The following is a 57671-nucleotide window of genomic DNA, read 5'->3' as shown; positions in this document are numbered from 1 at the left end:
CATTGTCGAACAGGCCGGCCTTGGTGGCGGCGGCCGCCTTCTCGTGGCTGCTTGCCGAGAACTCGTCGAGCTGGGTGCGGGAGAGGTTCCACTTGGCGGCGATCAGCTCTGCGCTGATCCCTTGTGGTACAAGACCTTCGGGATAGCGTGCGGCCATGTCGAGGCCGAACGGATCGCTGCCGGGCAATACCGACGTACCCATCGGCACCCGCGACATGGACTCCACGCCCGCGGCGATGACGATGTCGTACGCACCGGCCAGCACACCCTGGGCGGCGAAGCTGACGGCCTGCTGGCTGCTGCCGCACTGGCGGTCGACGGTGGTGCCGGGCACGGTCTCGGGGAAGCCGGCGCCCAACAGCGCGTTGCGGGCGATGTTGACGGCCTGGTCGCCGACCTGGGTGACGGCGCCGGCGATCACGTCATCGACCTGGGCCGGGTCCACGCCGGTGCGGGCGATCAGTTCCCGCAGGCTGTGCGCCAGCAGGTCGGCGGGCAGCACGCCGTGCAGTGCGCCATTGGCCTTGCCCTTGCCCACCGGGGTGCGTACCGCACCGACGATGACCGCATCGCGACCTGAGTATCCGGACATTGCGCTCTCCTCACCACTGAGTATTGCTATCTATACTTAGGTGTAACAGCTGAGTATATTCACATCAACCCAGAGGTAGAGTGATCTCTATGACAGTTCTGCAGGGTGTGCTCGCCGACCGCGACTCCTGGTCCGCGGTCGGCCACTGCCCGATCGAGACATCCATGGCGCTGATCGGCACCAAATCGGCGATGTTGATCATGCGGGAGGCGTTCTACGGGACCACTCGGTTCGACGATTTCGCCCGCCGGGTCGGGATCACCAAGGCGGCAGCCTCGACGCGGCTGTCCGAGCTCGTCGAAGCCGGCCTGCTGACCAAGCAGCCCTACCGGGAACCGGGACAGCGCAGCCGGGACGAGTACGTGCTGACCGAGGCGGGTACCGACCTGATGCCCGTGGTCTGGGCGATGTTCGAGTGGGGCCGCAAGCACGTCAAGGACAGCGGGTTGCGGCTGACACATCTGGGTTGCGGTGCCCCCGCCGGCGTCGAGATCCGCTGCGCCGAAGGCCACCGGGTGCCCGCGGGGGAACTGGGGATGCGGCGCACGCCTCGGCCCTAACCGCGCTGCGCCGACCCTTGCGGTGTGGTGGGATTCCGGTCATGGGAATCAAGGTGGCGCTGGAGCATCGCACCAGTTACACGTTCGACCGGCTCGTCGAGGTTTATCCGCACGTGGTGCGGCTGCGCCCGGCCCCGCACTCCCGTACCCCGATCGAGGCCTACTCGTTGCACGTCGAGCCGGCCGACCACTTCATCAACTGGCAGCAGGACGCATTCGGCAACTTCATGGCCCGGCTGGTGTTCCCCGAACGGGCCAGCAGCCTGACCATCACCGTCGGCCTGATCGCCGATCTGAAGGTCATCAACCCGTTCGACTTCTTCATCGAGGAGTCTGCCGAGACCGTCCCGTTCGGCTACCCGCCGGCCCTGGCCGAGGACCTCAAGCCCTATCTGCGTCCCGTCGGTGAGTCGGGGGAGCTGACCGCGGCGTGGGTGAAGAACTTCTCGGTGCGGCCCGGCACCCGCACCATCGATTTCCTGGTCGCACTCAACCGCGCGGTCAACGCCGATGTCGGCTACAGCGTCCGGATGGAACCGGGCGTGCAAGCCCCTGATTTCACCCTGCGCACCGGGATCGGGTCCTGCCGCGACTCGGCATGGCTGTTGGTGTCGATCCTGCGGCAGCTGGGCTACGCCGCACGCTTCGTCTCCGGCTACCTGGTCCAGCTGACCTCCGATGTCCCGGCGCTGGACGGGCCATCCGGCCCGGTCGCCGATTTCACCGATCTGCATGCCTGGACCGAGGTCTACATTCCCGGCGCCGGCTGGATCGGGCTGGATCCCACCTCCGGGCTGTTCGCCGGCGAAGGGCACATCCCGCTGTCGGCCACCCCGCACCCGGAGTCGGCCGCGCCGATCACCGGCGCCACCGGACCGTGCGAGACCTCGCTGGAGTTCTCCAACGTCGTCACCCGGGTGCACGAGGACCCGCGCGTCACACTGCCCTACACACCGGCCGCCTGGGCGGCCATCGTCGGCCTCGGGGAGAAGGTGGACGCCCGGCTGTCGGCGGGCGACGTGCGGCTCACCGTGGGCGGCGAGCCGACCTTCGTCTCCATCGACAATCAGACCGATCCGGAATGGACCACCGACGCCGACGGGCCGCACAAACGCCAGCGGGCATCGGCACTGGCGGCCCGGTTGAAGAAGGTGTGGGCGCCGGACGGGCTGGTGCAGCGCAGTCAGGGCAAGTGGTATCCGGGTGAACCGCTGCCGCGCTGGCAGATCGGACTTTTCTGGCGCCCCGACGGCGAACCGGTGTGGAGTGACCCGACGCTGCTCGCCGACCCGTGGGCGCAGACCAAACCCGATCCCGCACCCGAGGGCGCCGACGCCGCGCTGCTCACAGCGATCGCCGACGGTTTGACGCTGCCCGCCACCCAGGTGCGTCCGGCCTACGAGGATGCGCTGAGCCGGCTGGCCGGTGCGGTCCGTAGGCCGGCCGGCGATCCGGTGCCCGCCGGCGACGATCTGGTGCCCGACGACGCGGCCGCACGCGCGGCGCTGATGGCGCGCCTCGACGAATCCGTCGTGCAGCCGAGTGCGCATGTGCTGCCACTGCACCGCCGCGAGGACGACACCGGTTGGGCCAGCGCGGACTGGACCCTGCGGCGGGGCCGTATCGTGCTGCTGGAAGGCGACTCACCGGCGGGCCTGCGGTTGCCGCTCGACGCGATCAGCTGGCGCGCGCCGCGCCGAACCTTCGAGACCGACCCGCTGACCCAGGGCGCCACCTTGCTACGGGGCCCGGCCCGGCAGGCCGAGGCGCCCGTCGAGCCGACCGAGGACGCGCCCATCACGGCGCTGGTGGCCGAGATCCGGGACGGCTTCCTCTACGTCTTCCTGCCACCGACGGATGCCCTGGACGATTTCCTCGATCTGGTATCCCGTGTCGAGGCGGCCGCGGCGTCCATCGGCACTCCGGTGGTGATCGAAGGCTACGGACCGCCGGCCGACGCCCGGCTGACGTCCACGACGGTGACACCGGACCCCGGTGTCATCGAGGTGAACGTCGCGCCGACCGACAGTTTCGCCGCCCAGCTGACGCAGCTGGAGACGCTCTACGAGGAGGCCAGGCAGGCGCGGCTGGCCACGGAGTCCTTCGAGGTGGACGGCACCCATGGCGGTACCGGCGGCGGCAACCACATCACCCTCGGCGGGGTCACCCCGGCCGACTCGCCGCTGCTGCGCAGGCCCGATCTGCTGGTGTCGCTGCTGACCTACTGGCAGCGCCACCCCGCACTGTCCTATCTTTTCGCCGGCCGTTTCATCGGCACCACCTCGCAGGCCCCCCGCGCGGACGAAGGACGCTCAGAAGCGCTGTACGAGTTGGAGATCGCGTTCGCCGAGATCGCGCGGCTGGCCCAACAAGGGGCCTCCAAACCCTGGGTCACCGACCGCGCGCTGCGGCACCTGCTCACCGATATCACCGGCAACACCCACCGGGCCGAATTCTGCATCGACAAGCTCTACAGCCCGGACAGCCCGCGCGGTCGGCTGGGCCTGCTGGAGCTGCGCGGCTTCGAGATGCCGCCGCATTACCAGATGGCGATGGTGCAGTCGCTGCTGGTGCGCGCGCTGATCGCGTGGTTCTGGGATGAGCCGTTACGCGCCCCGCTGATCCGCCATCGCGAAAACCTGCATGGCCGATACCTGTTGCCGCACTTCCTGATTCAGGACATCGCCGATGTCGCCGCGGATCTGCGGGCGCACGGGGTGGACTTCGACACCAGCTGGCTCGACCCGTTCACCGAATTCCGCTTCCCGCGCATCGGCACCGCGGTGTTCGATGGCGTGGAGATCGAGCTGCGCGGCGCCATCGAACCGTGGAACGTGCTGGGGGAGGAGTCCACCGCGGGCGGCACGGCCCGCTACGTCGACTCGTCGGTGGAACGCGTGCAGGTGCGCCTGATCGGGGCCGATCGGCACCGCTACATCGTCACCGCCAACGACCAGCCGATCCCGCTGCTGGCCACCGACAAGGCCGACGTCCAGGTCGGCGGTGTGCGGTTCCGGGCCTGGCAACCTCCCAGCGCCCTGCACCCGACCATCACCGTCGACGTCCCGCTGCGCTTCGAGCTGATCGACACCCTGGCGGGAGCATCGCGGGGCGGCTGCACCTACCACGTCGCACACCCGGGTGGCCGGGCCTACGACACGCCGCCGGTGAACGCCGTCGAGGCCGAATCGCGCCGCGGACGCCGATTCGAAGTGGCCGGTTTCACACCGGGGCGGGTTGACCTGTCCGATCTGCGGGAGAAGCAGGCGCGCCAGTCCACCGATATGGGTGCGCCGGGGATCTTGGATTTGCGCCGGGTGCGTACCGTTCTGCGGTAATGGTCCTTCGCGCGAACGGCTCACCGGAGCCGAATATCGGTGTGGCCGGCACCACCTCGGGTTCGACCGACGATGTGCTGGAGGGGTATCGCGCTGCCCGCGCACAGCAGGCCCTCTTCGACGTCCGGAACATGGCAGGCAGCGGATACGACGAGTTCGTCGACCCGGCCGGCGGCGTCCGGCCGACGTGGCGGGAACTCGCCGAATGCGTCGCCGACCGCGGCCGCGGCGGACTGGACCAACTGCGCGCGACCGTGCGCGGGTTGGTCGACGACGACGGCATCACCTATGTGCATGTCGATCCCTCCTCACCGGTGAGCAACGGTGTCGCGGTGCCCTGGCACCTGGACGCGCTGCCGCTGCTGGTGTCGGCGGCCGACTGGGACGTCCTGGAGCGGGGGCTGGTGCAGCGGTCCCGGCTGCTGGATGCCGTGCTGACCGATCTGTACGGCGAACGCCGGTCCATCACCAGCGGGGTGCTGCCGGCGCAGCTGGTCTTCGCCCATCCCGGCTATGTCCGCGCCGCCCACGGCATCGAGGTGCCCGGCAGGCATCAGCTCTTCCTGCACGGCTGCGACATCAGCCGGGCGGCCGACGGCGACTTCCGAGTGAACGCCGACTGGACCCAGGCCCCGTCGGGTGCCGGCTACGCGATGGCCGGCCGGCGCGTCATCGCGCACTCCATTCCCGACCTGTATGAGCGGATCGGGCCGCGCCCGGCCTCGCCGTGGGCACAGGCGTTGCGGCTGGCGTTGATCGACGTCGCGCCCGAGACCGCGGAGGAGCCCGTGGTGGTGGTGCTCAGCCCCGGCGCGCACTCCGAGACCGCCTTCGACCAGGCGTACCTGGCCACCGTGCTGGGCTTCCCGCTGGTCGAGAGCGCCGATCTGGTGGTGCGCGACGGCAAGCTGTGGATGCGCTCGCTGGGCACCCTCAAACGGGTCGACGTGGTGCTGCGCCGCGTCGACGCCGAGTATGTCGACCCACTCGATCTGCGCGCCGATTCCCGGCTCGGTGTGGTCGGGCTGGTCGAGGTGCTGCGCCGCGGGGCGGTGACGGTGGTCAACACCCTCGGTAGCGGCATCATGGAAAGCCCTGCGCTGCTTCGCTTTCTGCCCGAACTGGCCGAACTGCTGGTCGGCGAGACCCCCGAGCTGCACAGCGGCGGGGTGTACTGGGCCGGGTATACCAACGAGCTGTCGCACATCCGGGCCAACCTGGCCACCCTGCTGATCAAGCCGGTGGACGGCGGGCGCACCATCGTCGGCCCGACCCTGCCGCCGGCCCGGCGCGAGGAACTCGGCGACCGGATCGCCGCGACGCCCTGGCGCTGGGTGGCTCAGGAACTGCCGGAGTTCTCCTCGGCGCCCACCGATTACTACAAGGGTGGACTGTCCGCGGCCAGCGTTGGTATGCGGCTGTTCACCGTCGCCCAGCGCGGCGGTTACGCGCCCATGGTCGGTGGCCTGGGATTCCTTCCGGCCCAAGGCAGCTCGGCGTACACACTGAACACCGTCGCCGCCAAGGACATCTGGGTGCGCACCCCGGACCGGGTCAAGGCCGTACCGGCGCCGTCGGTGGAACTACCGGTCATGACGCCGAGCCCGACCCGCGCGGTCACCTCACCCCGCGTGCTGTCGGATCTGTTCTGGCTGGGCCGCTACGCCGAACGCGCCGAACACATGGCCCGGCTGCTGACGGTGACCCGCGAGCGGTATCACGAATACCGTTACCGCCAGGACATGGACGGCAGCCAGTGCGTGCCGGTGCTGCTTTCGGCGATCGGCTCGATCACCGGAACCGACGCCGGCGCCGGCAGCGACGACCACGAGATGATCGCCATCGCGCCGAGCACGCTGTGGGCCGTCACCGCCGACCGGCGCCGCCCGGGATCGCTGGCGCAGGCCGTCGAGCGGCTGGGCCTGGCGGCCCGCGGTGTGCGCGACCAGATGTCCAACGACACCTGGATGGTGCTGGCGGCAGTGGAGCGTGCCGTCGGGCACCGCGCCGCCACCCCGCCGGAGTCGCAGACCGAGGGCGACGCCTATCTGGCCGCCGCGCACAGCCAGACACTGGCCGGCATGCTGGCGCTGTCCGGGATGTCCGCCGAATCGATGGTGCAGGACGTCGGCTGGACGGTGATGGACATCGGTAAGCGGATCGAGCGCGGCCTCGGGCTGACCGCCCTACTGCGGGCCACCCTCATCGAGGTGCGTAGTCCAGACGCGGAGCAGACCGTCACCGAATCGACCCTGGTGGCCTGCGAATCGTCGGTCATCTACCGGCGCCGCATGCTGGGCAAGGTCAGCGTGGCCGCGCTGGCCGATCTGGTGCTGTTCGACGGGGAGAATCCGCGTTCGCTGGCGTATCAGTTCGAACGGCTGCGCGCGGGCCTGAAGCGGTTGCCGTCGGCCTCGGGCTCATCGCGGCCCGAACGGCTGGTCGACGAGACCGCCGCCCGGTTGCGCCGCATCGACCCGCTGGACCTGGAGCTGATTGCGGCCGACGGCACCCGCGCCGAACTGGCCGAACTGCTCGACGGGATGCACGCGAGCCTGCGTGACCTGTCCGGTCTGATCACCGCGTCGCACCTGTCCCTGCCCGGTGGCATGCAACCGTTGTGGGGGCCCGACGAAAGGCGCGAACTCCCGTGAGCGAAGCCTGCGAGGTGGCCGCGTGAGTACCAGGGGCTACGAGATCACCCACCGGACGACCTACCGGTACTCCGATGTGGTCACCAGCTCCTACGGCCGGGGGTTCCTGCACCCGCGCACGTCGTCGCGGCAGCGCTGCCTGGCCCATGAACTCCTGGTGGACCCCGAGCCCGCGGACAGTTCCACCAGCGCCGACGGCTACGGCAACATCAGCTCCTATTTCCACGTCACCGAGCGCCATCAGAGGCTGACGGTGACCAGCCGTTCGGTCGTCGAGGTCGATGCCCCGCTGCCGGGTCACTACGACAGCGCCGGACTGCGCACGCCGTGGGAGGACACGCGACCCACCGGACTGGCCGGCGAATTCAGCCTCGACCTGGTGCCTCCGGAGATCACCGATGCGGTGATCGATTATGCGGCACCCACTTTCACGCCCGGTCGGCCGCTTATCGAGGTTGTCCGCGAGCTCGGCTCGCGGATATTCACCGACTTCACCTATCGCTCCGGCTCCACCACGGTGTCGACAGGTGTGGCCGAGGTGCTCGCCGCCCGTGAGGGCGTCTGCCAGGATTTCGCCCGGCTGGCCATCGCCTGCCTGCGCGCGAACGGTTTGGCGGCCAGCTACGTGTCGGGTTACCTGGCCACCGACCCGCCGCCGGGCAAGGAACGCATGGTCGGCGTCGACGCCACCCACGCCTGGGCGTCGGTGTGGACGCCGGGGGACCACTGGTTGGCCTTCGACCCCACCAACGACCAGCTGATCGACGAGCGGTACGTGGTGGTCGGCTACGGCCGTGATTACGCGGACGTGCCCCCGTTGCGCGGCATCATCTACACCGACTCGAAGAGTAGCGTGATAGACGTCGCGGTCGACGTCGCGCCCTACTGAGGAGTCTTGATGCGCGATTTCACCTGCCCCAATTGCGGGCAGCGGCTGGCGTTCGAGAATTCGCGGTGTTTGTCCTGCGGGGCGGCCCTTGGCTTTTCGCTGGAGAATATGGCGTTGCTGGTGATCACCGCCGGTGACAAGAGCGGGCACGCCGGTGCTGTCGATAACACCGAATACCAGCTGTGCGCCAATCTTCATCTGGCCGAATGCAATTGGCTGGTGCGCACCGCAGATCAGCGACAGCGGTGCGTATCGTGCGCACTGACCCGCATCCGGCCCCGTGATGATGACGCAAAGGCGATGGCGGCGTTCGCGATTGCCGAGAAGGCTAAACGCCGGCTCGTCGCCGAGCTGTACGCACTGCACCTGCCGATCGTCGGGCGCGACCAGGACGGCCGATACGGGCTGGCCTTCGACCTGCTGTCCAGCCGGCTGCACTCGGTGCACACCGGGCACGTCGACGGAGTCATCACCCTGGATCTGGCCGAGGGGGACGACGTGCACCGCGAACGGCTTCGGGTCGCGATGTCCGAGCCGTACCGCACCCTGCTCGGACATTTCCGGCACGAGATCGGCCATTACTACCACTACCGGCTGGTCGGCCCGTCTCCGGAGTATCGGGCGCGGTTCGAGTCGGTATTCTGCGCTCCCGACGCGGGCCACCGCGGCGCCGTGGATCCGGTCGAGGATTGGGCCGCGACCTTCGCCCACTACCTGCACATCCGCGACACCATGGACACCTCGGCGGCCTTCGGGTTCGCCCCGGCCGGGGCGACATTGGACCGTAAAGCGCTCGGTCCCAGCGGATTCGACACCATCATCGAGATGTGGCTGCCATTGGCGTGGGCGCTGAACATGGAGAACCGGTCGATGGGCAAGCAAGACCTGTACCCGTTCGTGCTGCCGCCCGCGGTGTTGGAGAAGCTGCGCTTCATCCACACCGTCGTCGACGAGGTGGCCAACACGCCGGACCGGCTGGCCGGGGTCTGAGGCCGCCGAGCTTCTAGGATCGACCGGTGACTGATCGCTACGGTTCCGACATCCTGGCCCGAAACCCGCACACCCCCAAGCGGGTTCGTTCGGTCGAGCATCCCGCGGACAAGGGCCTGGTGGTCGAGGAGCCGACCAGCGGATTCGTCGGTGCGGTGGTGCGGACCGGGAACGGCCGGGTGGAGCTGGAAGACCGAAACGGCCGGATCCGGTCCTTCCCGCTCGGGCCGGGCTTTCTGGTCGAGGGCAAACCCGTCATCCTCACGGTGCCGAAGGTGGTCAAGGCTGCCGCGCGCACCGCGTCGGGCTCGGTGGCGGTGGCCGGCGCGAAAGCCAAAGTGGCGCTGGCCAGCCGGATCTACGTCGAGGGCCGCCACGATGCCGAACTGGTCGAGCAGGTCTGGGGCGCGGATCTGCGTATCGAGGGCGTGGTGGTCGAATACCTGGGCGGTGTGGACGATCTGACCGGCATCGTGGCGGAGTTCCGGCCCGGCCCCGGTCGCAAGCTGGGCATGCTGGTCGACCACCTGGTGGCCGGCTCCAAAGAATCCAAGATCGCCGAGGCGGTGCGGCGCGGACCGGGCGGACAGCACACCCTGGTCGTCGGGCATCCGTTCATCGACATCTGGCAGGCGGTCAAGCCCGAACGACTCGGGATGAAGCAGTGGCCGGTGATCCCGCGCGGGACGGACTGGAAACACGGTATCTGCGAGGCACTGGGCTGGCCGCACGCCGGCCAGGCCGACATCGCCGGGGCGTGGCAGCGCATCCGTGGCCGGGTGCGGGACTGGAACGACCTGGAACCGGCCTTGATCGGCCGGGTGGAGGAACTGATCGACTTCGTCACCGACCCCGCCTGACCCTGTCACCGCTGCGTGGTAAGCAGAGTGGATGTCTGACAGCCTGTTCGACGTGCCCGGCGGGGAGCAGTCGTCCGCCGCCCGCATCGACCCGCCGTCGGCTTCCAGCCCGCTCGCGGTCCGAATGCGGCCGGCCACCCTCGACGATGTCGTCGGCCAGCGGCACCTGCTCAAACCCGGCTCACCGCTGCGCCGCCTGGTGGAGGGCTCGGGGGCGGCCTCGGTCATCCTGTACGGGCCGCCGGGCACCGGGAAGACCACGCTGGCCTCGCTGATCTCCGGGGCCACCGGCCGGCGCTTCGAGGCGCTCTCGGCGCTGTCGGCCGGGGTGAAAGAGGTTCGCGCCGTCATCGAGAAAGCCCGGCACGGAGCCATTCGGGGCGAGCAGACCGTGCTGTTCATCGATGAGGTGCACCGGTTCTCCAAGACCCAGCAGGACGCGTTGTTGGCCGCCGTCGAGAACCGGGTGGTGCTGCTGGTCGCGGCCACCACCGAGAACCCGTCGTTCTCCGTGGTGGCGCCGCTGCTGAGCCGGTCGCTGATCCTGCAGCTGCAACCCCTGGGCGCCGACGACATCCGCACCGTGATCCGCCGTGCCGTGACCGACCCGCGGGGGCTCGGCGACACGGTCGGGATCGACGACGACGCCGTGGAACTGTTGGTCAAGCTGTCCGCGGGCGACGCGCGCCGGGCGTTGACGGCGCTGGAGGTCGCCGCCGAGATCGGCGAACGGATCACCGTCGAGGTGGTGGAGCAGTCGCTGGACCAGGCGGCCGTGCGCTACGACCGCGACGGCGACCAGCACTACGACGTGGTCAGCGCGTTCATCAAGTCGGTGCGCGGCTCCGATGTGGATGCCGCGCTGCACTACCTGGCCCGGATGCTGACGGCGGGAGAGGATCCGCGCTTCATCGCCCGCCGGTTGATGATCCTGGCCAGCGAGGACATCGGGATGGCCGATCCGACCGCGTTGCCGACGGCCGTGGCCGCCGCGCAGACGGTGGCGCTGATCGGGTTGCCGGAGGCGCAGCTGACGCTGGCGCACGCCACCGTGCACCTGGCCACCGCGCCGAAATCGAACGCGGTCACCACCGCGCTGGGGCAGGCGATGGCCGATATCCGGGCAGGCAAGGCGGGCCTGGTGCCTGCGCATCTGCGCGACGGGCACTACTCCGGCGCCGCCAAACTGGGTAACGCGATCGGTTACAAGTACGCCCACGATGCCCCGGGAGGCGTTGCGGCCCAACAGTATCCACCGGACGAGTTGGTGGGCACCGACTACTACCGGCCCACCACGCACGGGGCCGAACGGGAGATCACCACGCGACTGGACAAGCTGCGGGCCATCGTCCGGCGCAAGAGGTGAGCCGGGGCGCCGACGACCCCGGCCGAGGAGGGGGTGCCTCGGCCGGGGGCATCGAGCCCGGGGGGCCATCTCGGCGATACCCGTGGCCGACCTCTAATAAACGTAAGCGTCAATTCTGGGCGCCGTAGGCTGGTCGGGATGAAATCCGAAGTGCTGGAACTCGACACGTCGCACCGCCGGATCGTCGATCTGACCGCGGCGATCCGGGAGTTCTGTGGTCATCAGCACGCGGACGGTCTGGTCAACGTCTTCGTCCCGCACGCCACCGCGGGCATCGCGGTCATCGAGACGGGCGCCGGTTCCGATGACGACCTGGTCGACGCGCTCGAGCGGCTGCTGCCCCGTGACGACCGCTACCGCCATGCGCACGGCTCACCCGGGCACGGCGCCGACCATGTGTTGCCCGGACTGGTGTCCCCGTCGGTGACCGTGCCCGTCAGCGCCGGCGAACCCCTGCTGGGAACCTGGCAGAGCGTCGTCCTGGTGGACCTCAACAAGGACAACCCGCGGCGCACCGTGCGGCTGAGCTTCTTGGCGGGCTAGACCAGGTCCGGCACCCGCAGGTGCGCGACGGCCAGCTCGAACTCGGCCTCATCGACCTCGGAAGCCCCGGCCGCGCGCATCGATGCGACCTTCAGCGCGGTGGCCTGGTCACGATTGTCCACCATGGCGTCACGGCTGCTGAACGACACCGACGCCACCCCGCGACCGGTGGCCCGGTCGACCATCAGGCTGGCACTGCAAAACCCGGGCAGGTGCTCGACCTGGGGGAGCACCGCCCCGCGGAAATAGTCGATACCGGCGTCGATCAGATCCGGCGGCACCGAGATCCAGGTCGCGCGCACACACGCCCGCAGATCGGAGCTGTGCTCCCGGTGCAGCACCGCGATCTCCCAGTTCTCCGCCCACGCGGTGCCGCCGAACTCGTGCGCCACCCGGTTCCGCAACTGCGCGGTCTCCTCGAAGCTCGAACTCATGGCCTCCTCGGATTCCCACGCGGTGGCGACAATGCACCGGCCGGAGTCGCGGTCGACCATCAGGGATAACCCGACCCAGCCGGGCAGTTCCGGCAACGCCGTCATCACCTCGTCGCGGACGTGGGCGATGCCGGCGTCGATCTTGTCCGGGCGCGCCATCACCGTGGTAGAACGTGCGAACACGGTCCACTCCCTTCGCTGTCGCAGCGCCCCGGTGGCGCCGCCGGTCACCTACAACTGTCCTCCCGCGCCGCGCCCCACACAATGGTCAATGGTGTGCTGCGCACAGGGGTCCGGCGGCCGGCCCGGTACTGTTATGCGGTCGACCACCGGACCAGCGAATTAAGGACAGCAGCACGTGCAGACACACGAGATCAGGAAACGCTTCCTCGATCATTTCGTGAAGGCGGGACACACCGAGGTGCCCAGCGCTTCGGTCATCCTCGACGACCCGAACCTGCTGTTCGTCAACGCCGGCATGGTGCAGTTCGTGCCCTTCTTCCTCGGCGCCCGCACCCCGCCCTACGACACCGCCGTCAGCGTGCAGAAGTGCATCCGCACCCCCGACATCGAAGAAGTCGGGATCACCACCCGGCACAACACCTTCTTCCAGATGGCCGGCAACTTCAGCTTCGGCGACTACTTCAAGAAGCGCGCCATCGAGCTGGCCTGGACCCTGCTGACCAACCCGCAGGACCAGGGTGGCTACGGCTTCGATCCGGAAAAGCTCTGGGCCACCGTCTATCTCGATGACGACGAGGCGATCGCGCTGTGGCAGGAGGTGGCCGGACTGCCGACCGACCGCATCCAGCGCCGCGGGATGGCCGACAACTACTGGTCGATGGGGATCCCCGGACCGTGCGGACCGTGCTCGGAGATCTACTACGACCGCGGCCCGGAATACGGCATCGATGGCGGCCCGGAAGCCAACGAGGACCGCTACATCGAGATCTGGAATCTCGTCTTCATGCAGAACGAGCGCGGTGAGGGCACCTCGAAGAACGATTTCGAGATCCTCGGCCCGCTGCCGCGCAAGAACATCGACACCGGCATGGGTGTCGAACGCATCGCCTGTCTGCTGCAGGGCGTGGACAACGTGTACGAGACCGATCTGGTGCGTCCGGTCATCGACGTCGTCGCCGGGATCGCACCGCGCGGGTACGGCCAGGGCAACCACGACGACGATGTGCGGTACCGGATCATCGGCGACCACAGCCGCACCGCGGCCATCATCATCGGCGACGGCGTCACCCCCGGTAACGAGGGTCGTGGCTATGTGCTGCGCCGGCTGCTGCGCCGGATCATCCGGGCGGCCAAGCTGCTCGGCGTGGATCGGCCCATCATGGCCGAGCTGATGGCGACCGTGCGCGACGAGATGGGCCCGTCCTACCCGGAGCTGGTGACCGATTTCGACCGGATCAACCGCATCGCGGTGGCCGAGGAGACGGCCTTCAACCGCACCCTGGCGGCCGGTTCGCGGCTGTTCGAGGACGCCGCATCGGCGACCCGCGCGGCCGGCCGGTCGACGCTGTCCGGGGACGACGCCTTCACCCTGCACGACACCTACGGATTCCCGATCGACCTCACCCTCGAGATGGCGGCCGAAGCCGGCCTGACCGTCGACGAAGCGGGCTTTCGCGGCCTGATGGCCGAGCAGCGCCAGCGCGCCAAGGCCGACGCCGCCGCCCGCAAGCAGGCTCACGCCGACTTGTCCGCTTACCGCGACCTGGTCGACGCCGGCCCCACCGAGTTCACCGGATTCGATGAATTGTCCTCGCAGGCAACAATTCTCGGTATCTTTGTGGACGGCAAACGAGTCCCGGTGGTGGACCACGAGAGTGCCGCGGGGCAGCGGGTCGAGCTGATCCTGGACCGCACACCGTTCTACGCCGAATCCGGTGGGCAGATCGCCGACGAGGGCGCCATTACCGGCACCGGCTCGTCGTCCACCGCCAAGGCGGCCGTCGCCGATGTCCAGAAGATCGCCAAAACGCTGTGGGCACACCGGGTCACCGTGGAATCCGGCGAATTCGTCGAGGGCGACGCGGTCACCGCGGAGGTTGACCCCGGCTGGCGGCACGGCGCCACCCAGGGCCACTCGGGTACCCACATGGTGCACGCCGCACTGCGACAGATCCTGGGGCCCAACGCCGTTCAGGCCGGCTCGCTGAACCGGCCGGGTTACCTGCGGTTCGACTTCAACTGGCAGGGCGCGCTCACCGAAGAGCAGCGCACCGAGATCGAAACCGTCGCCAATGAGGCCGTGCAGGCCGACTACGCCGTCAACACCTTCAACACCGAGCTGGAGAAGGCCAAGTCCATGGGCGCCATGGCGCTGTTCGGCGAGAACTATCCCGACGAGGTGCGGGTGGTGGAGATCGGCGGTCCGTTCTCCCTGGAGCTGTGCGGCGGCACCCATGTGCGCAGCTCGGCTCAGATCGGTCCGGTCACCCTGCTCGGCGAATCCTCCGTCGGCTCGGGTGTGCGCCGCGTCGAGGCCTACGTCGGACTGGAATCGTTCCGGCATCTGTCCAAGGAGCGTGCCCTGATGGCGGGGCTGGCGTCCTCGCTGAAGGTGCCGTCCGACGAGGTGCCGGCCCGGGTGGCCAACCTGGTGGACCGGCTCAAGGTCGCCGAGAAGGAACTCGACCGCATCCGGCTGGCCAACGCCCGCGCCGCCGCGGCCAACGCCGCCGCCGGTGCCGAGACCGTCGGCAAGGTGCGGCTGGTGGCGCAGCGGATGGCCGGTGGCATCTCGGCCGGCGACCTGCGCAGCCTGGTCGGCGATATCCGCGGCAAGCTGGGCGCCGAGCCCGGTGTGGTCGCGCTCATCGCCGAGGGCGAGGACGACTCGGTGCCGTTCGTGGTGGCGGTCAACCCGGCAGCACAGGACTTGGGTTTGAGCGCGAACGACCTGGTGAAGCAGTTGAGTGCACCGGTCAACGGCCGTGGGGGCGGCAAGGCCGATCTGGCACAGGGTTCCGGCAAGGGGGCGGCGGGTATCGACGCGGCATTGGCCGCGCTGCGCGCAGAGATCGCCCGGAGCTGACTGCGTGCCGGACACCGAACGTCTGCCGGACAGGCCGGGCGCAGACGATCCCGGGCGGGGCCGTCGGCTCGGTGTCGACGTCGGCACGGTACGGATCGGTGTGGCCGTCTGCGACCCCGACGGCATCCTGGCCACGCCGCTGGAGACGGTCCGGCGGGAACGCGGTGGGCGTCATCTGCGCCGGCTGATCACCCTGGCCGGCGAGCATGAGGTCGTCGAGGTGGTGGTCGGCCTACCGCGCACCCTCGCCGACAGGGCCGGCTCGTCGGCGCAGGACGCCGTCGAAATCGCCGACGCCCTGGCCGCACGGATCGCGCCGACACCGGTGCGGCTCGTCGACGAGCGGCTGACTACCGTTAGCGCACAACGTTCACTGCGGGATGCAGGTGTTCGAGCCAAGAACCAGCGGACCATGGTCGACCAGGTTGCCGCAGTAGCGATTCTGCAGACCTGGCTGGACCAGCGCCGGTCCGCGCTAGGGGTTGCCGATGAGTGAGCACTGGAGCACCAAGCGCAATGAACCCGTGGCGGTCGGACCGCCACGGCGACGGATGAGCCGGGCCTCGCGGGCCCGCGCCCGCCGGATGCAGCGCCGCAGGCGCCTGTTCAGCGGTCTGGCGGTGGCGGCGCTGGTGGTGGTGATCGTCGGTGCGGTGTTCCTGGGCTCGCGGATGTGGCACGGCGTGTTCGGGTCCGGCGGCGACTTCGCGGGCGACGGCACCGCCGACGTGGTCGTCGAGGTGCACAGCGGGGACTCGACCACCGCGATCGGCCAGACCCTGCAGCAGCAGAACGTGGTGTCCTCGGCCAAGGCATTCGTCGAGGCGGCGGCGGGCAACCAGGCGATCGCGGCCATCCAGCCCGGTTTCTACAAGCTGCGCACCGAGATACCCGCGTCGGGCGCGGTCACCCGGCTCACGGACGCCAAGAATCGGGTGGGTGAGCTGGTGATCCCCGAGGGCCGCCAGCTCGACGACGTCGCCGATGTGAAGACCAATGCGGTGACCGACGGGATCTTCACGCTGATCTCGAAGGCCTCCTGCGTGGACATCAACGGCGACCACCGCTGTGTGCCCGCCGACGACCTCAAGAAGATCGCAGGCAGCGCAGACCTGACCGCGCTGGCGGTACCGAACTGGGCGACCGCGGCCGTCACCGCGATGGGCGCCGACCACCGCAGACTGGAGGGGTTGATCGCCCCGGGCAGCTGGAACGTCAATCCGTCCGGGTCGCCCCAGGAGATCTTGAACAGCCTGGTCAAGGCCAGCACGGCGCAGTACGAAGCCAATGGGTTGCTCGACGCCGCGGCATCGACGCACCTGACGCCCTATCAGATCCTGGTGGTCGCCTCGCTGGTACAGCGGGAAGCCAAACCGCAGGATTTCGCCAAGGTGGCCAGAGTGATCTACAACCGGCTGGCCGAACACCGCAAGCTGGAGTTCGACTCGACGGTGAACTACTCGCTGGACCGCCAGGAAGTCGCCACCACCGACGCCGACCGGGCCCGGGTGACGCCGTGGAACACCTATGCCTCCGAAGGACTTCCGGCCACCCCGATCTGTTCGCCGGGCGGGCCCGCGCTGGCCGCCGCGGAGAACCCGGCACCGGGGGACTGGCTGTACTTCGTGACCATCGACCTGCAGGGCACCACGTTGTTCACCCGGGACTACGAGCAGCACCTGGCCAATATCGAGCTGGCCAAGCACAACGGGGTCCTGGACAGTGCCCGCTAGGCGGGCTGCCGTACTCGGCTCGCCGATCACCCACTCCCGCTCGCCCGATCTACACCTGGCGGCCTACCGTGCGCTCGGGCTGACCGACTGGACCTACGAGCGCATCGAGTGCACGGCCGACGAACTGCCGACCCTGGTGGCGGGTCTGGGTCCGGAGTGGGTGGGCCTCTCGGTCACCATGCCGGGCAAATTCGCCGCGCTGCGATCGGCCACCGAGCGCACCCCACGTGCCGAGCTGGTGGGCTCGGCCAACACCCTGGTGCGCACCGATACCGGCTGGCGCGCCGACAACACCGACATCGACGGGGTGATCGGCGCCCTCGGGGACCATCGGGGTGCACGCGCGGCGGTGCTGGGATCCGGCGGCACCGCCCCGGCGGCGGTGGTGGGGCTGGCCACCCTGGGGGTCCGGGACATCGCCGTGGTGGCCCGCGACCGCGTCAAGGCGGCGCCACTGGTGGCGTTGTCCGAACCGCTCGGCGTGACCGTCCGATGGGTCGAACTCGGCACCAGGGTCGACGTCGACACGGTGGTGAACACCTTGCCCGCCGACGTCGCCGCCGGCCACACCGCGACCGTCGCCGGGGTGCCGGTGCTGCTGGACGCGATCTACGATCCGTGGCCGACTCCGCTGGCCGCTGCGGTCGCGGCCGCCGGCGGCCGGGTGATCAGCGGTCTGCACATGCTGCTGCACCAAGCCTTCGCGCAGGTGGAGCAGTTCACTGGGCTGCCAGCCCCCAAAGAGGTGATGAGGCAGGCGCTTCGGCCGCTCTAACCTCGATTGATGGGGGCGGGGCTGGTCGGCGCGTGGCTGGTGGCGCTGTGTGTGTGTACGACGTGCGGCAGCACCGGTTGCCCAACACGCTGACCCTGCCCGGTGCGGCGGTGATCGTCGCCGGTGCCGCGCTGGCCGGGCACGGCGCGGGCGCGCTCGCCGGGGCGGGCGCGCTGGCCGGTGTGTACCTGGCGGTGCATCTGGTCGATCCGGCGTCGATGGGTGCGGGCGACGTGAAGCTCGCGCTGGGCCTGGGCGGGCTCACCGGCGCGTTCGGCCTGCCGGTGTGGGTGCTCGCGGCGCTGGCGGCACCCCTGTTCACCGGGCTGCTCGGGCTGGCCGCGATGTGGCGGGGCACCGGAACCGCCGTGCCGCACGGGCCGTCGATGTGCGTGGCCACCGCCGCATCGGTCGCCCTGGTGTTCGTGTAGCCCTACCGTGAGAGACCATGTCCGTCCGCGCCGCGTCCACCGCCGACCTGCCTGAGATCGCCGAGATCTACGCCCATTACGTCACCACCAGCGTCGCGACCTTCGAGCTCGAGGCGCCCGATGTGGCCGAGTGGCGCACTCGGTTCGCGGCGATCGTGGCGGCCGGCCTGCCGTTTCTGGTGACCGAGCGCAACGGCGCGGTGGCCGGCTACGCCTATTGCGCGCCGTGGAAGACGCGCCCGGCCTATCGGGCCACCGCGGAGGACTCGATCTACGTGGCGCCGTGGGCCGTCGGCAGTGGCTGCGGCGCCGAACTGCTGCCCGCGTTGCTGAATCTCAGCCGCGCCGCCGGGGTGCGGGAGGTGATCGCCGTGATCGCGGACGTCGGCGGCGAGCCGGCACCCGATACCGGCGATTCGGCATCGATGCGGCTGCACCGGCGGTTCGGATTCCGCGACGCGGGCCGGTTGACGCGGGTCGGCCACAAACACGACCGCTGGATGGACACGGTGCTGCTGCAATGGAGCGCAGGTTGACAGATTCGGTCACGCGGATGTCCGCGTGGGAGAATGTCACCCGTGTTGCGATGGACTACCGCTGGTGAATCCCATGGCCGTGCCCTGGTGGCGATGGTCGAAGGCATGGTGGCGGGGCTGTCCGTGACCTCCGACGACATCGCTGCCCAGTTGCAGCGGCGCCGCCTCGGCTATGGCCGGGGCGCCCGGATGAAGTTCGAGAAGGACCAGGTGACCGTGCTCACCGGGGTCCGGCACGGGCTGACCCTCGGCGGGCCCATCGCCATCGAGATCGGCAACACCGAGTGGCCGAAGTGGGAGACCGTGATGGCCGCCGACCCGGTCGACGCGACCCAGCTGGCAAGCGACGCGGCGCGCAACGCCCCACTGACCCGGCCGCGCCCCGGCCACGCGGACTACGCGGGCATGCTCAAATACGGCTTCGACGACGCCCGCCCGGTGCTGGAGCGGGCCAGCGCCCGCGAGACCGCCGCCCGGGTCGCCGCCGGCACCGTGGCGCGGGCGTTCCTGCGCCAGGCCCTCGGCGTCGAGGTCATCTCGCATGTCATCGCCATCGGCGCAGTCAAGCCATACGACGGCCCGTCACCGCTGCCGCAGGACCTGGCCCGCATCGATGACAGCCCGGTGCGTGCTTTCGACGAGCAGGCCGAGCAGCTGATGATCGCCGAGATCGAAGCGGCCAAGAAGGACGGCGACACCCTCGGCGGTGTGGTCGAAGTGGTGGTCACCGGCCTGCCGATCGGGCTGGGCTCGTTCACCAGCGGCGACAACCGCCTGGACAGCCAGCTGGCCGCGGCGGTGATGGGCATCCAGGCCATCAAGGGTGTCGAGATCGGCGACGGTTTCGAGACCGCCCGCCGGCGCGGCAGCGTGGCCCATGACGAGATGTACCCCGGCCCGGACGGCGTGCTGCGCTCCACCAACCGCGCCGGCGGCCTGGAGGGCGGGATGACCAACGGTCAGCCGCTGCGGGTGCGTGCGGCGATGAAACCGATCTCCACCGTGCCGCGGGCGCTGGCCACCGTCGACATGGCCACCGGTGCCGAGGCGGTCGCGATTCACCAGCGTTCCGATGTGTGCGCGGTGCCCGCCGCGGGCGTGGTGGTGGAGACCATGGTGGCGCTGGTGCTGGCGCGGGCCGCGCTGGAGAAGTTCGGCGGCGACTCGCTGGCCGAGACCACGGCCAATGTCGAGAGCTACCTGGCGGCGGTCCGCGAGCGCGAACCTGCCCAGCGGGCGTCGGGATAGCTCATGGCGCCCAAGGCTGTGCTGGTGGGGATGCCGGGTTCCGGCAAGTCCACCATCGGACGGCGGCTGGCCAAGGCACTGCAGGTCCCGCTGCTGGACACCGACGCCAAGATCGTGGAAACCACCGGCCGCAGCATTGCCGACATCTTCACCGAAGGCGAGCAGGCGTTCCGGCAGATCGAAGCCGATGTGGTGCGTGCGGCGCTGGCCGAGCACGACGGTGTGGTGTCGCTCGGCGGTGGCGCCATCACCACACCGGCGGTCCGCGAGGCACTGGCCGGGCACACCGTCGTCTATCTGGAAATCAGTGCGGCAGAAGGGATTCGCCGCACCAGTGGCAGCGCCCGTCCGTTGCTGGCCGGTGATGACCCGGGGGAGCGGTACCGTGCGCTGATCGCCGAGCGGGTACCGCTGTACCGCGAGGTGGCCACCATGCGGGTGAACACCAACCGGCGCAATCCGGGCGCCGTCGTCCGGCACATCGTCACCAGGCTCGACGGCTGCGGATCGGGTCACCGTTCGCGCCGGCGCCGTCGGCCGGCCTGGCGGCGGCCCACCATCTTGAACCCGGCACCCACCACCGATGCGCCGCCCACCCCGGCGGCGCTGGCCCGACGAGCAGAGGCGCGCAATGAGTGAACCCGTGACGGTGGACGTTCTGGTCGACCGGCCGTATCCGGTGATCATCGGGACCGGTCTGCTGGAGGACCTCAGCCGCACCCTGGCGGGCCGGCACAAGGTCGCGGTGCTGCACCAGCCCACGCTGGCCCAGACCGCGGAGGTGATCCGGGCGCACCTGCAGGACAACGGAATCGACGCCCACCGCGTCGAGATCCCGGACGCCGAGGCAGGTAAGGAACTGCCCGTCGTCGGCTTCATCTGGGAGGTGCTCGGCCGGATCGGGGTGGGCCGCAAGGACGCCCTGGTGAGTCTGGGCGGCGGGGCGGCCACCGACGTGGCCGGCTTCGCCGCGGCCACCTGGCTGCGCGGGGTGGACATCGTGCACGTGCCCACCACGCTGCTGGGCATGGTCGACGCCGCGGTCGGCGGCAAGACCGGCATCAACACCGACGCGGGCAAGAACCTGGTCGGCGCCTTCCATCAGCCGCTGGCGGTGCTCGTCGATCTCGGGACCCTGGCGTCGCTTCCGCGCAACGAGATCGTGGCGGGTATGGCCGAGATCGTGAAGGCCGGTTTCATCGCCGACCCGGTGATCCTGGATCTCATCGAGGCCGACCCGGAGGCCGCGGTCGACCCGGCCGGATCCGTGCTGCCCGAACTGATCCGGCGCGCGATCGTGGTCAAGGCCGAGGTGGTCGCCGCCGACGAGAAAGAGTCGGCGTTGCGTGAAATCCTCAACTACGGCCACACGCTGGCGCACGCCATCGAACGCCGCGAGCGCTACAAGTGGCGCCACGGCGCCGCCGTGTCGGTGGGCCTGATCTTCGCCGCCGAACTCGGCAGGCTGGCCGGACGCCTGGACGATGACACCGCCGACCGGCACCGCCGGGTGCTGACCGCGCTGGGACTTCCGGTCAGCTATGACCCCGACGCGTTGCCGCAGCTGCTGGACTACATGGCCGGGGACAAGAAGAACCGCTCGGGCATCCTGCGGTTCGTGGTGCTGGACGGGCTGGCCAAGCCCGGACGGCTGGAAGGGCCCGACCCGAGCCTGCTGGCCGCCGCGTACTCGGTGGTGGGAAACCCGTAACTACTGGGCGCTGTCGGGCTGGACGGCCGCGAACACGTCGGTGTCGGCGCGCTCATCGCCTTCGCGGCGGCGCTCGTACGGCGGCGCCTTGCGGTCGACGACCCAACGGCCGATGGTCACCGCGACCACGCCCGCGAGGAACACCAGCAGCGCGGTGAAGGCCGCGAACGAGGTGAGCTCGCTGATCAGGTTGCCGGTGTACACCGCCTTGTAGAACAGCCCGATGAACCACGTCACCAGGTCGCCGAGCAGCCCGGCCACCAGCCCGGCCAGCAGCCAGACCATCGCGAGGTCGGAGCGCCGGTCCGGGTCGGCCTGCGCGGTGGCGTCGGCGTGGCCGTCGAAATACGCCCACACTAGGGCGGGCACGGCCAGGAAAAGTCCCAGTGCGGGACTGATCCAGCCGGCGTTCGTCGGGAAGGCGTCGACCAGCGCACCCTGGATCAATCGCAGGACAACCACCACCGCCGCGAACACGAGCCCGCGCAGCAACCACTTACTCATGAGGGCACAGCGTAGCGAGTACCGTCAGCGGTCGTGACGATTTCGCAGCGCAGAGGTCGGCTGAGGCAGCGGCTGGCCGTCGCCAACGTGGACGCTTTGCTGGTAACGGACCTGGTCAACGTGCGCTACCTGTCCGGATTCACCGGGTCGAATGCGGCGCTGTTGATCCGCGCCGATGACGACACGCCGGTCCTGGCGACCGACGGCCGGTACGTCACCCAGGCCGCGGCGCAGGCGCCGGATGCCGAATTGGTGATCGAGCGGGCCTGCGGACCGCAGCTGGCCGGCCGGGCCGCGGCCACCGGCATCCGCCGGCTCGGCTTCGAAAGTCATGTGGTGACCTTCGACGGCCACGCCCTGCTGGAGCGCGCGGCCGACGGCGTGCAGCTGGTCCGGGCCCCAGGCGTGGTCGAGCGGCTGCGCGAGGTGAAGGACGCCGGTGAGATCGCCATGCTGCGGCTGGCCTGCGAGGCCGCGGACTCCGCGCTGCGGGAGCTGGTGGACGCCGGTGGCCTACGCCCCGGTCGTACCGAGAAAGAGGTCGCCCGGGACCTGGAGTCGCTGATGCTGGACTATGACGCCGACGGCGTGTCCTTCGAGACGATCGTCGCCGCCGGTGCCAATTCGGCCATCCCGCACCATCGGCCCACCGATGCGGTGCTGGCCCGCGGTGACTTCGTGAAGATCGATTTCGGTGCGCTGGTGGCCGGCTACCACTCCGACATGACCCGCACCTTCGTGCTGGGGCCGCTGGCGGCCTGGCAGCGCGAGATCTACGACCTGGTCGCCGCGGCACAACGGGCCGGCCGCGAGGCGCTGCGCCCTGGGGCCGGACTCAAGGATGTCGACGCGGCATCGCGGCAGGTCATCGCCGATGCCGGGTACGCGGAGAACTTCGGCCACGGTCTCGGCCACGGCGTCGGGCTGCAGATCCACGAAGCGCCGGGAATCAGCGCGTCATCCGTCGGTACACTGCTTGCTGGCGCTGCGGTGACCGTGGAGCCCGGTGTCTACCTGCCCGGCCGGGGTGGTGTCCGCATCGAGGACACCCTGGTCGTGGGCAGCCAGGACGCACCCACACCCGAGTTGCTCACCCGGTTCCCCAAGGAACTGGTCGTAATTAACTGATCTAGGAGCTGTACAGACCGTGGCATCAACCGCCGACTTCAAGAATGGGCTCGTCCTGCAGATCGACAACCAGCTGTGGCAGATCACCGAGTTCCAGCACGTCAAACCCGGTAAGGGGCCGGCGTTCGTGCGCACCAAGCTCAAGAACGTGCTGACCGGCAAGGTGGTCGACAAGACCTTCAACGCCGGGGTGAAGGTCGAGACCGCGACCGTGGACCGCCGCGACGCCACCTACCTGTACCGCGACGGTTCCGATTTCGTGTTCATGGATTCCCAGGATTACGAGCAGAACCCGCTCTCGGAGGCGCTCGTCGGCCGGCTCGCGGATTTCCTGCTCGAGGGCATGCCCGTGCAGATCGCCTTCCACAACGGCGAGGCGCTGTACCTGGAGTTGCCCACCTCGGTGGAGCTCGTCGTCACCCACACCGAGCCCGGTCTGCAGGGTGACCGCTCCAGCGCCGGCACCAAGCCGGCCACCGTGGAGTCGGGCGCCGAGCTGCAGGTGCCGCTGTTCATCAACACCGGCGACAAGCTGAAGGTGGACACCCGTGACGGCTCGTATCTGGGCCGGGTGAATGCCTAGCCAGGGCGAGCGGAGCGACGGGAATGCCTGACCGTCGCGGGGACCGCGGACGGCATCAGGCGCGCAAACGCGCCGTCGATCTGCTGTTCGAGGCCGAGGCCCGCGGTCTGACCGCCGCCGAGGTGGCCGAGGGGCGCAACAAGCTGTCCCACAGCCAGGCCGATATCAACCCGCTGAACCCGTACACGGTGACGGTGGCCCGCGGGGTGACCGAGCACAGTGCCCATGTCGACGAACTCATCGCTGCGCACCTGCAGGGTTGGACGCTGGACCGATTGCCCGCCGTGGACCGCGCCATCCTGCGGGTGGCGGTGTGGGAGCTGCTGCACGCCCAGGACGTTCCCGAACCGGTGGCGGTCGATGAGGCCGTCGAGCTGGCGAAGGAGTTGTCCACCGACGACTCGCCGGGCTTCGTCAACGGCGTGCTCGGTCAGGTGATGCTCGTGACGCCACAGATACGGGCCGCTGCCGAGGCGCTGCGCGGGTCGCAGGAGGTCTAACTTCCGATGAACGCACCGCAGGACTGGGCGCCGTACATGAGCGTGCAGGATGCCGCCGCGGTGTATCTGCGCGACCCCGACCTGGCGCTGGAACAACTCCGGTCGGTCGTCGAGTTCCCCGGGATCGCGTCGTTCATCATGTCGCGCGGGGAGTCCGAGGAGTCCTGGGGCACGGCGCTGTGGCAGGAAGTGGTGGCCACCGACGGGCGTCGGTTGATCATGTGGCGGGCCGACGACGAATACAGCGACGACCGGCGGCAGCTGACGTCCTCGGTGCGCACCATTTTGTTGTCGACGATCAGCGACCACATTCTGAGCACCCAGTTCGACGTGCTCAACGACGGGACCCGGCGGCTGTCCGAGGTGCGACTGCGGATGTACACCCAGCTGGTCACCAGGGCCCGCAAGACCTCCGCCACCGAAAGCGACCTGTACTGCGAATCGTTCCGGTACACCAAGTCGGTGGGCAACGGCGGGCTCGCGCAGATGGAACGCCTACTGCAGTTCGGCCGGGTGCTGTCGCGCTCGATGTGAGCTTTCTGCTCAGCGCGATCCGAAACGCGCCGCGCTGAGCGGGGGTGGCGCAATACCACGATCCCGGCATTTTCTGGCAGGTCGGTGTCCTGGGCCGGCGGCGCAATCGTCGTGCACACGGCATCGTGGCCGCTCAGCGCGTCGGGACGAGGTCTGCATCGCCCTTACGGTGAATGCGTGCCAGCCCCAGAACCGACGCCGATCCGCCGCACGCGCGCCGATCAGGCCCGTCTGGTGGCCGACGTGCTGCGTCAGCACATCCACGCCGGCGGTTACCCCGACGGCCTGCCCGCCGAAACCGAACTGGCCGCGGATTTCTCGGTGTCGCGCAACACCGTCCGGGAAGCGCTCGCCGTGCTCAAGGCCGAGGGGCTGATCGACCGGGGCACCAAGGTCGGCACCCACGTCGCGGTGCGCAAATACGACCACGGCCTGGACGCGCTGGTCGGGCTGAAGGAGACGTTCAAGGACTACGGCGAGGTGCGCAACGAGGTGCGCGCCGTGCTGCGGATGACCGCGCCACCGGCGGTGGCGCGCAAGCTGGACCTGGAACCGGCCACCACGGTGGTCTACATCGAGCGGCTGCGTTACCTGGGCGACTTGCCGCTGTCGTTGGACCTGACCTATCTGGCACCCGACATCGGCGACCTGGTGGTCGAGCATCCGTTGGAGACCAACGATGTGTTCGCGCTCATCGAACAGGTCAGCGGACAACGGCTCGGCTCGGCAACCCTTGCCCTGGAGGCGATCTCGGCCGATCCGCATTCGGCGGCAACCTTGCAGGTGCCCGATGGCGCGGCGCTGCTGATGCTGGAGCGGCTCACCAGACTTGGCGACGGTCGTCCCGTCGACCTGGAGTACATCCGGATGCGTGGTGACCGGATCACCATGCGCGGCAATCTTTTCCGTAACTAACCGGCAGGAGCTGGAGATGGCTTTGGTGAACACCCGTCTGGACGTCCCGGTCACGATCGACGAGTCGCTGTGTATCGAGGGCTGCACGCTGTGCGTCGAGATCTGCCCGATGGATTCGCTGGCGATCAACCCCGACAACGGCAAGGCGTACATGCATGTCGACGAATGCTGGTACTGCGGGCCGTGTGCGGCCCGCTGTCCCACCGGCGCCGTCACCGTCAACATGCCCTATCTGATCCGCTGAGTCGCTGAGGACCCTCATGAAGAAATCTCTCGCGGTGCTGCTCGCTGCGCTCACCGCCACGCTGTCGGCCTGCTCGCTCGATGCCACCACCAAGGACGACGACGTCGTCGACGTCGTCGTCGGCTACCAGTCCAAGACCATCAACACCGTCACCGCCGGGACATTGCTCAAGGCCCAGGGATATCTGGAACATCGGCTGGCCGACATCACCACCCGCACCGGCACCAAATACAACGTGACCTGGCAGGACTACGACACCGGCGCACCGATCACCGCGCAGATGGTCGCCGAGAAGATCGACATCGGTTCGATGGGCGACTATCCGATGCTGATCAACGGCTCCAAGACCCAGGCCAACGAACGAGCGCGTACCGAGATCGTCTCGGTGACCGGGTACAACCCCAAGGGCGCGCTGAACATGGTGGTGGTGTCGCCGGATTCGCCCGCCCGCACGCTGACCGACCTGGCCGGGAAGAAGGTGTCCGCAAGCGTCGGTTCGGCCGGGCACGGCACCCTGGTACGGGCGCTGTCACAAGCCGGTATCGATCCCAAGACCGGTGTCGAGGTGCTCAACCAGCAGCCTCAGGTAGGCGCCTCGGCGCTGGAATCCGGTCAGGTACAGGGCCTTTCGCAGTTCGTTGCATGGCCCGGCCTGCTGGTGTTCCAGAACAAGGGCAAGTTGCTGTATGACGGCGCGCAGCTGAACTACCCGACCCTGCACGGGGTCGTGGTGCGCCGGGATTACGCGGCCACCCACCCCGAGGTGCTCGACGCGTTCCTGCAGGCCCAACTCGACGCCACCGACTTCCTCAACACCAAACCGCTGGAAGCCTCCCGCATCGTCGCCGAGGCCAGCGGCCTGCCCCAGGAGGTGGTGTACCTGTACAACGGTCCCGGCGGCACGTCGTTCGACACCACGCTGAAGCCCTCGCTCGTCGAGGCGCTCAAAGGCGATGTGCCGTACCTGAAGTCGATCGGCGACTTCGCCGAGCTCGACGTCCCCGGCTTCGTCCAGGACGGCCCGCTGCGGGCCGCGTTCGCCGAGCGCAAACTCGACTACGACGCCGCGCTCAAGGCGACCAGCGCACCGGCGGCCGGTGAGCTCTGGCTGCAGGGCTCGGACACCACCGTGCCGGCGGCGAGCCCCAACGAGCTGTTGCGCGCGGTGCGGAACGCGCAAGCCCGCGGCGCCACGGTGCGGGCGGCGTATGTGCCCGACGCCGAACTGGGCACCCGCTGGTTCGCCGACAAGGCGATCTGGGTCCGCGACGGCGGCAACTACCTGCCCTTCGACACCCCGGCCGGCGCCGCACGCTATACCGCCGCCCATCCCGGCAGCAGCACCGTGGACTACCAGCAGGCGCTGGCGGGTGTGGTGTGACCGATCTGTTGACCCGCCCGCACGCCGATGTCGCGGTGCAGCAGGGCAACCGCGACCGCCGGGTATGGCGCCACCGCACCCTGCGGGTGGCCTCGGTGCTGGCCGCGATCGGGCTGTGGCAGGTGCTGACCGCCAACGGAGTTCGGTTCTGGTTGCGCTTCGACACCCTGCCGACCGTCACCGAGATCGGGGCGGCGCTGGCGCACCGGCTCGGCACCGGTGAGTATTGGCTGGATCTGGCACAGTCGCTGATCCGGATCCTCACCGGTTTCGGGCTGGCCGCGGTGATCGGTGTCGTCACCGGCATCCTGCTCGGTCGCTCGGCGCTGTTCGCCGATCTGTTCGGTCCGATCACCGAACTGCTCCGGCCGATCCCTGCGATCGCGATCGTGCCGGTGGCCATCCTGTTGTTCCCCAGCGACGAGGCCGGCATCGTGGCCATCACGTTCCTGGCCGCCTACTTCCCGATCATGGTCAGTACCCGGCATGCGGTGCGGGCGCTGCCCACCATCTGGGAGGACTCGGTACGCACGCTGGGCGGTGGCCGCTGGGATGTGCTGCGTCAGGTGGTGCTGCCCGGCATCCTGCCCGGATTGTTCGGTGGATTGTCGGTGGGGATGGGCGTGGCGTGGATCTGCGTGATCTCCGCCGAGATGATCTCCGGACGGCTCGGCGTCGGTTACCGAACCTGGCAGGCCTACACCGTGCTGGACTACCCGGCCGTGTTCGTCGGGATCCTCACCATCGGTGCGCTCGGCTTCGGCACCGCCGCGGCCATAGAACTGATCGGGCGCCGGGCCACCCGGTGGCTGCCGCGCGGCGAGGAGAGCACGCGATGACGATCGCTGTGACGACCGGGCTGCGGCTGGAACTCGACGATGTCACGTTGTCCTACACCGGCACGGCGGTGCTGCGCGGTCTGACACTGACCGTGCAGCCGGGGGAGATCCTGGTCCTGACGGGACCGTCGGGATGCGGCAAGTCCACGGTGTTGCGGGCACTGGCCGGTCTGCTGGCCCCGGACTCCGGCCTGGTGCGCGCCGACGGCGAGCCCGTCACCACCACCTCCCGGGACCGCGGCATGGTGTTCCAGGACAGCGCGCTACTGCCGTGGCGTAGCGTGCGCTCGAATATCGAACTGGCCCTTGCGCTTCGGGGCACGCCACGATCGACGCGCCGGGCGCGGGCCGAACGCTGGATCGAGGAGGTGGGTCTCACCGGGTTCGCGGACTACCTGCCCAAGAGCCTGTCGGGTGGCATGCGGCAACGGGTGCAATTGGCCCGCGGGCTGGCCGGCGCGCCCCGCGCGGTCATGATGGACGAACCGTTCGGTGCACTGGACGCGCAGACCCGCGCGGCCATGCAGCGCCTGCTGATCGCGACCTGGCGAGCACACCCCACCACCATCGTGTTCGTCACCCATGACGTCGACGAGGCGCTGATCCTCGGTGACCGGGTGGCGGTGCTGGGCCGCGAGGGCCTGCGGGTACTGCAAGAGGTGCCCCAGCCGCGCACCGAAAACGTGGACCGCAGTGCGCTGCGTGCCGAAATCATCGAGGCATTGGACAACTGATGACTGAAATCCCCGATCTCGCCGATACGGTCCGGCTGGACTGCGATGTGCTGGTGATCGGCGGCGGCACCGCGGGCACCATGGCCGCGCTGACCGCCGCCGAGAACGGTGCGCGGGTGCTGCTGTTGGAGAAGGCGCACGTGCGGCATTCCGGGGCGCTGGCGATGGGCATGGACGGCGTCAACAATGCCGTCATCCCCGGCAAGGCCGAACCCGAGGACTACGTCGCCGAGATCACCCGGGCCAACGACGGAATCGTCAACCAGCGCACCATCTATCAGACCGCGACGCGCGGGTTCGCGATGGTGCAGCGACTGGAACGGTACGGGGTCAAATTCGAGAAGGACGAGCACGGCGAGTACGCGGTGCGGCGCGTGCACCGGTCGGGTTCCTATGTGCTGCCGATGCCCGAGGGCAAAGACGTCAAGAAGGCGTTGTACCGGGTGCTGCGGCAACGCTCGATGCGGGAGAAGATCCAGATCGAGAACCGCCTGATGCCGGTGCGGGTTCTCGTCTCGGACGGTAGGGCCGTCGGGGCGGCGGCCCTGAACACCCGCACCGGCGAGTTCGTCGCCATCGCGGCAAAGGCCGTCATCCTGGCCACCGGTGCCTGCGGCCGGCTCGGCTTGCCTGCCTCGGGTTATCTGTATGGCACGTACGAGAATCCGACCAACGCCGGCGACGGATACGCGATGGCCTACCACGCCGGTGCGGAGCTGTCCGGTATCGAGTGCTTCCAGGTCAACCCGCTGATCAAGGACTACAACGGCCCGGCGTGTGCCTATGTGGCCAACCCGTTCGGCGGTTACCAGGTCAACGCCCAGGGCGAGCGGTTCGTGGACTCGGATTACTGGTCGGGCCAGATGATGACCGAGGTCCGCAGCGAGATCGAATCCGCGCGCGGGCCGATTTATCTCAAGGTGACCCACCTGCCCGACGAGACGCTGTCCGCACTGGAGAACATCCTGCACACCACCGAGCGCCCGACCCGCGGCACCTTCCACGCCAATCGCGGGCACGACTACCGCACCCACGATATCGAGATGCACATCTCCGAGATCGGTTTGTGCAGTGGGCACTCCGCATCCGGGGTGTGGGTGGACGAGCATGCCCGGACCACGGTGCCCGGCCTGTACGCGGCCGGTGACCTGGCCTGCGTGCCGCACAACTACATGATCGGCGCGTTCGTCTACGGCGACCTGGCCGGTGAACATGCGGCCTCCACACTGGCCGAAACTGCCGCGCCGGTGCACCTTCCGGACGATCAGCTGGCTGCGGCGCACGAGCTGGTCTACCGGCCACTGCGCCAACCCGACGGCCCGCCGCAGCCGCAGGTGGAGTACAAGCTGCGCCGGTTCGTCAACGACTATGTGGCGCCGCCCAAGACCGCGTCGAAGTTGTCGATCGCCGTGCAGACATTCGACCGGATGCGCGACGAGGTGGCCGGGATCGGCGCCCGGACCCCGCATGAGCTGATGCGTGCGGCCGAGGTGTCGTTCATCCGGGATTGTGCGGAGATGGCGGCACGCTCCTCGCTGACCCGCACCGAATCGCGCTGGGGTCTGTACCACGAACGGGCCGATCTGCCGGCCCGCGACGATCAGGAATGGAACTATCACCTGAATCTGCGCAAGGGTGCCTCCGGTGAGATGGAGTTCCTCAAGCGTCCCGTCGCCGAGTACTTCGTACCGGTGCCGGGGCTGGAGCATGTGCCCTCGGCCGGGCCGATGACCGTCGTCGAGCAACCCGCGCTGTTCGGCGGGAAGGCGCCGGCCACGGTGGTCTCCCGGGTCGCCGCGGCCCCCGCGCCGCCACCGTCACCGCGGATCGCGGCGGTGCTGGCGCTGGCGGAACCGACGCTGGCCGAGCTGTCCGAATACCTGGCCGACGACGACGCCGGCGTGCGCCGCACCGCGGTGGCGACCCTGGTGGAGAACCTGCCCGACGGCTACGGGAGCGCACTGGTCGCGGCCCTGGCCGATCCCGATGCGGGCGTACGGCTGCAGGCCGCAGAAGCGGCCCGGGAATTGGTCGAAGTGCTGCCGTCGCCCGAACAGTTTGTCGCGCACGTGAATTCGCCGGATGCGGTGGTGCGTGCGGTGGCACTGTACGTGACAAGTTCGCGCCGGGTGCCTGCGGAGTTCCGCGCCGCCGTGCGCGACGGGGACCACCGGGTGCGGATCGAGGCGGTGCGTGCGCTGGTCTCGGTCGACGACGCCCACGGTGTGGCACTGGCGGCCACAGATGACAACCGGGAGGTGCGGATCGCTGCGGTGCGCGGACTCGCGACGCTGGGCGCCGGTGTCGAGACGGTGCGGGCCAGCCTGGCCGACCCCGATCCGCTGGTACGTGCGGCGGCCCTGTCGGCGCTGGGCACCCTCGGCGGTGACGACGGTGATATCGCGGTCATCGAACGCGCCCTGGCGGAGTCGGCCTGGCAGGTACGCGAAGGCGCGGCCCGGGCCCTGTCCGGTGTGGCGCCCGACGTCGCGGTGCCGTCACTGTCCCGCACACTGGCCGACTCCCATCTGGACGTGCGAAAGGCGGCGGTGCTGAGCCTGACCCGGTGGGCGTCGTCGGAGTCGGCGGCCCGCGATGCGCTGGGCCTGGCACTCAAGGACGCCGACGCCGACGTGCGGGCCTACGCGCGCCGGGCGCTGGATGTGGTCAGCGTCTGATCGCTCGCGGGGGAAAGACCTGCGACGCTTTCAACGCGCGCTTCCGCAGACGCGTTAATACGCGTACCGCGCTACTCACCCCACCGCGGCTAGTGCGCATGACACTCATCTAACGCAAATGCGTGAAATGTGCGCGAGAGGCGGCAGACGTGGCGGTCGATAGGGAAGACAAGGGGCGAGACTACGGGGTAGAAGTTCGCGTGCACGGTATCGGTGATCATGAGCGCTACAGCGCTCTCGGTGAACCGACCTACAAGGAAACGGTTGACGGCCGGGTATGGATCGGGCGCGTTCCGCAATTGCCGCGACACAAGCTGCGCCTGGTCAACTGGAGTCGCGCGAATCGGAAGATCACCCGCAATACCGCATGGTATCTGGCATTTCCCTTCACCTTGCTGAACGTCGCGGGTTTCATGGAGCCGCGTGACAGAGGTTGGCGATTCGTCACGAGGTCGCTGATCGCAGCGGCAAGCCTCTGCCTGACGATTGGGCTGGCGGCCTGGATCACGGTGATCATCGAAACCGCTTGGCGGTCTCTGGACGGGCACGACGACCGGCTCACCGCTGTGGTACTACAAGCGTCGGGTCCAACCATCCTGATCGTGTTGATTCTCTATCGATTGGTGGCCGGCCGACCACTGGTCGATCGAGGTGGCACGCTCGTTTCCCTGACGAGCATCGCGGCACTTGGTGGCATGATCGTTTACCTACATCAGCGACCTGCGTCGAGAACGCGGGGTTATCTGCATTCCGTACTTACCAACGGCGCAGACAATGCGATCGATCCGATGACGCCCGTGGTGGTGTATACAACTGCCGCTATCTGGATTATCGCACTCGTCCTGGGCGTCGCCGCCTGGATCAATCGACAGAAACGTGCCCACCTCGCGGGCTCTGCGATCCTCGCCGTGTTGGCCGTCGTTCTGCTGCACGTCGGTGGGTCCGTCATACGCCTCTTCGTTGCCAGCGCAATGCAAATCGTGCCATTTGGACGCGGCGCGCGTGCTGATTCAGGGGCGGAACTGGAGTACATTCTGCTGCCCAAAGCAGACGACTTTCGGGGTGGTGGATCTCTGCATTTCGGACATGCGTTGCGAATCGATCTGATTCCGCTGTTCCTGGTTGCGATGATCGTTGCATTCAGCGTGTTCGTAATCTTCGAGGTGGTTCGCTTCAAGAGGATTCCGCATAAGACTGGATCGCAGCCCAGAGATGACTGCACCGAATCCTCGGACGCTGGCCAACAAATGTCGGCCGAGTTACGTGTCGTATCGACAGTTAACGGCAACACATCTGGGTCGCTGCCCGGAGCGCCGCCGCCGGAAGCACGAGCTCGGTCCCAGGATCTCGAAGAACTAAAAGGTATGTCCGCTCCGCATTACCTCGTGAATCACCTTTCGAATTTTCTCCCACAGTTGGCTGTTTTGTCGATCGTGTTGACTGCAGTTTTCTGGCTGGCCTTGGCCTATCTCATCGGTCACATGCAACTGTCACACGTCGAAAGCTGTTTGATAGCACTGAAAGTTGCGGGTGCAATCACCATTATTCTCATTGTCATGAGGAGACCCGAGGATTGGGCGGCGAGACTCGGGCGATTCTTTGGTTCGGTCGCGGATATCGCCGGATTCTGGGCGCCAGACCTCCATCCTCTGGCGGGTGCCTCATATCGCCGTGCACTGTTGTCTGGGATCCGCCAGTCAATCAATGACCTCGTGCTGCAGTTTCCCGACGAACCCGTCGCGTTAGTTGGGCACAGCCAGGGATCGGTTGTGTGTGCCTGGTTCGTACGAGGGGGACACTGGATGGAGAAGCGGACAGAAGGCCGGACGGATCGGCGAGCGCTCAAGCAGGGCTTGCACCTGGTCGACCGGGAACCCTCGGACCGAATCGCGTTGTTCACGTGCGGATCTCCGCTTCACTCGTTGTACCAGAACTTTTTTCCGCGTTACTTCGACGACGACTTCTTCAGCACGGCCTTGACGATGTCGTACAGGGGAGAGCAGTGGCACAACTACTGGCGTGCAACGGATCCGATCGGAACCTGTCTTCCGCAACTCGGTGGCGAACGCAACAGGAATTGCACCGAACTGGCGAAGCAGGACACACTGGGCCACAGCGAATACTGGAAAGATGACCGGCTGCGGTCGGATGTCACGGCGTTTTTCCACGGCGTGAAGCAAGACAAAGAAGCGGTTGGCCAGCCTTTCGCCGCGGTTGAACGCGAGATGCGAGTCAGCAATGACTAGCCGACGTCGCGGTCAGAAGTGGGTGGTCTGTCTGGTCATGCCCGCAACTCTCATGCTCACTGCTCCCAGCGGATCGTGGCTCCGCTCGTGCGCGCACGAGCGGCCGCCGGCGAGCGTGCACGAAGTGCCGACAAAGATGCCGTCAATTACATTGAAACCACCACGAGGCCCGAAACATCTGCCGACCACTCAAACCAGTGAATCGCGGCGTCCATCCGGCTGATTCGTCAGGCCGCTCCGCAAAATGGCGTCACCTCGCGGGGGATCAGTACGCCGGCAGGTCGATCGAGTCGGCGGTGGTGAACCACTTGCGTTCGGCGATCGGCCGGAAAGGCCAGCGCTGCATCCATTTCATCACCGCGGCGGTGACCGCGATGTCGCCGTTGGACTTCGGCAGGTATCCGTCGATGCCGTTGGACAGGGTTTGACAGCGGTCGATGTACGGGCGCAGGACCGTCTGGTAGCGCGCCAGTGCAGCCGGAAGAGCTTCAGCGGCAAAGGATTCCGCCGGTCCGAGCTCGCCGGCCAGGACATACGCGCCGACCAGGGCCAGGCTGGTGCCCATCCCGGACAGCGGTGAGGCGCAGTACCCGGCGTCGCCCACCAGCGCGACGTTCCCGCGGGTGAAGGTGGCCATGCGCACCTGCAGGAACGCATCGAAATGGAAGTCGTCGGCGTCGGCGGCCGCGGCCAGCAACTGCGGGCAGTGCCATTGCGCGTCCGCGAAATGCCGGCGTAGCAGCTCGATCTGGGCGCCGGTGTCGCGCCGGTCGTAGTCCAATGGTGCGGACCGGAATGCCAAGCCGGCCTTGGCCATCGCCGGATCGTGGGACGGGCGCATCGAGGCATTGCGCCCGGGCTCCTGATACAGCAGGAACCAGCCGTCCAGCCCCACCGTGTCGGGGGCGCTGAACCACGCGTTGTATCCGCCCAGCGCCGTGGTGAGCTGGTCTTCGGGCCCGAACACCAGGCGGCGCACCGCCGAATGAGGTCCGTCGGCCCCGACGATCAGATCGGCCGTCACGGTGCTGCCGTCGCTGAGTGTGGCTGTGGCGCCGTCGATTCCGGTGATGCGGGTGCCGAACCGGTATTCGGTGCGGTCCTTGGTGGCCTGGTAGAGCACGTCGACCAGGTCCCCGCGCAGCACCTCGAGTTTGGAGACCAGGCCGTTGCCATGGAAGGCGGTCACCGGCATCTCGGCGCGCCGCCGGCCGTCGGCCCGCACCCACGCCGCTCCGCGCTGGGCCACCGCCTTGGCCGACACCGCATCCAGCAGCCCCATCCGAGCGGCCACCTCGTGGCCGGCCCCGCGCAGGTCGACGGTCTGTCCGCCGAGTCGCACCCGGGGCGCCGTCTCCACCACCACGACCCGATACCCGGAGCGGGACAGGAAATAAGCCAACGCCGGCCCGGCGACACCCGCGCCGCTGATCAGCACCGTCGTCACAGGCCCAATTCCCGATAGGTGCGCCGGACGAACTTCGGTTGTGCCGACTGCAGTTTCGCCATCGAGGTGTTACCGCGGACGGCGGCGACATCAGAGCTCAGGTCGGGAAAATTCTGGATCAGATACAGCAGCACGACATCGTTCGCCGGGTCGGCCTGCCACCAGGTCCCGTAGGCGCCCGGCCAGCCGAAGGTGCCGAGCCCGCCCGGCCCGAAGAACTGGCGAGACTGATCTGGATCGGTCACCACCGACATGCTCAGCCCGAAACCGCGGCCGATCCAGAACGGCCCACCGAGGAAGTTCTGCTGCTTCTGTTCATCGGTCAACCGGTCGGTGCGCATCAGCCGCACCGACTCCTCCGACAGCACCCGGACCCCGTCCACGCTGCCGCCGCCCAGCAGCATCCGGGCGAACCGCAGGTAGTCGTCGGCGGTCGACATCAAGCCGGCGCCGCCCGCGCAGAACTCCGGTGGGGCCAGCGGGGGCTGACCCATCACGTCGTCACGCAGCCGTGCCTGGGGCGAGCGAAGCGACGGGGTGTCTGCATCGTCGGCACCGAGGGCGTACATCGTGGCCATCCGGCGCCGTTGCACCAGGCTGACCGCGAAACCCGTGTCCGGCATGCCCAACGGCTCGAAGATCCGCTCGGACAACAACTGGTGCAGCGGTTTGCCGGCGATCCGCGCGATCGCGATGCCCAGCACATCGGTGCCGTGGCTGTAGGTGACCCGGTCCCCGGGCTGATGCGCCAGTGGCAGTGCCGCCAGTTCGGCCAGCCAGCGATCCTCGTTCTGCCGGTGCGACAACCGCGCATAGGACCGCGCCAGCGGGCCGGTCACCGAGAACGGGTACGCCAGGCCGGACCGGTGCGTCATCAGGTCCTCGAAGGTGATCGGCCGGCGCAGCGGCACCGTGACATCCACCGGGCCGTTCGGACTCGCCAGCACCCGCACGCCGGCCAGCTCGGGAATCCAGGCGTCGATCTCATCGCGCAGGCCGAACCGGCCCTCGTCCAGCAGTGTCATCGCCGCCGCCACCGTCACCGGCTTGCTCATCGAGGCGATCCGGAACACCGTGTCGCGCTGCATCGGCAACCCGGCCGCCACGTCCCGATGGCCCAGTTCGTTGACCTGAACCACCTCGCCGGCATGCCAGACCAGGGTGACCGCCCCGGCCAGCAGGCCGGCGTCGATGGCCTCGGTGATGGATGCACGGTTGGCGTCGAGATTCATTCGCGACACGATACTTCCGGGCGGGCCACCATCAGCCTGCGGCGTTGGCGGAGGCCGCCGAGCGGGCCAGTTCGGCCAGCAGCGGGGGCACATCGCCGCGGCCCAGCACCACCTCGATGACGGCCATCCGGTGCGGGTCGGCCGCGGCGGCCGTCAGCGCGGCGTCGAGTTCGCCGACCGTGTGGGCGCACACCACCAGCGCGTCGGCGACGCCGAGGGCGGCGGGCAACTGCTGCCAGCGCCACCCGACGATGTCGTTGTAGTACGCCTCCGGGCCGTGGATGGCCCGTTCCACCGTGTAGCCGTCGTTGTTGACGACGATGATCACCGGGGCGATTCCCTCGCGGGCCATCACCCCGATCTCCTGCACGGTCAGCTGGGCCGCGCCGTCGCCGATGAGCAGCACGACACGGCGGTCCCGGTGTGCCAGGGCGGCGCCGAGGGCGGCCGGCAGGGTGTAACCGATCGATCCCCACAGCGGCTGCCCGATGAAGGTCACCCCGGCAGGCAGCCGGTGCCCGGCCATCCCGTAGAACGAGGTGCCCTGGTCGGCCAGCACCACATTGCCCGGGGTCAATGCATCGGAAACCCTGTCCCACAGCATCTTCTGGGTCAGGGCGGTGTCCGGCGGCGGCGGGGCGTGGCGAACCGGGGCGGGCGCGGCCGCGACGGCGGGCGATACGACGCCACGCTCGGCGAGGATGCCCGTCAGCGCCCCGAGCGCGGCGTCGATGTCGATCGGGGCGAACACCTGCCCGGTGACCGTCGACTGGACCGCACCGACATCGATGGTGCGGGCCGGGTCGATCTGCTGGGAAAAGAAGCCGCTGACCATATCGGTGAACTGCACGCCGGCGGTGATCAGCACCGGAGCCTCCTCCACCGCACGGCGCACCGATTCGGCGCTGGCCGCCCCGGCGTAGATGCCCAGGTAGTTGGGTGAGCTCTCGTCGAGCAGGCTCTTGCCCCACATCAGGGTCGCGTACGGCACCGCGTCGGCGGCCAGTAGTTCGGTGAGTTTGGCGACGGCGTTGAGCCGGTGCACCAGCAGGTCGGCCAGCACCGTCACCTGGTGGGTGCCGATGAGCCGCCGCGCCGCGTCGGTGAACAGGGCCAGCGCCCGCGGGCTGGTGCCGCCCCCGTAGCGCGGCAACGGCGCCGACGGCGGGTCGACGGGGAACCGGGCCACGTCGGTGGACAGCAACAGATACCCCGGCCGGGTGTGCTCACGGACCTCCGCGAGCACCCGGTCGATCTCGCGGGTGGCCGTCGCGGGAGCCAGATTGGCCTGCGCGCAGGTGATTTCGCGGGCCATCCGGAAGAAGTGCTCGAAATCGCCGTCGCCGAGGGAGTGATGCACCACCCGGCGGGCCGCCTGGGCGTCCTTGGACGGTGCGCCCACGATGTGCACCACCGGCACATGCTCGGCGTAACTGCCTGCGACGGCGTTGGCCGCCGACAGCTCACCGACACCGAACGTGGTGACCAGCGCCGAGATTCCCCGCAACCGGCCGTACCCGTCCGCGGTGTAGCCGGCGTTGAGCTCATTGGCCCCACCCACCCAGCGGACGGTGTCGTGGGCGAGCACATGATCGAGGAACTCCAGATTGAAATCGCCTGGTACACCGAACACCTCGGTCACGCCGAGTTCGGCCAGCCGGTCCAGCAGATAATCGCCCACGGTGTATTCGGTATCGGCCATGAAGCCGAGCCTACGCACGAGGCATACTGCCTCGGTGACATCTGCACGCCCACCGATGCGCCGGGTGGCCTTCGCCAGCTTTGTCGGCACCGCCATCGAGTTCTACGACTTCTACCTCTATGGCACGGCCGCCGCCCTGGTGTTCCCGAAGATCTTCTTTCCCGGCCTGAGTCCGACGATGGCCACCATCTCGTCGCTGGCCACCTTCGCCGCGGCGTTCCTGTCCCGGCCGGTGGGCGCGGCGGTGTTCGGGCACTTCGGGGATCGGCTGGGCCGCAAGAAGACCCTGATCGCCACCCTGCTGATCATGGGGATCTCGACCTTCGCCGTCGGCCTGGTGCCCAGCGCCGCCTCCATCGGGGTGCTGGCGCCGGTCATCCTGCTCACCCTGCGGCTGTGCCAAGGTTTCGCCGTCGGCGGTGAATGGGCCGGGTCGGCACTGCTGTCGGCCGAGTACGCCCCCGGTGACCAGCGCGGCAAATACGGCATGTTCACCCAGCTCGGTGCAGGCGCCGGCCTGGCCGTCAGCAACCTGGTCTTCCTGATCGCCAACGTCACCATCGGTGAGAAGAGCCCGGTGTTCCTGGACTGGGGCTGGCGGGTGCCGTTCCTGTTCAGTGGGCTGTTGGTGATCGTCGCCCTCTATGTGCGGCTGAGTATCGACGAGACCCCGGTGTTCACCGAGGAAAAACTCCGTAACGCCACCCCGCAGGCTCCGCTGACCGAATTGGTCCGCAACCAGACCGCACAGGTCCTGCTGGCGGCCGGCTGCATGGTCGGCATCTTCACCATGAGCTTTCTCGGCGGGACCTATCTGCTGAACTACGCCACCACCCGGATCGGCCATCCGCGCAGCCTCGTTCTGACCGTCGGGGTGCTCGCCGGTGTCGCCCTGATGGTCTTCACCGCGATCTCGGCCGTGCTGTGCGACCGGTACGGCCGGCGCCGGATCATCCTGGCCGGCTTCGTCGTCGCGCTGCCGTGGGCCATCCTGGTGATGCCGATGATCGACACCGGTTCGCCATGGTTGTTCGCGCTGGCGATCGGCGGCATGTTCTGCATCTTCGGCACGTCCTACGGGCCGATCGCCTCATTCCTGCCCGAGATCTTCGCCACCCGGTACCGCTACACCGGCGCCGGTCTGGCGTTCAACCTGGCCGGCATCGTCGGCGGCGCGGTGCCGCCGCTGATCGCCGGGGTGCTGGTCAGCGACTTCGGCAGCTGGTCGGTGGGCGCACTGATGGCGACCTTCGTGGTGGTCAGCATCGCCTCGACACTTCTGCTGCCCGAGACCAAGGGCACAGCGCTGTCCGACGAGGCCGACCGGGTGGCCTGCTAAGCTCTGCGGCAGTTCGACGTCCTTTAACGATCCGTCCCGAGAGGCGGAGAAGGAGGTCCGGGTTAACTGTGGGCACCTCTGATGCCGCGCACGCCGACCGGGAATTGATGTCCGCCGCTGATGTGAGCCGGACCATATCCCGTATCGCGCACCAGATCATCGAAAAGACCGCGCTGGACGGGCCCGACGCGCCGCGGGTCGTGCTGCTCGGGATCCCCACCCGCGGCGTCATCCTGGCCAGCCGGCTCGCCGAGAAGGTGCAGGAGTTCGCCGGCATCGACCTGGCGCACGGCGCGCTGGACATCACGCTGTACCGCGACGACCTGAACATCAAACCGCCGCGGCCGCTGGAGGTCACCTCCATCCCGGCCGGCGGTATCGACGGCGCCCTGGTGATCCTGGTCGACGATGTGCTGTACTCCGGCCGCTCGGTCCGCTCGGCGCTGGACGCGCTGCGCGATATCGGCAGGCCGCGCGCCGTGCAGCTGGCGGTGCTGGTCGACCGCGGCCACCGCGAGCTGCCGGTACGCGCCGACTATGTCGGCAAGAACGTGCCGACCTCGCGCAGTGAGAACGTCAAGGTCCGGCTGCAGGAAAGCGACGGCCACGACGGCGTCAAGATCGCCCCGTACGGAGGACCCGCCCGATGAGCGCTCGCGCGAAGAGGAGACCGCACCGATGAAGCATCTCCTGTCCGCCGCCGACCTGTCGCGCGATGAGGCGACCGCCATTCTCGACGACGCGGATCGGTTCCGTGAGGCCCTGCTGGGCCGTGAAGTGAAGAAGTTGCCGACGCTGCGCGGGCGCACCGTCATCACCATGTTCTACGAGAACTCCACGCGCACCCGGGTGTCCTTCGAGGTGGCCGGCAAATGGATGAGCGCCGACGTGATCAACGTCAGCGCGTCGGGATCCTCGGTGGCCAAGGGGGAGTCGCTGCGCGACACCGCGCTCACCCTGCGCGCCGCCGGTGCGGACGCACTGATCATCAGGCACCCGGCTTCCGGTGCGGCGCAACAACTGTCGTTGTGGACCCGGGAGGCCCACGGTGCCGGGCCGAGCGTCATCAATGCCGGCGACGGCACCCATCAGCATCCCACCCAGGCGCTGCTGGACGCGCTGACCATCCGGCAGCGGCTCGGCTCGATCGAGGGCAAACGTGTCGTGATCGTCGGCGACATCCTGCACAGCCGGGTGGCCAGATCCAATGTCGAACTGCTGTCCACCCTGGGTGCCGAGGTGGTGCTGGTGGCCCCGCCGACGCTGCTGCCGGTCGGGGTGGCGGACTGGCCGGTCAGCGTGTCGCACGAGTTGGACGCCGAACTGCCCGCGGCCGACGCGGTGCTGATGCTGCGGGTGCAGGCCGAACGGATGAACGGCGGGTTCTTCCCGTCCACCCGGGAGTACTCGGTGCGTTACGGATTGAGCGAGAAGCGCCTGGCGAGACTGAGTGAAGACGTCGTGGTGCTGCACCCGGGCCCGATGCTGCGCGGCATGGAGATCGCGCACTCGGTGGCCGACGCGCCGCAATCTGCGGTGCTGCAACAAGTTTCCAACGGTGTTCATGTGCGGATGGCGGTGCTGTTCCACTTGCTGGTCGGCGCCGGGACAGAGGTGACGGTGTGAGTGTGCTGATCAAGGGCGTCCGGCTCTACGGCGAAGGCGACCCGGTGGACGTGCGAATCGCCGACGGTCAGATCGCCGAGATCGGCGCCGGTATCGACGCCGAGGGTGCCGAGGTCATCGAGGCGGCCGGCCAGATCCTGCTGCCCGGTTTCGTCGACTTGCACACCCATCTGCGCGAACCCGGCCGCGAATACGCCGAGGACATCGAAACCGGTTCGGCCGCAGCCGCTCTGGGCGGTTACACGGCGGTCTTCGCGATGGCCAACACCGACCCGGTCGCCGACAGCGCGGTGGTCACCGATCACGTGTGGCACCGCGGTCAGCAGGTCGGCCTTGTCGACGTACACCCGGTGGGGGCGGTCACGGTCGGCCTGGAAGGCAAGCAGCTCACCGAGATGGGCCTGATGGCCGCCGGTGTGGGCCAGGTGCGGATGTTCTCCGACGACGGAATCTGCGTGCACGACCCACTGGTGATGCGCCGTGCCCTGGAGTACGCCAGCGGGCTCGGGGTGCTGATCGCCCAGCACGCCGAGGAGCCGCGGCTGACGGTCGGTGCGGTGGCCCACGAGGGTCCGCACGCCGCCAAGCTCGGGCTGGCGGGCTGGCCGCGGTCGGCCGAGGAGTCGATCGTCGCGCGCGACGCGATCCTGGCCCGCGATGCCGACGCCCGGGTACACATCTGCCACGCCTCCACCGCCGGCACCGTCGAGCTGCTGAAATGGGCCAAAGCGCAGGGTATTTCGATCACCGCCGAAGTGACCCCGCACCACCTGCTGCTCGATGACACCGTGCTGGCCGACTACGACGGCCGCAACCGGGTGAACCCGCCGCTGCGCGAGGCCGCCGATGTGGCCGCACTGCGCCAGGCGCTGGCCGACGGCGTGATCGACTGTGTGGCCACCGACCACGCCCCGCACGCCGAACACGAGAAGTGCTGCGAGTTCTCCCAGGCCCGGCCGGGCATGCTGGGGCTGCAGACCGCGCTGTCGGTGGTCGTGCAGACCATGGTCGCGCCGGGCCTGCTGAGCTGGCGCGATGTCGCCCGGGTGATGAGCGAGGCGCCGGCCTCGATCGTCGGACTGCCCGACCAGGGCCGCCCACTGGAGGTCGGCGAGCCCGCCAACCTCACCGTCGTCGACCCGGACGCCACCTGGACGGTCAGCGGACCGGCGCTGGCCAGCCGCTCGGACAACACCCCGTACGAATCGATGACGCTGCCGGCGACGGTGACACTGACCCTGCTGCGCGGCAAGATCACCGCGCGGGACGGGGCTGTCTCGTGAACACTCCCACATTGATCGCCTCGCTGATCATGGCCGCGCTGCTGGCGGTACTGATCGGTTTCCTGATCCGGCAGATGCTGCGCGGCTGGCTGCACCGGGCCCAGCGCCAGGCCGATCTGATCGGGGTGCTGCCGGCCCTGCCCGACACCGTGGGTCCCGCGCTGATCGGGCCGACCAAGGGTCTCTACGTGGGCAGCACGATGGCGCCGCACTGGAACGACAGGATCGCCGCGGGCATGCTGGGCTTCCGCGCCAAGGGCGTGCTGACCCGGTATCCCGAGGGAATCATGGTGCAGCGCAGCGGCACCGGACCCATCTGGATTCCCGACGATGCGATCCTCGCGGTTCGCACCGAACGCGCCATGACGGGTAAGGCGCTCACCCACGACGGCATCCTGGCGATCCGCTGGCGGCTGCCGTCGGGAACCGAGATCGACACCGGCTTCCGGGCCGACGACCGCAACGACAACACCAAATGGGTCAAGGAGGACGCAGCGTGAGTTCGACGGAACGCGCCCTGTTGGTACTGGAGGACGGCCGGGTCTTCACCGGCACGCCGTTCGGGGCAATCGGCCAGACGCTCGGCGAGGCGGTGTTCTCCACCGGGATGTCGGGCTATCAGGAGACGCTGACCGACCCGAGCTATCACCGCCAGATCGTGGTGGCCACCGCGCCGCAGATCGGCAACACCGGCTGGAACGGCGAGGACGCCGAAAGCCGCGGCGACAAGATCTGGGTGGCCGGTTACGCGGTGCGGGACCCGTCGCCGCGGGCCTCCAACTGGCGGGCCACCGGCACGCTGGACGACGAGCTGGTGCGTCAGGGCGTCGTCGGCATCGCCGGAATCGACACCCGCGCGGTGGTGCGCCACCTGCGCACCGCCGGTTCGATGAAGGCCGGGGTGTTCTCCGGTGACGCCCTCGCCGACACCCCGACCCTGGTCGACCGGGTGCGCGACCAACCCTCCATGCTCGGCGCCGACCTGGCCGGTGAAGTGTCCACCGACTCCCGCTACACCGTGGAAGCCGTTGGCGAGCACCGGTTCACCGTGGCCGCGATCGATCTCGGCATCAAGACCAACACGCCGCGCAATTTCGCCCGCCGCGGTGTGCGCAGCCAGATCCTGCCGTCCTCGACCACCTTCGACGAGATCACCGAGCTCAAGCCCGACGGGGTGTTCCTGTCCAACGGGCCGGGCGACCCGGCCACCGCCGACCACATCGTGGAGGTCACCCGACAGGTGCTCGGCGCCGGGATCCCGTTGTTCGGCATCTGCTTCGGCAACCAGATCCTGGGCCGGGCGCTGGGCCGGTCCACCTACAAGATGACCTTCGGGCACCGCGGTATCAACATCCCGGTGATGGACCACGTCACCGGCCGGGTCGCGGTCACCGCGCAGAACCACGGCTTCGCCCTCGAAGGGGAAGCCGGTGAGGAGTTTGACACCCCGTTCGGTCGCGGCATCGTCAGCCACACCTGCGCCAACGACGGGGTGGTGGAGGGCATCAAACTCGTTGACGGCCGGGCCTTCTCGGTGCAGTACCACCCCGAGTCCGCGGCCGGCCCACATGACGCCGAGTACCTGTTCGACCAGTTCATCGACCTTCTGTCCGGAGAGAGCAAGTAATGCCACGCCGTTCCGACCTCAACCACATCCTGGTGATCGGGTCCGGTCCGATCGTCATCGGCCAGGCCTGTGAGTTCGACTATTCGGGCACCCAGGCCTGCCGCGTGCTGCGCGCCGAGGGCCTGCAGGTCAGCCTGATCAATTCCAACCCGGCGACCATCATGACCGACCCCGAATACGCCGACCACACCTACGTGGAGCCGATCACGGCGGCGTTCGTCGAGAAGATCTTCGCCCAGCAAGCCGAGCGCGGCAACAAGATCGACGCCGTGCTGGCCACCCTGGGCGGGCAGACCGCGCTGAACACCGCGGTCGCCCTGCACGACGAGGGCATCCTGGAGCGCTACGGCGTCGAGATGATCGGCGCGGACTTCGACGCCATCCAGCGCGGCGAGGACCGGCAGAAGTTCAAGGACATCGTCGCCAAAGTCGGTGGCGAGTCGGCCAAGTCGCGGGTGTGTTTCACCATGGACGAGGTCCGCGAGACCGTTGCCGAACTGGGCCTGCCGGTGGTCGTGCGGCCGTCGTTCACCATGGGCGGGCTGGGCTCCGGGATGGCCTACTCGGCCGAGGACGTGGACCGGATGGCCGGCGACGGGCTGGCGGCGTCGCCGTCGGCGAACGTGCTCATCGAGGAATCCATCTACGGCTGGAAGGAATTCGAGCTCGAGCTGATGCGCGATCACCACGACAACGTGGTGGTGGTGTGCTCGATCGAGAACTTCGACCCGATGGGCGTGCACACCGGTGACTCGGTGACCGTCGCGCCGGCGATGACGCTGACCGACCGCGAGTACCAGATCATGCGTGACCTCGGCATCGCGATCCTGCGCGAGGTCGGCGTGGACACCGGCGGCTGCAACATCCAGTTCGCGATCAACCCGAAAGACGGTCGTCTGATCGTCATCGAGATGAACCCTCGGGTGTCGCGTTCCTCGGCGTTGGCATCCAAGGCGACCGGTTTCCCGATCGCCAAGATCGCCGCCAAGCTGGCCATCGGCTACACCCTGGACGAGATCGTCAACGACATCACCAAGGAGACCCCGGCCTGTTTCGAGCCCACCCTGGACTATGTCGTGGTCAAGGCGCCGAGGTTCGCATTCGAGAAGTTCCCGGGGGCCGACCCCACCTTGACCACCACCATGAAGTCGGTGGGCGAGGCGATGTCGCTGGGCCGCAACTTCATCGAGGCGCTCGGCAAGGTGATGCGGTCGCTGGAGACCAAGCGCGCCGGATTCTGGACCAAGCCCGACCGGGCGGCCACCCTGGATGAGCTGCTGATCGGCCTGCGCACGGCCACCGACGGCCGGATCTACGACATCGAGCAGGCCCTGCGCCTCGGCGGTTCGGTCGAACAGGTGGCCGAGGCCTCCGGGGTGGATCCCTGGTTCGTCGACCAGATCGCGACCCTGGTCGCGCTGCGTGCCGAACTGGTCGATGCGCCCGTGCTGGACGAGACGCTGCTGCGCCGGGCCAAGCACAGCGGCCTGTCCGACGGCCAGATCGCCGCGCTGCGTCCGGAACTGGCCGGCGAGACCGGGGTGCGGTCGTTGCGCGAACGCCTGGGCATCCACCCGGTGTACAAGACCGTCGACACCTGCGCCGCCGAGTTCGAGGCCCGCACGCCGTATCACTACAGCAGCTACGAGCTGGACCCCGCGGCCGAAACCGAGGTGGCCCCGCAGACGGAGAAGCCCAAGGTGCTGATCCTGGGCTCCGGTCCCAACCGGATCGGCCAGGGCATCGAATTCGACTACAGCTGCGTGCACGCCGCCACCACGCTGAGTGCGGCCGGTTTCGAGACCGTCATGGTCAACTGCAACCCCGAGACGGTGTCCACCGACTACGACACCGCCGACCGGCTGTACTTCGAACCGCTGACCTTCGAGGACGTCCTCGAGGTCTATTACGCCGAACAGGCTTCCGGCGCCGGCGGTCCCGGTGTGGTCGGGGTGATCGTGCAGTTGGGCGGTCAGACCCCGTTGGGGCTGGCCGATCGGCTGGAGCGCGCCGGTGTGCCGATCGTCGGCACCAGCCCCAAGGCCATCGACCTGGCCGAGGATCGCGGCGAATTCGGCGAGGTGCTCACCAGGGCGGGGCTGCCCGCACCGCGGTTCGGCACCGCCACCAGCTTCGAGCAGGCCCGCCGGATCGCCGCCGACATCGGCTACCCGGTTCTGGTACGGCCGTCCTATGTACTGGGCGGCCGCGGGATGGAGATCGTCTACGACGAACAGACCCTGCAGGGCTATATCGAACGGGCCACCGAACTGTCGCCCGAGCATCCGGTGCTGGTGGACCGGTTCCTGGAGGACGCCATCGAGATCGACGTCGACGCCCTGTGCGACGGCGGCGAGGTGTACATCGGCGGCGTGATGGAACACATCGAAGAGGCCGGGATCCACTCCGGGGACTCGGCGTGCGCGCTGCCCCCGGTGACACTGGGCCGCCAGGACATCGAGTCGGTGCGCCGCGCGACCGAGGCGATTGCGCACGGCATCGGTGTGGTGGGCCTGCTCAACGTGCAGTACGCCCTCAAGGACGATGTGCTCTACGTGCTGGAGGCCAACCCGCGGGCCAGCCGCACGGTTCCGTTCGTCTCCAAGGCCACCGCGGTCCCGCTGGCCAAGGCGTGCGCGCGGATCATGCTCGGCGCCACCATCGCCCAGCTGCGCTCGGAGGGTGTGCTGGCCGCCACCGGCGACGGCGCCACCGTGTCCCCGCATGCGCCGATCGCGGTGAAGGAGGCGGTGCTGCCGTTCCATCGGTTCCGCAAGGCCGACGGCTCGCAGGTGGATTCGCTGCTCGGGCCGGAGATGAAGTCCACCGGTGAGGTGATGGGCATCGACCGCGATTTCGGTACCGCGTTCGCCAAGAGCCAGACCGCCGCCTACGGTTCACTGCCGGCCTCGGGCACCGTGTTCGTCTCGGTGGCCAACCGGGACAAGCGCTCCCTGGTGTTCCCGGTCAAGCGCCTGGCCGATCTGGGCTTCCGGGTGCTGGCCACCGAAGGCACCGCAGAGATGTTGCGCCGCAACGGCATTCCGTGCGAGGTGGTCCGCAAGAATTTCGAGGAGCCCGGGGCGGGCCGGCCCGAGATGTCCGCGGTCGACGCCATCCGCGCCGGTCAGGTGGACATGGTGATCAACACGCCGTACGGCAATTCCGGTCCGCGCATCGACGGCTACGAGATCCGGTCGGCCGCGGTGTCGATGAACATCCCGTGCGTGACGACGGTGCAGGGCGCCTCGGCAGCGGTGCAGGGCATCGAGGCCGGTATCCGCGGCGACATCGGGGTGCGGTCCCTGCAGGAGCTGCACAGCCAGCTGGCCGAGAAGTGATCCCGTTCGGGCGGCGGCTGGCCGACGCCGTGGCGGCCCGTGGCCCGCTGTGCCCGGGCATCGATCCGCACCCCGAACTGCTTTCCGCGTGGGGCCTGCCGGTGAACGTGTCCGGGCTGCGCACGTTCAGTGCCACCTGCGTGGAGGCGTTCGCCGGGTTCGCGATCGTCAAACCGCAGGTGGCGTTCTTCGAGGCGCATGGCGCCGCCGGGTTCGCCGTGCTGGAGGAGACCATCGCCGGGCTGCGGGCCGCCGGGGTGCTGGTACTGGCCGATGCCAAACGCGGTGACATCGGCTCCACCATGGCCGCCTACGCGCAGGCCTGGGCCGGTGATTCACCCTTGGCTGCCGACGCGGTGACGGCCTCGCCGTACCTGGGCTTCGAATCGTTGCGCCCGCTGCTGGACACCGCGGCCGCCAACGGCAGGGGAGTGTTCGTGCTGGGGGCCACCTCCAACCCGGAAGGCGCGAGCGTGCAACGCGCCACCGTGGACGGCCGGACCGTCGCACAATCCATCGTGGACGCGGCCGGTGCGGAGAACCGCTCCACGGGCACCGGCTCGGTCGGGGTGGTGATCGGCGCGACGCTGACCGAGGTGCCCGACCTGAGCCGGCTCGACGGCCCTGTGCTGGCGCCCGGCCTGGGCGCCCAGGGTGGCCGCCCGCAGGATCTGGGCAGGCTCGGCGCCAGAGTGCTGCCTGCGGTGTCCCGTGAGGTGCTGCGCGCCGGCCCGGAGGTGGCGGCCGTGCGGGCGGCGGCCGAGAAGCTCCGCGACGCCGTGGCGTATCTGGCCTGACGGGTGACCGAGATCACCGGGTGGCGCCGGTGTCGGTTTCGGCACGCCGATCTCGGGGCGGTCACGGTGGCTGGATCCCTCCGACACGCCGACACGCCGTGACCAGCAAGAATTTCTTATCTGACCGCCAGAAACGCCGCACCGGCGACGCCGGCGCCGGAACCCGGTACACAGGCGACGGGCTTCCTGTAACGCGAAAAGCCCTGGATATGCAGGTAGACGGGGTGTTGCGGCGCCGGCCGCACGATTGCCGGATGTCGAAGCGGCGAACACCGCCGTGACCCCACGCGCGCCCTACACGCTGGCCTTTTGGCCCCATTAGCCGGGGGTGGGGTTAGCTTTCGTCAGGATGCGTGGGTACGGTCGTCGTCGCTGGCTGGTTATGTGATCCAGCCGTGATGAAACAACAGATGGCGAGAGACGGAGGAACCCCGTGGCCCTTCCCCAGTTGACCGACGAACAGCGCGCGGCAGCGTTGGAGAAGGCTGCTGCCGCACGTCGAGCGCGAGCCGAGTTGAAAGACCGGCTCAAGCGCGGCGGCACCAACCTCAAGCAGGTGCTCACCGACGCCGAGACCGATGAGGTCTTGGGCAAGATGAAGGTCTCCGCATTGCTGGAGGCCTTGCCGAAGGTGGGCAAAGTCAAGGCTCAGGAGATCATGACCGAGCTGGAGATCGCCCCGACGCGCCGCCTGCGCGGCCTCGGTGATCGTCAGCGCAAGGCCCTCCTGGAGAAGTTCGACTTCTCCTGACCGAGAGCCCGACGAATAAGTGAAGAACGGTGGGGGGCCGGGCAGGGCTGCTGTCGTAGTGCTGTCCGGCCCGTCCGCCGTCGGGAAATCCACGGTGGTGCGCTGTCTGCGCGACCGGATTCCCGACCTGCATTTCAGCGTGTCTGTCACGACACGTGCGCCGCGACCCGGTGAGGTCGACGGCGTTGACTACCGCTTTGTCACCGCCGCGCAGTTCCAGCACCTGATCGACACGGATGAACTGCTCGAGTGGGCCGAGATCCACGGTGGGCTGCACCGCTCGGGAACGCCGGCCGAACCGGTTCGCGAGGCCGTTGCGAATGGTGCGCCCGTCCTGATAGAGGTCGATCTGGCCGGTGCCCGCGCCGTCAAGGCGGCGATGCCCGAGGTGATCACGGTGTTCCTGGCGCCACCCAGCTGGGAGGCCCTTGAGCAGCGTCTGGTCGGCCGCGGCACCGAGAGTCCCGAGGTTCAGGCCCGACGGTTGGCCACGGCGCGGGCCGAACTGGCGGCGCAGCCGGACTTCGATGTGGTGGTTGTCAACAGTCAATTGGAGTCTGCGTGCGCGGAATTGGTATCCTTGCTGGTGGCCCGCTGAGCGCAGCGAACTGACAGCGTTGATCGGCGTCGCAGATCCGGCCTCAACCACACGTTCAAACAACGTTCGGAGATAACTTCGTGAGCACGCCTGTCGAGAACATCGACGCCGCCAACGCCTATGACACGCCGCTGGGCATCACCAACCCGCCCATCGACGAGCTGCTCGACCGCGCGTCGAGCAAGTACGCGTTGGTGATCTACGCGGCCAAGCGTGCCCGGCAGATCAACGACTACTACAACCAGCTCGGTGACGGCATCCTGGAGTATGTCGGCCCGCTGGTCGAGCCCGGCCTGCAGGAGAAGCCCCTGTCGATCGCCATGCGCGAGATCCACGGTGATCTGCTGGAGCACACCGAGGGTGGCGAGGGCTAAGGCTCCCGCGCTGATGGTCGACCGCAAGCGCATCGTCGTCGGCGTCGCCGGCGGTATCGCCGCCTACAAGGCCTGCACGGTCGTTCGTCAGCTCACCGAGGCCGGACACTCCGTCCGCGTCGTCCCGACCGAGTCGGCGCTCAAGTTCGTCGGCGCAGCCACCTTCGAGGCGCTGTCGGGCCACCCGGTGCACACCGGTGTGTTCGAGAATGTGGACGAGGTTCCGCACGTGCGCATCGGCCAGGAGGCCGATCTGGTCGTGGTCGCCCCGGCCACCGCCGACCTGCTTGCCCGCGCCGTCGCCGGCCGTGCCGACGACCTGCTCACCGCGACCCTGCTGACGGCACGCTGTCCGGTGCTCTTCGCCCCGGCCATGCACACCGAGATGTGGCACCACCCCGCCACCGTGGACAACGTCGCCACGCTGCGCAGGCGGGGCGCTGTGGTCCTGGAACCCGCCTCGGGCCGGCTGACCGGTGCGGACACCGGCCCGGGCCGGCTGCCCGAAGCCGAAGAGATCACCACGCTGGCCGGGCTGCTGCTGGAACGCACCGACGCCCTGCCCTACGACTTCGCCGGGGTGAAGGCCCTGGTGACCGCCGGCGGCACCCGCGAGCCGCTGGACCCGGTGCGGTTCATCGGCAACCGCAGCTCCGGCAAGCAGGGCTACGCGATGGCCCGGGTGCTCGCCCAGCGCGGCGCCGACGTCACGCTGATCGCGGGGAACACCGCGGGTCTGATCGATCCGGCCGGGGTGCACGTGGTGCACATCGGTTCGGCCGCCCAGCTGCGCGACGCGGTGTCCAAGCACGCGCCGGAGGCCAGCGTGCTGGTGATGGCCGCGGCCGTCGCCGATTTCCGGCCGGCCCAGGTCGCGACCGCCAAGATCAAGAAGGGCGGGGCCGGCGAGCCCAGTTCCGTCGACCTGGTGCGAAACGATGACGTGCTGGCCGGCGCCGTTCGGTCGCGTGCCGACGGTCAACTGCCCAATCTGCGTGCGATCGTCGGATTCGCGGCCGAGACCGGTGACGCCAACGGCGATGTGCTGTTCCACGCCCGCGCCAAATTGCAGCGCAAGGGCTGCGATCTACTGGTGGTCAACGCGGTCGGTGAAGGTAAGGCGTTCGAGGTGGACGACAACACCGGCTGGCTGCTGGCGGCCGACGGTACCGAGTCCGCGCTGCCGCACGGGTCGAAGACTTTGATGGCCAGCCGTATCGTGGACGCGATCGGGGCGTCCCTGAAGGCCGAATGAACCCGCTGACATCAACCTGCGGGTAAGGGTTGCGCCGGCCGGGGGTTGCCGGTTGGCTGCCAGTGAACCTGTATACGATTCGACTACCTAACTACTTGGAGGAAGACACTGTGAGCGCAGGTCGGCTGTTTACCAGCGAGTCGGTCACCGAAGGCCACCCCGACAAGATCTGTGACGCCATCAGCGATTCGATCCTCGACGCGTTGCTGGCCGCCGATCCCAAGTCGCGTGTCGCGGTGGAGACCGCAGTCACCACCGGCCAGGTGCACGTCATCGGCGAGGTGACGACTTCGGCCAAGGAGGCGTTCGCCGATATCAACAACATCGTCCGCGAGCGCATCCTGGAGATCGGCTACGACTCCTCGGAGAAGGGCTTCGACGGCGAGACCGCCGGCGTCAACATCGGTATCGGCCGCCAGTCGCCCGATATCGCCCAGGGCGTGGACACCGCCCACGAGACCCGCGTCGAGGGTGCCGGCGATCCGCTGGACCTGCAGGGCGCCGGTGACCAGGGCCTGATGTTCGGTTACGCCATCAAGGACACCCCGGAACTGATGCCGCTGCCGATCGCGCTGGCCCACCGGTTGGCCCGTCGCCTCACCGAGGTGCGCAAGAGCGGCGTGCTGGACTATCTGCGCCCGGACGGCAAGACCCAGGTCACCGTGCAGTACGACGGCAACACCCCGGTGCGGCTGGACACCGTGGTGCTCTCGACGCAGCACGCCGCCGGGATCGACCTGGACAACACGCTTGCTCCCGACATCCGGGAGAAGGTCGTCAACACCGTGCTGGCCGACCTGAACCACGACACGCTGGACACCTCCGACTTCCGGCTGCTGGTCAACCCGACCGGCAAGTTCGTGCTCGGCGGCCCGATGGGTGATGCCGGCCTGACCGGCCGCAAGATCATCGTCGACACCTACGGCGGCTGGGCCCGCCACGGCGGCGGCGCGTTCTCCGGTAAGGATCCGTCAAAGGTGGACCGCTCCGCGGCGTACGCGATGCGCTGGGTGGCAAAGAACGTGGTGGCCGCCGGTCTGGCCGAGCGGGTCGAGGTGCAGGTCGCCTACGCGATCGGGAAGGCGGCCCCGGTCGGTCTGTTCGTCGAGACCTTCGGTTCCGAGACCGTCGACCCGGCCCGGATCGAGAAGGCCATCACCGCGGTGTTCGACCTGCGCCCCGGCGCCATCGTCCGCGATCTGGACCTGCTGCGCCCGATCTATGCGCCGACCGCCGCGTACGGCCACTTCGGCCGCACCGATATCGACCTGCCGTGGGAGCAGTTGAACAAGGTGGAAGAGCTGCAGGCTTCCGTCTAGTTCGCCTTATGCGGTGAAGGCGTAGTCGTCGAGCGGGAAGCGGCGGCTGCGCCAGTACGCCTCGGCGGTGCTGGCCGGCCGCAGCGGCACATCGCCGTTGCGGTCGAAGTAGTAGCTGTTGGCGGTGGCGCAGCTGTCCTGCCAGAAGATCTGGCGGTGCCGTTTGCGCATCATCTCGGCGAAGTACCGGTCATTGGCCTCGCGGCGCACCTCGACTCGGGTGGCGCCCTCGCTCCGGGCCCGGGTCAGGCATCGGACGATGTGCCGGGTCTGTGCCTCGATCAGCGCGAAGAACGACGATCCGACGTACCCGTAGGGCCCGCAGACGTTGTAGAAGTTCGGGAAGCCGGGCACGCTGACACCCTCGTAGGCCTGCATCCGGTGTTCGGACCAGAACTGCGCCAAGGACTGTCCGCCGGATCCGATCACCGCGAAGGTGCCCGAGTCCACGTCCATCACCTTGAAACCCGTTGCCAGCACCAGGATGTCGGCATCGTGGGTGATGCCGTCGGTGGTCGCGACGCCGGTGGCCACAATGTGGTCGATGGGTTCGGTCACCAGTGACACGTTGTCCCGATTGAAGGTCGACAGATAGCCGTTGTGAAAGGCCGGCCGTTTGCAGCCCACCGCGTAGCGCGGGGTGAGCGCCTCGCGCAGGGTTGGGTCGGGCACCTCGCGGCGCAGGTAGTTGCGGCCCATCACTTCGGCGCCCTTGGACAGCGGGAACACGCCGTGATACTGCGCCGACAGCGGGAAGGTGATCTCGACATAGGCCTGGCTCAGCGCGCGCTGTACCGCCGACCCGGCGGGCAGCCGCATCGCCCAGCGGGCCGGGGCCGGCAGCGGCACATCGAATTTGGGGAAGCACCAGATCGGGGTGCGCTGAAACACGATGAGCTGCTTGACGATCGGGGCGATCTCCGGAATCAGCTGGACCGCGGAGGCGCCGGTCCCGATCACGGCGACCCGTTTGCCGGTCAGCTCGGCCCGGTGATCCCAGCGCGCGGTGTGCAGTGTGGTGCCCGCGAAGGTGTCCACCCCGTCGATATCGGGCAGTTTGGGGACGTTGAGCACGCCCGCGGCGTTGATCAGGTGCCGGGCCGTGATCTCCCCGGTGCCGGTGCTGACCCGCCACAGGTTCACGGCGCCGTCGAACACCGCACCGGTCACCTCGGTGCGGTAGCGGATTCTGGCGGACAGACCGTATTTCGCGACGCAGTGGTCGGCGTAGGCCTTGAGTTCGTGGCCCGGGGCGTAGGTCCGCGACCAGTTCGGGCTCTGCTCGAACGAGAACTGGTAGGAGAACGACGGAATATCCACGGCGATACCGGGATAGGTGTTCCAATACCAGGTGCCGCCGGGTTCCTCGCCGGCCTCGACGATCAGATAGTCCGTCAGGCCGGCCGCGTCGAGCTTGATCGCGGCACCGATACCGGAGAATCCGGCACCGACGATCAGGGTGTGAAAATCCGGTTCGGCCATGGTGTTCCGCCTATCGGTGTAACGCCGCCCGCAGTGCCGCGAGCCCGCGGTCGGTGGCCTCGGTAGCCACGGGGGAGGCCAGCGCCAGGCTCACGTAGCCGTGCACCATGGTCGGTTCGTTGCTGTGCTGCACCGGCACACCCGCGGCGGTGAGCAGCTCGGCGTAGCGGCCCCCGTCGTCGCGCAGTGGATCATGCTCGGCGGTCCCGATGAACGCGGGTGCCAGCCCGCTCAGCGATGCGGCGTTGGCCGGTGCCACATCGGCGGGCAGTGCGGCCGGGTCGTCGAGGTCCGCCCCCGGCAGGTACCACTCGAGGAACGCCTCGATGACTTCGCCGTTGAGGATGTAGGCGTCCGCGTTCTCCGAGAACGACGGGGCGGTGCGGTCGCCGACGGCCACCGGGTACCACAGCAGCTGGAACACCAGCGGCGGACCGCCGGCGTCGCGGGCCCGCACGGCCATCACCGCGGACAGGTTGGCGCCCGCGGAGTCACCGGCCACCGCGATGCGCGCCGGGTCCCCGCCCAGCTCGCCGGCGTGGTCACCGACCCAGCGCAGTGCCGCCCAGGCGTCTTCGACACCGGCCGGGAACGGATGTTCGGGGGCCAGCCGGTAGTCCACCGACACCACGATGGTCTCGGCCCCGATCGAATGTGCCCGTGCCACATGGTCGTGCGTGTCCAGGTCGCCGATGGCCCAACCGCCACCGTGGTAGTAGACGACGACCGGCAGGTTGTCGTGCTGGGGCACCGGCGGCCAGTAGATCCGCACCGGGATGTCGGCGAGGTCGCCGTAGCCGATGATGCGTTCCTCGATCCGCAGTTGCGGCAGCAGCTCGGGCGGCGGCTTCACCGCGCGCATCCGCGCCCGGGCCACCTCCACCCCTTCGGCCTTGGTGAACACCATCGGTACGGCATCAAGCAGGGCCTTGAGGTTGGGGTCGACGGGGGGTCGGGTGGCGGTCATGCCTCAGGTTAACGCGGCCCGAAGTGCGGCCAGCCCGCGATCGACGGCGTCGGTCGCGGCCGGTACCACGCCGTGGTAACCGAGATAGCCGTGCACCAGGGTGGGCGCGTGGTCCACCGTCGCGGGCACCCCGGCCGCGGTCAGCAGTTCGCCGTAGCGTGCGCCGTCGTCGCGCAGCGGGTCATGGCCGGCGACGGCGATATAGGCCGGCGCGACACCGGCCAGGGACTCCGCGCGAGCCGGGACCAGCGTCGCAGGCGGGTTGCGCAGGTCGGTGTCCCCGGCATACAGCAGGGAGAACCCACCGACGGCGCCGCGGCCCAGGATCGGCGCGTCGGCATTCTCGGTGAACGACGGGAGCGAGGTGTCCCAGGTCGTGGCCGGGTACCACAGCAGCTGCGACCGCAGCGTCAGTCCGGCATCGCGGGCCAGCAGCGCCACCACCGCGGCGAGGTTCCCGCCGGCCGAATCACCCGCCACCGCAAGCCGTTGCGGGTCGGCGCCCAGTTCCTCGGCGTGCGCCGCCACCCATTGCGTCACCGCCCAGACATCGTCGACGGCGGCCGGGTACGGGTGCTCGGGGGCCAGCCGGTAATCCACAGACACCACCACCGCGGCCGCGCCGACGGCGTGTTCGCGGGCGGTGCCGTCGTAAGTGTCCAGATCGCCGACCACCCAGCCACCGCCGTGGAAGAACAGGGTGACCGGCGGGGTGGCCTCCGTGGTGTCCGGCCAGTAGATCCGCACCGGCACACCCTCGATGGTGCGGTCCTGCACCCGCAGGTGCTGGTGGACCGGGCGGCGGGGCAGGGCCCGGAACCGTTCGCGGGCCGCTTCGGCGCCGCCGTCGGTGGTCAATTGGAACGGCACCGCTTCCAGTACCTTTTCCAGAATGGCGTCCAGGGCGGGTCTGTCGGTACCGGATTCAGGCATGGCATCACCGTACGCAGCGCGGCCGACCCGGCTGCTGTGGGTGCTCGCACTCCTGGCGGGTGCCGGTTACGGCCTCTTCCTCATCGCGGTGGCGGCCCGGGTGCCCGCCGGTGCCGCGCTGACCGGCCAGTTCGGCGGGCAGCCGGCCGTCAAGGCGAGCGCAGCGGTGCTGCTGGCCGCGGCGGCGCTCTGGCACCCTGTCCCGCGGGAGCGACGCTGGCTGGTCCCGGCACTGGTGTTCTCGGCGGCCGGTGACTTCCTGCTGGCGCTGCCGTGGTGGACGCCGTCGTTCGTGTTGGGGCTGGGGGCGTTCCTGCTGGCGCATCTGTGCTTCCTGACGGCTCTGTACCCGCTGGCGCGGGCAGGCACCTGGCGACTGGCTGCCGCCGCGGCGGTACTGGTGGCCTGCCTGGCGCTACTGGTGTGGTTCTGGCCGCGGCTGCTGGAGCAGGGCATGGCGGTGCCGGTGGTGGTCTATATCGGCGTGCTGGGCGCGATGGTGTGCACCGCCCTGCTGGCGCGGCTGCCGACGCCGTGGACGGCGCTGGGCGCGGTGTGTTTCGCGGTGTCGGACGGGATGATCGGGATCAGCAAGTTCGTACTCGGATCCGAGTCGCTGGCGGTGCCGATCTGGTGGGCCTACGCGGCATCGCTGTTGTTGATCACGGCGGGCTTCTTCTTCGGCCGCGAGCGGTGACGCCCACCGCCAAGGCCGGGGCCGTCGCACACGTGGTATCCGCCGCCGTCCACGAGCCGATCGCGCGGGTGCTGCCGATGCTGTCGGTGCCGCACCTGGACCGCGAGTTCGATTACCTGGTGCCGGCCGACCAGTCCGACGACGCCCAGCCCGGGGTGCGGGTGCGGGTCCGTTTCCACGGCCGATTGGTGGATGCGTTTGTCCTCGAAAGGCGTTCGGACACCGACCATTCCGGCAAGCTCGGGTGGCTGGACAGGGTGGTCTCGGCCGAGCCGGTGCTGACCCCGGAGGTGCGCAGGCTGGTGGACGCGGTGGCCGCCCGCTATGCCGGCACCCGCGCCGACGTGCTGCGGCTGGCCGTCCCACCGCGGCACGCCAGGGCCGAGAAACAGGTGACGGCCGAATTGCCGCCGCCGCCGGCCGAACGCACGATCGACGAATCGGGCTGGGCCGCCTACGGGCGCGGGGCCCAGTACCTGTCGGCGGTGCGCGAGGGGCGGGCCGCCCGGGCGGTGTGGCAGGCCATGCCGGGGGAGCGCTGGGCGCAGCGCCTCGCCGAGGTCGCCGCGGTGGCGGTGAACTCCGGTCGTGGTGCCCTGCTGATCGTGCCCGACCAGCGCGATGTGGACGCGGTGCACGCGGCGGCCTGCGCCTGCGTGGACGAGTCCAGGGTGGTCGCACTGTCGGCGGGCCTGGGTCCGTCGCAGCGGTACAAGCGCTGGCTGGCCGTCCTGCGCGGGCACGCCCGGCTGGTGATCGGTACCCGCAGTGCGGTATTCGCTCCGGTGGAGGATCTGGGCCTGGTGGCCATCTGGGATGACGGCGACGACAATCTGGCCGAGCCGCGCGCCCCGTATCCGCATGCCCGCGAGGTCGCCATGCTGCGAGCCCATCAGTTGCGCTGCG

General features: G+C 68.8%; 50 protein-coding genes and 2 pseudogenes (2 of these 52 cut by a window edge). 43 read left to right on the top strand and 9 right to left on the bottom strand.

Annotated features, from left to right (window positions below; all coding sequences use genetic code 11):
• Positions 1 to 592: the 5' portion of a thiolase family protein gene (locus ACXPWS_RS18495; protein WP_458708055.1), read on the bottom strand. It extends 593 nt beyond the left edge of the window; the window shows 592 of its 1185 coding nt (coding positions 1-592); it begins with the start codon at positions 590 to 592; its stop codon lies off the left edge, out of view.
• Positions 593 to 681: 89 nt separating this feature from the next.
• On the opposite strand from ACXPWS_RS18495, the gene ACXPWS_RS18490 reads away from it, so the two are divergent.
• The 8 genes from ACXPWS_RS18490 (at position 682) to ACXPWS_RS18455 (ending at position 11792) form a co-directional block, all read left to right on the top strand.
• Positions 682 to 1152 (top strand): winged helix-turn-helix transcriptional regulator, encoded by a 471-nt coding sequence (locus tag ACXPWS_RS18490; RefSeq protein WP_458708054.1) that lies wholly within the window; start codon positions 682 to 684, stop codon positions 1150 to 1152.
• Between the two features lie 41 nt (positions 1153 to 1193).
• Positions 1194 to 4490, top strand: a complete 3297-nt coding sequence (locus tag ACXPWS_RS18485) for a transglutaminase family protein (protein ID WP_458708053.1) — start codon at positions 1194 to 1196, stop codon at positions 4488 to 4490.
• Positions 4490 to 7144, top strand: a complete 2655-nt coding sequence (locus tag ACXPWS_RS18480; protein WP_458708052.1) for a circularly permuted type 2 ATP-grasp protein — start codon at positions 4490 to 4492, stop codon at positions 7142 to 7144. Before ACXPWS_RS18485 ends, ACXPWS_RS18480 begins: the two co-directional genes overlap by 1 nt.
• A gap of 22 nt (positions 7145 to 7166) precedes the next feature.
• Positions 7167 to 8033: a transglutaminase family protein gene (locus tag ACXPWS_RS18475; protein WP_458708051.1), complete on the top strand. Its 867-nt coding sequence runs from the start codon at positions 7167 to 7169 to the stop codon at positions 8031 to 8033.
• 9 nt (positions 8034 to 8042) lie between these two features.
• Entirely contained in the window at positions 8043 to 9023 is a 981-nt protein-coding gene (locus ACXPWS_RS18470) for a zinc-binding metallopeptidase family protein (protein ID WP_458708050.1), read from the top strand.
• A gap of 26 nt (positions 9024 to 9049) precedes the next feature.
• The gene (locus tag ACXPWS_RS18465) at positions 9050 to 9883 is read left to right on the top strand and encodes a DUF3097 domain-containing protein (RefSeq protein ID WP_458708049.1); all 834 of its coding nucleotides are present in this window, start codon (positions 9050 to 9052) and stop codon (positions 9881 to 9883) included.
• A gap of 31 nt (positions 9884 to 9914) precedes the next feature.
• Entirely contained in the window at positions 9915 to 11249 is a 1335-nt protein-coding gene (locus ACXPWS_RS18460; protein WP_458708048.1) for a replication-associated recombination protein A, read from the top strand.
• Positions 11250 to 11399: 150 nt separating this feature from the next.
• The gene (locus ACXPWS_RS18455) at positions 11400 to 11792 is read left to right on the top strand and encodes a secondary thiamine-phosphate synthase enzyme YjbQ (RefSeq protein ID WP_458713592.1); all 393 of its coding nucleotides are present in this window, start codon (positions 11400 to 11402) and stop codon (positions 11790 to 11792) included.
• On the opposite strand, the gene ACXPWS_RS18450 is transcribed toward ACXPWS_RS18455, so the two are convergent.
• Positions 11789 to 12409 carry a hypothetical protein gene (locus ACXPWS_RS18450; protein ID WP_458708047.1) on the bottom strand — a complete coding sequence of 207 codons (621 nt, stop codon included), beginning with the start codon at positions 12407 to 12409 and terminating at the stop codon, positions 11789 to 11791. The genes ACXPWS_RS18455 and ACXPWS_RS18450 overlap by 4 nt on opposite strands.
• Before the next feature lie 175 nt (positions 12410 to 12584).
• Between ACXPWS_RS18450 and alaS the strand changes: the two genes are divergently transcribed.
• The 9 genes and pseudogenes from alaS (at position 12585) to aroB (ending at position 21709) form a co-directional block, all read left to right on the top strand.
• Positions 12585 to 15275, top strand: coding sequence for an alanine--tRNA ligase (gene alaS / locus ACXPWS_RS18445; RefSeq protein WP_458708046.1), 2691 nt, complete (start codon positions 12585 to 12587; stop codon positions 15273 to 15275).
• Positions 15276 to 15279: 4 nt separating this feature from the next.
• The gene (ruvX, locus tag ACXPWS_RS18440; RefSeq protein WP_458708045.1) at positions 15280 to 15771 is read left to right on the top strand and encodes a Holliday junction resolvase RuvX; all 492 of its coding nucleotides are present in this window, start codon (positions 15280 to 15282) and stop codon (positions 15769 to 15771) included.
• On the top strand, positions 15764 to 17008 hold the full coding sequence (mltG, locus tag ACXPWS_RS18435; RefSeq protein WP_458708044.1) for an endolytic transglycosylase MltG: 1245 nt from the start codon (positions 15764 to 15766) through the stop codon (positions 17006 to 17008). Before ruvX ends, mltG begins: the two co-directional genes overlap by 8 nt.
• The gene (locus ACXPWS_RS18430) at positions 16998 to 17783 is read left to right on the top strand and encodes a shikimate dehydrogenase (protein ID WP_458708043.1); all 786 of its coding nucleotides are present in this window, start codon (positions 16998 to 17000) and stop codon (positions 17781 to 17783) included. The genes mltG and ACXPWS_RS18430 overlap by 11 nt, the downstream gene beginning before the upstream one ends.
• Before the next feature lie 9 nt (positions 17784 to 17792).
• Positions 17793 to 18214: pseudogene (locus ACXPWS_RS18425) on the top strand (prepilin peptidase).
• Between the two features lie 17 nt (positions 18215 to 18231).
• Positions 18232 to 18750: an N-acetyltransferase family protein gene (locus ACXPWS_RS18420; RefSeq protein WP_458708042.1), complete on the top strand. Its 519-nt coding sequence runs from the start codon at positions 18232 to 18234 to the stop codon at positions 18748 to 18750.
• Positions 18751 to 18792: 42 nt separating this feature from the next.
• The gene (gene aroC / locus ACXPWS_RS18415) at positions 18793 to 19998 is read left to right on the top strand and encodes a chorismate synthase (RefSeq protein ID WP_458708041.1); all 1206 of its coding nucleotides are present in this window, start codon (positions 18793 to 18795) and stop codon (positions 19996 to 19998) included.
• A gap of 3 nt (positions 19999 to 20001) precedes the next feature.
• Positions 20002 to 20493: pseudogene (locus ACXPWS_RS18410) on the top strand (shikimate kinase); the annotation flags it as partial.
• 136 nt (positions 20494 to 20629) lie between these two features.
• Positions 20630 to 21709 (top strand): 3-dehydroquinate synthase, encoded by a 1080-nt coding sequence (aroB, locus tag ACXPWS_RS18405; RefSeq protein WP_458708040.1) that lies wholly within the window; start codon positions 20630 to 20632, stop codon positions 21707 to 21709.
• On the opposite strand, the gene ACXPWS_RS18400 is transcribed toward aroB, so the two are convergent.
• Positions 21710 to 22213 (bottom strand): B-4DMT family transporter, encoded by a 504-nt coding sequence (locus ACXPWS_RS18400; protein WP_458708039.1) that lies wholly within the window; start codon positions 22211 to 22213, stop codon positions 21710 to 21712.
• 33 nt (positions 22214 to 22246) lie between these two features.
• Here ACXPWS_RS18400 and ACXPWS_RS18395 point away from each other — a divergent pair, with 33 nt between their 5' ends.
• The 11 genes from ACXPWS_RS18395 (at position 22247) to ACXPWS_RS18345 (ending at position 33995) form a co-directional block, all read left to right on the top strand.
• Positions 22247 to 23341 carry a M24 family metallopeptidase gene (locus ACXPWS_RS18395; RefSeq protein WP_458708038.1) on the top strand — a complete coding sequence of 365 codons (1095 nt, stop codon included), beginning with the start codon at positions 22247 to 22249 and terminating at the stop codon, positions 23339 to 23341.
• Positions 23342 to 23360: 19 nt separating this feature from the next.
• Positions 23361 to 23924: an elongation factor P gene (gene efp, locus ACXPWS_RS18390; protein ID WP_458708037.1), complete on the top strand. Its 564-nt coding sequence runs from the start codon at positions 23361 to 23363 to the stop codon at positions 23922 to 23924.
• Positions 23925 to 23947: 23 nt separating this feature from the next.
• The gene (gene nusB, locus ACXPWS_RS18385; protein WP_458708036.1) at positions 23948 to 24424 is read left to right on the top strand and encodes a transcription antitermination factor NusB; all 477 of its coding nucleotides are present in this window, start codon (positions 23948 to 23950) and stop codon (positions 24422 to 24424) included.
• A gap of 6 nt (positions 24425 to 24430) precedes the next feature.
• Positions 24431 to 24958, top strand: coding sequence for a hypothetical protein (locus tag ACXPWS_RS18380; protein ID WP_458708035.1), 528 nt, complete (start codon positions 24431 to 24433; stop codon positions 24956 to 24958).
• A gap of 177 nt (positions 24959 to 25135) precedes the next feature.
• Positions 25136 to 25873 (top strand): GntR family transcriptional regulator, encoded by a 738-nt coding sequence (locus ACXPWS_RS18375; RefSeq protein ID WP_458708034.1) that lies wholly within the window; start codon positions 25136 to 25138, stop codon positions 25871 to 25873.
• 16 nt (positions 25874 to 25889) lie between these two features.
• Complete coding sequence (locus tag ACXPWS_RS18370) at positions 25890 to 26117, top strand: 4Fe-4S dicluster domain-containing protein (protein WP_458708033.1); 228 nt, start codon at positions 25890 to 25892, stop codon at positions 26115 to 26117.
• A gap of 16 nt (positions 26118 to 26133) precedes the next feature.
• Positions 26134 to 27498 (top strand): ABC transporter substrate-binding protein, encoded by a 1365-nt coding sequence (locus tag ACXPWS_RS18365; RefSeq protein WP_458708032.1) that lies wholly within the window; start codon positions 26134 to 26136, stop codon positions 27496 to 27498.
• Positions 27499 to 27533: 35 nt separating this feature from the next.
• Entirely contained in the window at positions 27534 to 28337 is an 804-nt protein-coding gene (locus ACXPWS_RS18360; protein ID WP_458713591.1) for an ABC transporter permease, read from the top strand.
• A complete protein-coding gene (locus ACXPWS_RS18355; RefSeq protein ID WP_458708031.1) occupies positions 28334 to 29071 on the top strand; it encodes an ABC transporter ATP-binding protein in 738 nt (245 codons plus the stop codon). Before ACXPWS_RS18360 ends, ACXPWS_RS18355 begins: the two co-directional genes overlap by 4 nt.
• Positions 29071 to 31749 carry a fumarate reductase/succinate dehydrogenase flavoprotein subunit gene (locus tag ACXPWS_RS18350; RefSeq protein WP_458708030.1) on the top strand — a complete coding sequence of 893 codons (2679 nt, stop codon included), beginning with the start codon at positions 29071 to 29073 and terminating at the stop codon, positions 31747 to 31749. Before ACXPWS_RS18355 ends, ACXPWS_RS18350 begins: the two co-directional genes overlap by 1 nt.
• Before the next feature lie 149 nt (positions 31750 to 31898).
• Complete coding sequence (locus tag ACXPWS_RS18345; RefSeq protein ID WP_458708029.1) at positions 31899 to 33995, top strand: hypothetical protein; 2097 nt, start codon at positions 31899 to 31901, stop codon at positions 33993 to 33995.
• A 265-nt stretch (positions 33996 to 34260) separates the two neighbouring features.
• On the opposite strand, the gene ACXPWS_RS18340 is transcribed toward ACXPWS_RS18345, so the two are convergent.
• Genes ACXPWS_RS18340 through ACXPWS_RS18330 form a run of 3 tightly spaced genes read right to left on the bottom strand, consistent with a single transcriptional unit; the run spans position 34261 to position 38376 of the window.
• Complete coding sequence (locus tag ACXPWS_RS18340) at positions 34261 to 35442, bottom strand: FAD-dependent monooxygenase (protein ID WP_458708028.1); 1182 nt, start codon at positions 35440 to 35442, stop codon at positions 34261 to 34263.
• The gene (locus tag ACXPWS_RS18335) at positions 35439 to 36674 is read right to left on the bottom strand and encodes a serine hydrolase domain-containing protein (protein WP_458708027.1); all 1236 of its coding nucleotides are present in this window, start codon (positions 36672 to 36674) and stop codon (positions 35439 to 35441) included. Before ACXPWS_RS18335 ends, ACXPWS_RS18340 begins: the two co-directional genes overlap by 4 nt.
• A gap of 31 nt (positions 36675 to 36705) precedes the next feature.
• On the bottom strand, positions 36706 to 38376 hold the full coding sequence (locus ACXPWS_RS18330) for an alpha-keto acid decarboxylase family protein (RefSeq protein ID WP_458708026.1): 1671 nt from the start codon (positions 38374 to 38376) through the stop codon (positions 36706 to 36708).
• On the opposite strand from ACXPWS_RS18330, the gene ACXPWS_RS18325 reads away from it, so the two are divergent.
• From ACXPWS_RS18325 to metK, 13 genes are all read left to right on the top strand, one after another.
• On the top strand, positions 38375 to 39715 hold the full coding sequence (locus ACXPWS_RS18325; RefSeq protein ID WP_458708025.1) for an MFS transporter: 1341 nt from the start codon (positions 38375 to 38377) through the stop codon (positions 39713 to 39715). The genes ACXPWS_RS18330 and ACXPWS_RS18325 overlap by 2 nt on opposite strands.
• Positions 39716 to 39822: 107 nt before the next feature.
• Positions 39823 to 40365: a bifunctional pyr operon transcriptional regulator/uracil phosphoribosyltransferase PyrR gene (gene pyrR / locus ACXPWS_RS18320; RefSeq protein ID WP_458713590.1), complete on the top strand. Its 543-nt coding sequence runs from the start codon at positions 39823 to 39825 to the stop codon at positions 40363 to 40365.
• Positions 40366 to 40393: 28 nt separating this feature from the next.
• Positions 40394 to 41341: an aspartate carbamoyltransferase catalytic subunit gene (locus ACXPWS_RS18315; RefSeq protein ID WP_458708024.1), complete on the top strand. Its 948-nt coding sequence runs from the start codon at positions 40394 to 40396 to the stop codon at positions 41339 to 41341.
• Positions 41338 to 42624 (top strand): dihydroorotase, encoded by a 1287-nt coding sequence (locus ACXPWS_RS18310; protein WP_458708023.1) that lies wholly within the window; start codon positions 41338 to 41340, stop codon positions 42622 to 42624. Before ACXPWS_RS18315 ends, ACXPWS_RS18310 begins: the two co-directional genes overlap by 4 nt.
• On the top strand, positions 42621 to 43124 hold the full coding sequence (locus ACXPWS_RS18305; RefSeq protein ID WP_458708022.1) for a PH-like domain-containing protein: 504 nt from the start codon (positions 42621 to 42623) through the stop codon (positions 43122 to 43124). The genes ACXPWS_RS18310 and ACXPWS_RS18305 overlap by 4 nt, the downstream gene beginning before the upstream one ends.
• Positions 43100 to 44251: a glutamine-hydrolyzing carbamoyl-phosphate synthase small subunit gene (carA, locus tag ACXPWS_RS18300; protein ID WP_458708021.1), complete on the top strand. Its 1152-nt coding sequence runs from the start codon at positions 43100 to 43102 to the stop codon at positions 44249 to 44251. The genes ACXPWS_RS18305 and carA overlap by 25 nt, the downstream gene beginning before the upstream one ends.
• The gene (carB, locus tag ACXPWS_RS18295; RefSeq protein WP_458708020.1) at positions 44251 to 47592 is read left to right on the top strand and encodes a carbamoyl-phosphate synthase large subunit; all 3342 of its coding nucleotides are present in this window, start codon (positions 44251 to 44253) and stop codon (positions 47590 to 47592) included. The genes carA and carB overlap by 1 nt, the downstream gene beginning before the upstream one ends.
• Positions 47589 to 48389: an orotidine-5'-phosphate decarboxylase gene (gene pyrF / locus ACXPWS_RS18290; RefSeq protein WP_458708019.1), complete on the top strand. Its 801-nt coding sequence runs from the start codon at positions 47589 to 47591 to the stop codon at positions 48387 to 48389. Before carB ends, pyrF begins: the two co-directional genes overlap by 4 nt.
• A gap of 433 nt (positions 48390 to 48822) precedes the next feature.
• On the top strand, positions 48823 to 49140 hold the full coding sequence (gene mihF, locus ACXPWS_RS18285) for an integration host factor, actinobacterial type (protein WP_011894593.1): 318 nt from the start codon (positions 48823 to 48825) through the stop codon (positions 49138 to 49140).
• A 19-nt stretch (positions 49141 to 49159) separates the two neighbouring features.
• On the top strand, positions 49160 to 49738 hold the full coding sequence (gene gmk, locus ACXPWS_RS18280) for a guanylate kinase (RefSeq protein ID WP_458708018.1): 579 nt from the start codon (positions 49160 to 49162) through the stop codon (positions 49736 to 49738).
• An 80-nt stretch (positions 49739 to 49818) separates the two neighbouring features.
• Positions 49819 to 50112 carry a DNA-directed RNA polymerase subunit omega gene (rpoZ, locus tag ACXPWS_RS18275; protein WP_458708017.1) on the top strand — a complete coding sequence of 98 codons (294 nt, stop codon included), beginning with the start codon at positions 49819 to 49821 and terminating at the stop codon, positions 50110 to 50112.
• Between the two features lie 13 nt (positions 50113 to 50125).
• On the top strand, positions 50126 to 51367 hold the full coding sequence (gene coaBC, locus ACXPWS_RS18270; protein ID WP_458713589.1) for a bifunctional phosphopantothenoylcysteine decarboxylase/phosphopantothenate--cysteine ligase CoaBC: 1242 nt from the start codon (positions 50126 to 50128) through the stop codon (positions 51365 to 51367).
• A gap of 110 nt (positions 51368 to 51477) precedes the next feature.
• Positions 51478 to 52686 carry a methionine adenosyltransferase gene (metK, locus tag ACXPWS_RS18265; protein ID WP_458708016.1) on the top strand — a complete coding sequence of 403 codons (1209 nt, stop codon included), beginning with the start codon at positions 51478 to 51480 and terminating at the stop codon, positions 52684 to 52686.
• 6 nt (positions 52687 to 52692) lie between these two features.
• On the opposite strand, the gene ACXPWS_RS18260 is transcribed toward metK, so the two are convergent.
• Genes ACXPWS_RS18260 through ACXPWS_RS18250 form a run of 3 tightly spaced genes read right to left on the bottom strand, consistent with a single transcriptional unit; the run spans position 52693 to position 56068 of the window.
• Entirely contained in the window at positions 52693 to 54168 is a 1476-nt protein-coding gene (locus ACXPWS_RS18260; protein ID WP_458708015.1) for a flavin-containing monooxygenase, read from the bottom strand.
• 10 nt (positions 54169 to 54178) lie between these two features.
• A complete protein-coding gene (locus ACXPWS_RS18255; protein ID WP_458708014.1) occupies positions 54179 to 55135 on the bottom strand; it encodes an alpha/beta hydrolase in 957 nt (318 codons plus the stop codon).
• A 3-nt stretch (positions 55136 to 55138) separates the two neighbouring features.
• On the bottom strand, positions 55139 to 56068 hold the full coding sequence (locus ACXPWS_RS18250) for an alpha/beta hydrolase (protein WP_458708013.1): 930 nt from the start codon (positions 56066 to 56068) through the stop codon (positions 55139 to 55141).
• Here ACXPWS_RS18250 and ACXPWS_RS18245 point away from each other — a divergent pair.
• Both ACXPWS_RS18245 and ACXPWS_RS18240 read left to right on the top strand, forming a co-directional pair.
• Positions 56067 to 56765: a lysoplasmalogenase gene (locus tag ACXPWS_RS18245; RefSeq protein WP_458708012.1), complete on the top strand. Its 699-nt coding sequence runs from the start codon at positions 56067 to 56069 to the stop codon at positions 56763 to 56765. The two genes, ACXPWS_RS18250 and ACXPWS_RS18245, sit on opposite strands and share 2 nt — an antisense overlap.
• Before the next feature lie 77 nt (positions 56766 to 56842).
• Positions 56843 to 57671, top strand: the start of a protein-coding gene (locus ACXPWS_RS18240) for a primosomal protein N' (protein ID WP_458713588.1). Its footprint extends 1121 nt past the window's final position; 829 of the gene's 1950 nt are visible here — the first part of the coding sequence; it begins with the start codon at positions 56843 to 56845; its stop codon lies off the right edge, out of view.

It is taken from the genome of Mycobacterium sp. BMJ-28 (genome assembly GCF_054404835.1).
The sequence above is the reverse complement of the archived record's forward strand: the minus strand, read 5'-3'. Positions and strand labels throughout refer to the sequence as shown.

Excerpts from the sequence above, each read along its gene's own strand:
- ACXPWS_RS18490 (WP_458708054.1), top strand. The coding sequence starts at position 682 with ATGACAGTTCTGCAGGGTGTGCTCGCCGACCGCGACTCCTGGTCCGCG.
- ACXPWS_RS18485 (WP_458708053.1), top strand. The coding sequence starts at position 1,194 with ATGGGAATCAAGGTGGCGCTGGAGCATCGCACCAGTTACACGTTCGAC.
- ACXPWS_RS18480 (WP_458708052.1), top strand. The coding sequence starts at position 4,490 with ATGGTCCTTCGCGCGAACGGCTCACCGGAGCCGAATATCGGTGTGGCC.
- ACXPWS_RS18470 (WP_458708050.1), top strand. The coding sequence starts at position 8,043 with ATGCGCGATTTCACCTGCCCCAATTGCGGGCAGCGGCTGGCGTTCGAG.
- ACXPWS_RS18460 (WP_458708048.1), top strand. The coding sequence starts at position 9,915 with ATGTCTGACAGCCTGTTCGACGTGCCCGGCGGGGAGCAGTCGTCCGCC.
- mltG (WP_458708044.1), top strand. The coding sequence starts at position 15,764 with ATGAGTGAGCACTGGAGCACCAAGCGCAATGAACCCGTGGCGGTCGGA.
- ACXPWS_RS18420 (WP_458708042.1), top strand. The coding sequence starts at position 18,232 with ATGTCCGTCCGCGCCGCGTCCACCGCCGACCTGCCTGAGATCGCCGAG.
- aroB (WP_458708040.1), top strand. The coding sequence starts at position 20,630 with ATGAGTGAACCCGTGACGGTGGACGTTCTGGTCGACCGGCCGTATCCG.
- ACXPWS_RS18400 (WP_458708039.1), bottom strand. The coding sequence starts at position 22,213 with ATGAGTAAGTGGTTGCTGCGCGGGCTCGTGTTCGCGGCGGTGGTGGTT.
- nusB (WP_458708036.1), top strand. The coding sequence starts at position 23,948 with ATGCCTGACCGTCGCGGGGACCGCGGACGGCATCAGGCGCGCAAACGC.
- ACXPWS_RS18380 (WP_458708035.1), top strand. The coding sequence starts at position 24,431 with ATGAACGCACCGCAGGACTGGGCGCCGTACATGAGCGTGCAGGATGCC.
- ACXPWS_RS18370 (WP_458708033.1), top strand. The coding sequence starts at position 25,890 with ATGGCTTTGGTGAACACCCGTCTGGACGTCCCGGTCACGATCGACGAG.
- ACXPWS_RS18365 (WP_458708032.1), top strand. The coding sequence starts at position 26,134 with ATGAAGAAATCTCTCGCGGTGCTGCTCGCTGCGCTCACCGCCACGCTG.
- ACXPWS_RS18355 (WP_458708031.1), top strand. The coding sequence starts at position 28,334 with ATGACGATCGCTGTGACGACCGGGCTGCGGCTGGAACTCGACGATGTC.
- ACXPWS_RS18350 (WP_458708030.1), top strand. The coding sequence starts at position 29,071 with ATGACTGAAATCCCCGATCTCGCCGATACGGTCCGGCTGGACTGCGAT.
- ACXPWS_RS18335 (WP_458708027.1), bottom strand. The coding sequence starts at position 36,674 with ATGAATCTCGACGCCAACCGTGCATCCATCACCGAGGCCATCGACGCC.
- ACXPWS_RS18325 (WP_458708025.1), top strand. The coding sequence starts at position 38,375 with ATGAAGCCGAGCCTACGCACGAGGCATACTGCCTCGGTGACATCTGCA.
- ACXPWS_RS18330 (WP_458708026.1), bottom strand. The coding sequence starts at position 38,376 with ATGGCCGATACCGAATACACCGTGGGCGATTATCTGCTGGACCGGCTG.
- pyrR (WP_458713590.1), top strand. The coding sequence starts at position 39,823 with ATGTCCGCCGCTGATGTGAGCCGGACCATATCCCGTATCGCGCACCAG.
- ACXPWS_RS18315 (WP_458708024.1), top strand. The coding sequence starts at position 40,394 with ATGAAGCATCTCCTGTCCGCCGCCGACCTGTCGCGCGATGAGGCGACC.
- carA (WP_458708021.1), top strand. The coding sequence starts at position 43,100 with ATGGGTCAAGGAGGACGCAGCGTGAGTTCGACGGAACGCGCCCTGTTG.
- carB (WP_458708020.1), top strand. The coding sequence starts at position 44,251 with ATGCCACGCCGTTCCGACCTCAACCACATCCTGGTGATCGGGTCCGGT.
- coaBC (WP_458713589.1), top strand. The coding sequence starts at position 50,126 with ATGGTCGACCGCAAGCGCATCGTCGTCGGCGTCGCCGGCGGTATCGCC.
- ACXPWS_RS18260 (WP_458708015.1), bottom strand. The coding sequence starts at position 54,168 with ATGGCCGAACCGGATTTTCACACCCTGATCGTCGGTGCCGGATTCTCC.
- ACXPWS_RS18255 (WP_458708014.1), bottom strand. The coding sequence starts at position 55,135 with ATGACCGCCACCCGACCCCCCGTCGACCCCAACCTCAAGGCCCTGCTT.
- ACXPWS_RS18245 (WP_458708012.1), top strand. The coding sequence starts at position 56,067 with ATGGCATCACCGTACGCAGCGCGGCCGACCCGGCTGCTGTGGGTGCTC.
- ACXPWS_RS18250 (WP_458708013.1), bottom strand. The coding sequence starts at position 56,068 with ATGCCTGAATCCGGTACCGACAGACCCGCCCTGGACGCCATTCTGGAA.